Source organism: Leifsonia xyli (assembly GCA_001647635.1).
Classification (GTDB): domain Bacteria; phylum Actinomycetota; class Actinomycetes; order Actinomycetales; family Microbacteriaceae; genus Leifsonia; species Leifsonia xyli_A.
Genome location: CP014761.1, coordinates 3315727 through 3371777 on the forward strand (window position 1 = coordinate 3315727; position 56051 = coordinate 3371777).

Below are 56051 nucleotides of genomic sequence, written 5' to 3' on the forward strand. Positions count from 1 at the left end.
CGCAACGGAGCCGTCACCGGCATCACCGGACCGTCCGGCTCAGGCAAGTCGAGCATCCTCGCTGTCTCCGCCACCCTGATCCGCCCCGACACCGGCGGTGTGCTCATCGGCGACGGCGAGAACGTCGTCGACGCCGCCCAGCTGTCGAAGGCCGAAGCCACGGCCCTGCGGCGCGACCGCATCGGCATCGTCTTCCAGCAGTCCAACCTCCTCCCGGCGCTGACGGCCCGCGAGCAGCTGCAGGTGATGAGCCGGCTCGGCGGCCGCGTGAGCCGGCGCGACAGGGCGCGGATGGATGCGCGCTCCGACCAGCTCCTCGACGCCGTCGGCCTCGCGGCCCACGCCGGCAAGCGCCCGCACCAGCTCTCGGGCGGCCAGAGGCAGCGCGTCGCCATCGCGCGGGCGCTCATCCACGAGCCGGACGTCCTCCTGGTCGACGAACCGACCAGCGCCCTCGATCAGGAGCGCGGCGCCGAGATCATGCGGCTGATCGCCCGACTGACCCACGAGCGGGATACGGCCACGCTGCTGGTCACGCACGACCTGGTCCACCGCGACACGCTCGACGAGCTCGTCACCGTGGTGGACGGACGGATCACCGAGCGGGTGCTCGCGGTCAGCTGATGCCGGAACATCGCACACCCGTGAGGGATTGGCGTGGTGGCGCCCGCCTGGATTGGACCTTGTCGCGGTTCGCATCGCGGCGGTGGAATTGGACGCATGAAAGACAGAACAACCCGCTTCCGGATGGCCGACATCCCGCCGTCGCGCCGCGCCCTCTTCGTGGCCGTGATCGGGTGGAGCCTGGCGTGGAAGGGCGTCTCGCTGTGGCGTGCCGCCCGCAACGGCAGCGTGCCCTGGTTCGTCGCGCTGCTGCTGAGCAACACGATGGGCGCCCTCGACGCGGTGTACCTCTTCGCGGTGGACAAGCGCCGCCCGAGTCTCCGGCGGGACGAGGAGGCCATCCTCTCGGGGACCGGAGAGCCGGCGCAGGGCGGCCACGGGGATGAGCCCCGCGGGCCGCTCGGGCCCTGAGAGGAGTGATCGGCATGGGTGACACGCCGGAGATGACGGCGCTCCGGGCACACGAGCGCGGCGGCCCCGAGAAGCTGGTGGTCGAGAAGGCCCCGCTTCCCCGTCCCGGGCGAGGAGAAGTGCTGGTCCGCATCGAAGCCGCGGCGATCACTGCTCCCGAGCTGACGTGGGCCGAGACCTGGGAATCCGACGGCGTCGACCGGACGCCCATCATCCCCTCCCACGAATTCGCCGGAATCGTCGCGGAGGTCGGCGACGGAGTCGAGGGCTTCGCGGTGGGGGATCCCGTCTTCGGGTTGGTTCCCTTCGACCGCGACGGTGCGGCGGCGGAGTTCGTCGCCGTCCCCACCTCGTCCATCGGACACCGCTCATCCTCCGTCGATCCGACGATCGCGGCGGCCGCCGTTCTCCCGGCGCTCACGGCATGGGAGGCGCTTCACGATCGGGTGAGCCTCACAACCGGGCAGCGGCTCCTGGTGCGCGGCGCCGCTGGGGCGGTCGGGTCGATGCTCACCCAGATCGGCCACGTGGCCGAAGTCCGCGTCACCGCAACGGTGTCGTCGGCCGACGATGTCGAGCGCGTGCGATCACTGGGAGCCGACGAGGTGATCATCGTGCCCCGCGGCCAGGACCCCGAGGACGTGCGCGGTTTCGATGTCGTCGTCGACGCGGTCGGCGACCGGATCCCGCGATGGATGTACGCAGCAGCCGCTCCGCACGGAACGCTCGTCTCGCTGCAGTTCCCGCCGGACGACCAGCTGGCCACGGAATACGGAGTCGGCACGGTGTTCTTCGTGGTGTCGGCCGACGCGCAGCGACTCGCCGAGCTGGACGACCTTCTGTCTCATCACAAGCTGACAGCGGAGGTTGCGTCGCTCTTCCCGCTGGAGCGCGGCCGGGAAGCCTTCGAGGCCGCCGGCACTCCCGGTCGTCGGCATGGGAAGGTCCTCCTGCTCCCTGGCGGTCAGATGCCTCGTCAGCTACCCGGGTCCACCCACCCTCGCGCGCGGAACGCCCGCCCGTAGATCTCGCGGATGACATCCTGCTTCAGCAGGTTGTACTCCCGCATATCGCCGTCCGCCTCGTCGGCCGCCGGCGCTTTCGCCGCCGCATACCGCTCTCGCTCGTCCGGATGTTCGCGGAGCCAGTCGCGGAAGATCGCGTGCCGCACGATCTCAGGGCTGTCGGGGGACCAGACATGGAGGTTGACCGCCGGCTCCGCGCGCTGCAGACAGCGGTGTCCGTGAAACGACGGCTCGCGTATGGTCAGCCGGTATCCGAGGGGTTCGAGGGCCGGCACGTAAAGGTCTTCGTCGGTGCTCGACGCGACCGTGAGGTCGATGTCGATGATCGGCTTCGCCGCGAGGCCGGGCACCGAGGTCGAGCCGACGTGGTCGAGTGCGAGGACGGCGTCGCCGAGGGCGGCGCGGATCTCCTGGGCGAGCGTTCGGTACGTATCCGGCCACGCCGGGTCGTAGTCGACGACCACGATCTCGTCTGTCGCAGGCGGCCCGTCGACCCACGGATCTTCGTCCGGGTTCGGATCCGAATGGCGCATGATCTGCTCCGGCGTCAGCATGGCGCCCAGCGTAGCGGTGCCTCGGCAGCGAGCGCTCCGGCGTCAGCCCCGGTGCCTGCGCCAGTACACGTAGGTCGCCCACTCCACCGCGGCGAGCACCGCGCACAGGATGCCGAGCAGCACGTTCCACGAGCTGCCGCCGCCGACCGCGATCAGCACGAAGAGGATGAAGAGCACGGTGTAGCCGATCCCCGTGATGAGCGCGCCCATCTCGGTGCGCGCCGCCAACCAGCGGGGATGCTTTGGCTGCTGATCCGTCATGGCTTCACTGTAGGGGGCCGGATCGCGTTTGACCCTCACACTGTGTCATGGTCGATCGTGGCTTCCACCATGTACACCATCGGAGAGTTCGCCGCCTTCGGGCGGGTGAGCGTGCGGATGCTGCGGCATTACGACGCGATCGGGCTGCTGGAGCCGGCGTGGGTCGACGAGCGGACCGGATACCGCCGGTACGCGCCCGACCAGCTGCGGCGGCTGCTGCGGATCGTCGAGCTGCGTCGGCTCGGTCTGGGTCTCGAGCGCATCGCCGCAGTCTTCGCCGCCGACGACGAGGAGGCCGCCCTGCGCGACACACTCGAAGCCCGGTTGGCGGAGCTCGAGGCGTCGATCGCAGAGGACACCGCACGGCTCGCTCGCATCCGGCGACGTCTCCGGATTCTGGAAGGAACAGAGATCATGTCCGAAGCAGTGCAGTACCGATCCGTGGAGCCTGTCGTCGTCTACGCGCTGACCGGCGTCGCGCCCGGGATGGGGCCCGAGAACGTATCGCCCGTCGTCGGGCCGCTCATCGAACGGCTCGACCGGGTCCTGCTCGACGCCGGCCGCGAGATCGTCGAACCGGGCATCTTCTGGTACGAGCCGGGGGAGGGCGAGGAGTTGATCGTCCACGTCTCGTACACCGCCGAATCCGAGCCGCGCCCGGGTCCCGGATACGAACTCGTCGAGCTCCCGGGGGTCGCGACAGCCGCAACCATCCTGCACCGCGGCGACATGGATCGCATCGGCGAGACGTGGTCCGCCCTCGTCGACCAGCTCACCGCCGACGGGTACCGGATGACCGGACCCAGCCGCGAGGTGTATCTCCACGCGGAGGGTCACATCCCGCAGCCGGACTGGGTGACGGAGCTCCAGGTGCCGGTCGAGCGCAGCTGAAGCAGGCTGGTCGGCAGCCCTGACATCGGAGCGGGGCGGTATGCGGAGGGCCCGGCCCGTCGCCGGGAGAGGCGACGGACCGGGCCCGGTCGCGCACGGTCAGTGACCGGAGACGATACCCTGCTGGGCCTGCTGCGCCAGCTGCTGGATGTCGCTGCCGTAGCCGCCGGCGAGGGCGGTCGCGGCGATCTTCTGGACGTCCGGGGTGCGCTCCGCGGCCGGGGCCTTCGCCAGGTCGCCGAGGTCGCTGCGCAGCGAGGCGGGCAGCTTCGCGGCGAGCTGCGCGTCGGCCGTCACATCCACGGCGACGGCCGCGGCGGTGTCACCGAGCTGCGGGGACGAGAGGTCGCCCGAGCGGAGGTCGCCGATCAGATCCTTCAGCCCGGGCAGACCCGACAGGCCGGCGCGCTCGCCGCGGGCGTGCTTCAGGTGGGTGGCGAGATCCTTGATGGCCGAGCCGTAGCCGCCGTCGAGGGCGGTCGCCACGATCTTCTTCGCGTCGGCCGTGCGGTCGGAGGCCGACGCCTTCGCGAGGGTCGTCACATCCTCCTGCAGCGCATCCGGCAGCAACGAGAACAGCGGCTTGTCCGCGATGACGCGCTTGGCGAGCGCCTGGGCCTTCGCGCCGCTCAGATGGCCGGCGAAGAGCTCGTGGCCGGCGTCCGTCGAGACGTGCGCCTGCGCGGTCGCCTGCGAGCCGGAGCCCGAGCCGCTGGCGCCGCCGTCCACGGTGGTCGCGAACGCTCCCTGCGCGCCGACGCCCACCAGCGCGGTGGCCGCGAGGAGCGATGCCGCGCCGACGGCCGCACGCTTGGCGGTGAAGGCGCTGGTCTTCCGAACGGAGGTGTTCTTCGTGTAATCCATGGGATCCTTTCCGTGCCCGCGCTGCGGCCGACCGGTCTGCCGGCCGCTTCGGATCGCGGGCATCGGCGACGTTACGGAACCCGTCTGGACCGTTCGTGCGGACACTCTGCGAGGTCCCGCAGGGTGGTTGACCCGCCTCCGGACGGTTGTTATTGGAGAGGGTCGACGGCTCAAAGGGAGTTGAGAAGAGGGAGCAGGACGAGCGGGAGGATGAAGGCCGCCGCGGTGACGATCGTCGCGCCGATGGTGAGCCGGGTCCTCCGGAGGATCAGGCCGACCACCGCGCTCGCGAGCGGGATCCAGCCGTACAGGACATGCGTCACGGCGACCGCCAGCCCGGCGAACCCGGTCCTACTCAGGGCCAGATACAGCTCGAAGCCCACGAGGATGGCGGTGCCGAGGAGTCCGAGGACGGCGAACGCGATCGCGACCCGCGTGCGCGTGGTGGTGCTTTGAGCCGAGCCCGCGTCCGTCATGCCCTCACTCTAGGGCGACGCACCCGCGTCAGGTCGCCTGCGCCCGCATCGCCCGCCAGAGCGCCTGGCGGAGCTGCGCCTCGATGCGGCGGGCCTGCTCGCTGCTGACGCCCTCGTTGTCGCGGCGTCGTTCCGAGCCGTGGCAGCGGTCGCCGTCGCGGGTGAAGTGGATGGCGATCCGACCGTCCGCCAGCACCGGCTGCTGCTCGCCGCAGTGCCCGCATTCGGTGAAGGAGAAGAATCCCATGCCACTCACGCTACGGGCGCCGTGTTTCCTCTCCGTTGCCGGTACGAGAAGTGTGGATGACGAGAGCGGACGCGGAGGCGGGCTGGCCGGGGCACCCGGCGAGCACGCGGGCGATCGCGTCGTGCTCCGCGGGCGCCACCCACAGCCCGTACGCCGCCTTCACCGACACCTGCCGGGCCACGTAGTCGCAGCGGAACGCCTTGTTCGCCGGCAGCCACGTCGCGGCGTCGCCGTCCGACTTCTGCTGGTTAGCCGGACCGTCCACGGCGAGCAGGTTGAGCGGGTCGTTGGCGAGGTGGATGCGCTGGTCCTCGGTCAGCTGCTGCGCACCCGTGATCCACGCGTTCTTCAGAGCAACGACGTGGTCGATCTGCACGAGCGGCGACGTCTTCTCGCCGCGCACGAAGTGGATGGTCGCGCCGGTGTACGGGTCCGCCAGCGTCCCGGAGAGGACTTTGCAGGTGCCGGCGCGCGCCACATCCGACAGGTCCCGGGACAGGATGTCGTTCCTGGTGTCGCAGCCGTTGTGGTCGACGTCCAGCCAGGCAGTCCCGAAGTCCTCGGTGCGCTGGTAGCCGGTCGCGGGCGCCTTGCCCTTCACCGGCAGCGTGGCGAGCACGCCGAGTGCGGTGGTCGGACCGCCCGCCGCCGGGGGAGGAGTGGCGGACGGGGTCGCCGGGATGGCGGTTGCGGGAGCGGTCGCGACGGGCCGCGATGCGGTGGCCGTGGTGGTGCAGCCGGCCAGCAGGAGCGCGAGCACGACGGCGACTGCGGGCATAGTGGGGATGCGGTTCAAGGTCTTCCTCGGTTGGGGGCCCGAGCAGACTAAGCTCCCCGTGCGTTCGCTGAGCGATGCGACGCACCCCTTCTCATCCCACGCTCAACGACATATCGTGAACTATCGCTGACGATAGGAGGCATCCCATGTCCACCTCATTCCCCACCGGCGGGTTCGGCGCCCGCATGGATCCGGACGCCATGTGGCAGGCGTTCGAGCAGCTGCGGTCGACGTTCGAGAAGAAGGTCGGGTCGCGGATGGGTCGCGGTGACGTCCGCGCTGCCGTCCTCAGCCTGCTCGCCGAGAAGCCGATGCACGGCTACCAGATCATCCGCGAGATCGAGGAGCGCAGCGGCGGCAGCTGGAAGCCGAGCGCCGGGTCCGTCTACCCGACCCTGCAGCTGCTCGCCGACGAAGGGCTCATCACGGCCGAGGAGTCGAACGGCCGCAAGACGTACGCGCTGACCGAGGAGGGGCGCGAGGTCGCGGCCAGCGAGGGCGCGACCCCGTGGGCCGACGGCGCCGGCGCGTCCGGCTCGAGCGGCGCGGGCGCGGGCACCCCCGGCTCGGACCGTCGTTCCGCGTCCGGACGCCTGCCCCGCGCCGGCGTCGAGCTCGCCCAGGCGGCGGCGCAGGTGCACCGCAGCGGCACCCCGGAGCAGATCCAGGAGGCGGCGACCGTGCTCGACGAGGCGCGGCGCCGCCTGTACACGATCCTCGCCGAGGGCTGACGGGGGTGACGTCGGACCAGGCCGTCGCCCCCGCCCCACGGCCCGCGGCGACGCCGGCCACCCGCGCGCGCTACCGCCGCATCCTGCGCTTCGCCGGCTGGAACCTCGCCGTCACCTGGTGGTACGAGCTGTTCCTGCCGCGGATCGGGCTCGCGAGCGTCGCCGCCCGCACCCGCAGCAAGCGCATGCGGCGGTTCGCGCAGCGATTCCACGCGCTCGCGGTCGATCTCGGTGGGCTGATGATCAAGGTCGGGCAGTTCATGTCCTCCCGCTTGGACGTGCTGCCTCCCGAGATCACCACCGAGCTGGAGGGGCTGCAGGACGAGGTCCCGGCCGTTCCGTTCCCGCAGATCCGAGCGCTCGCCGAGGCCGAGTTGGGCGTGCCGCTCGAGACGGCGTTCTCATCCGTCGACGAGGTGCCGGTCGCGGCGGCGTCGCTGGGCCAGGCGCATCGGGCGGTCCTGACCGCCGAGACCGCCGAGCACAGCGGGCTGAGCGCGGTCGTGCTGAAGGTGCAGCGGCCGGGCATCGACGCGATCGTGGATGTGGACCTCGCCGCCCTGCGCCGCGTCGGCCGCTGGCTCACCCACGTGCGGCTGGTGTCCGACCGGGTGGACGCGCCGGCGCTGGTCGAGGAGTTCGCGACGACCAGCATGGAGGAGATCGACTACCTCCACGAGGCCGCCAACTCGGAACGGTTCGCGGAGGAGTTCGCGGGAGACCCGCGCGTCGCCGTGCCGGCCGTGGCCTGGGAGCGGACCACGCGCCGCGTGCTGACGCTCGAGGACGTCACCGCGATCAAGATCACCGACGGCGACTCCCTCCGCGCGGCCGGCATCGACCCGGCCGAGGTCGCGCCCGTGTTCGCCGAGGTGATGTTCGACCAGCTGTTCACGAACGGCTTCTTCCACGCCGACCCGCATCCCGGCAACATCTTCGTGACGCCGGACCCCGACGCGGCGGGGGAGCGGCCCTGGCACCTGACGTTCGTCGACTTCGGGATGATGGGCGAGGTACCGCCGGGCACCCGCAAGGGGCTGCGCAAGCTGCTGATCGCGGCGGCCTCGCGCGACGGCAAGGGGCTGGTGGACGCGATCCAGGATGTCGGGGTGCTGCTCCCGACGGCCGACACCGCCCAGCTGGAGCGCGCGATGACCCACCTGTTCGGCCGGTTCGGCGGGATGGGGTTCGCAGAGCTGCGCGAGGTCGACCCGCGCGAGTTCCGCGAGTTCGCGGTCGAATTCGGGGACGTGGTGCGGTCGCTGCCGTTCCAGCTGCCGGAGAACTTCCTGCTGATCATCCGCGCGATGTCGCTGACCTCGGGCGTGTGCAGCGCCCTCGACCCCGCGTTCAACCTCTGGGACTCGGTCGAGCCCTACGCGCAGCAGCTTATCCGGGACGAGCGCGGCAACCTGGTCCAGGATGTGGCGCAGCAGGCTCTGGAGATCGCGGGGATCGCGTGGCGGCTGCCGAAACGGCTCGACAGCCTGGTGACCCGGGTCGAGGAGGGGGACGTGGCCGTGAGCACGCCCCGGCTCGAGCAGCGCGTCGGGCGCGTCGAGAAGGCGGTGCGACGGCTCGCGGCCGCCGTCGTCTTCGGCGGTGTCGTGATCGCCGGGGCGATCGTGCACACGACGGATGCCGTGCTCGGCACGGTGCTGCTGGTCGCATCCCTCATCCCGCTCGCATTCACCGTCTTCACAGGCCGGCGGGGGAGCTGAGGCGGAACAAATCCTCGTGGGGTAGCGTTTCACCCGTCATGGCAACCACCGAGATCACCTCGACCAACCACGACCAGACCGTCTCCGACGGCATCGTGCTGCTCGACTTCTGGGCCGACTGGTGCGGCCCGTGTCACATGTTCGCCCCCGTCTTCGAGAAGGCGTCGGAGCAGCACACCGATGTCACCTTCGGCAAGATCGACACCGAGGCCCAGCAGGAGCTCGCGGCGTCGTACGGCATTCAGTCCATCCCGACCCTCGTCGCGTACCGCGACGGCATCCCCCTCTTCTCGCAGGCCGGCGCGCTGCCGGGCGAGGCGGTGGAGGACCTCATCTCGCAGATCCGCGCCCTCGACATGACCGAGGTCCGGAAGCAGTACGAGGAGCTGAAGGCCAAGGCCGAGCAGCAGCAGGGCTGAGCCCGGTCTCTCACGCGTCAGGCGCGGCATCCGTCACTCGACGGGTGCCGCGCCTTCGTCGTCTCCGGGCGTGGCGAGCTCCTGCTCCAGGGCTTCGATCTCGAGGGCGAGCACGTCCGGGTAGCCGACGCGGGCGCGGCGCAGCTGCAGGTTGTACACCGCCTGCGCCTCGTCGTAGGCGCAGTCGAGGATGTCCTGGATGCGCGACAGCGCGAGTTCGTCGTCGCGCGCATCCCGGATGGCGTCGATGAGCTGGGGGAACGCGTCCCGTCCGGCGCGCATGACGCGGACGTGGCGGAGGCGCTCCTCGGCGAGCACGTGCGGCCGCGGTGCATCGGGCGCGAGACGCGGGGCCTGTCGGCGGTGGGCGGCGATGATCTCCGCGGTGAGCTCAACGGTCAGCGTCTCCGGTGCGGTCAGTCGCAGAAGGGGCGAGAACGCCCTCACCCGGTGCGGGCCCGGCTCGAGGCGCTCCCACGACGAGGAGTCGACGCGGGCCACGGTGCGGAGATACTCGCCCGGGTCGAGCGGAGCCGGGATGTCCGACCCCACGGTGAAGCCGAAGAAGTACGGCGCGGACTCGCTGCCGACCGGCACGAGGGCGGCGAAGACCGGGAGGCCGTCGCCGGACGGCATCCACCGCTCGGCGCCCTCGTTCACGATGTCGACAGCGAGAGCGTCGACGTCGAGCAGGTCTCGGGTGACGGTCGGCCAGCGCAGGACGAGACCCGCCCGGCGCTCGGCGACGCTCGGGCGCAGCGGCAGGATGTCCGGACGCAGGTTGAGCTGCGCGGGGCCGCTGGTGGGGCGGCTCGGCTGGGCGACGCGCCACGCGGAGCCGTCGTCGTCGGCCGGTGTGCCGAGCAGCATCGGCGCGCCGTCCGGCTCGCCGGGCGCCAGCACGCGCCAGCCGTCCGGCGGGGCGTCCGGCGGGACGGCGGTGTCCAGGCCGAGCTCGGCGAGGAGCGACACGAGGCTCGTTCCTCGCTCGGACAAGGCAGCGCGATCGATGTCGTTGTGGCCCAGCTGCGGCGCGGTGTCGTCCCTCACTCGGGATCCCGGCCGTCACGACGTCGGGTGGCGTCGCGAAGGCCGTCGGCCACCGCTCGGCGGGTCGTCCAGTATAGCGCGTAGAGCGCCTCGGCGCCGATCGTGACGGTCAGGGCGAGGCCGCTCAGCGGATCAGAGGTCACCGGTCCAGCGCCGCGTGGTCGTCCTGCGACGTGCGCGCACCCGCCGCGCGTGCGACGTACGCCATGACGACACCGGCCCCGATGAGTGCGGCACCGACCGGCACGACGCCCTGCGCGAGGACGCGCGTGAAGAGATCCAGGACCGTCAGCAGACCCTCGTCGAGCCGCGTCGGCCCCGACGACGGCAGGGCGATGCTGTAGAACAGCTGCGGCACCAGCACCGACAGAAGCAGGCCGCCCGCCGTCAACCCGATTCCCCACCACAGCACGACCCTCGGTCGCAGCTTGGACTCCGTCACGCGTTTCCCCCTCCGTCGCGGTCCTGCGCCGATGCTATCGAAGGAGTTCACCGTTCAAATCTCCGACCATTGGCAGTGTCGCAGGAAATTCGAACCGGATCCGGCCGAAATTCCTACAGGACGGAAGGGCGGGAGCGGGGGAGCGCGGAGGCGGAAGGGCGCGTCAGCGCCGAGGGGCGAGCGCGGTGCTCGCGCGCGCGACGAGGGAGGGCTGGAACTCGACGTGCACCGGGGACGCGTCCGGCTGGTCGGTCAGCTGGAGCAGCAGGTCCATGGCGGTCGAGCCGATCTCGTGGCTGGGCTGGCGGATCGACGACAGCGGCACGGCTGACGCCGAGGCGAACGCGATGTCGTCGTAGCCGATCAGGGCGATGTCCTCGGGCACCCGGATGCCATGCTGGAGCAGGGTCTGCAGCAGGCCGATCGCGATCAGGTCGTTGGCGGCGAAGACCGCGTCCGGGCGGTCCTCCGGGCGTCGCGCGGCCAGAGCCGCGCCGACTGCACGGCCGCCCTCGATCGTGAGGCTGTCGGTCTCGAGCTTCTCGATGCCCGCACCGGGGATGGATGCAGCAATCTCCTGTTCCGCTCCGCGGTAGCGGTCGGCGACCTGGTCGATCGCGAAGGGGCCGCCGGCGTACGCGATGCGCCGGAACCCCTGCTCGGCGAGATGGGCGGCGGCCAGTCGTCCGCCGGCGACGTCGTCGACCGCGACGGAGCTGAAGGAGCGGTCGAGGCTGGTGCGGTCCACGAGGACCGACGGGATGCCGCGTTCGCGCAAGCGGTGCAGCCGGGGGATGGCGTCGCCGACGGGGGAGATCAGCACGCCGCGGATGCGCTCCTGCTCGAACATCGTCAGGTAGCCGGCCTCGCGCTGCTCGTTCTCGTCCGAGTTGCCGACAAGCACGGAAAGGCCGTCGCGCGCCGCGCGGTCCTCGGCGCCGCGGATGAGGGACGCGAAGAACGGGTTGCCGACGTCGAGCACGACCATCCCGATCCCGTTGCTCTGCCCCATCCGGAGCTGGCGCGCCGCGTTGTTGCGCACGAAGCCGAGCTCGGTGATGGCCGCCTGGACGCGCTGCAGCACGGCGTCCGAGACACGCTCCGGGCGGTTGAGCACGTTCGAGACGGTGCCGACCGAGACACCGGCGAGCGCGGCGACATCCTTGACGCTGGCGGACGGCATGCAGCTCCTTCGTTCGTGCAGTAGCGCAATAGTACCGACGTTTCATCACGAATGCGTGCCTATTCGATCCTGGACTTGACGGCGCACCCTCGGCTCTGGCAAGGTCATTTCAACGTTTCAGTTTGAAACGGTTCACGGCCTCGATGGAGAAGCGTTCGACAATGACGTCCCCCGAAACACCGGCAGTGCCGGCCGGCGGCCCGCCGGTCCTCGAACTCCGCGATGTGGCCAAGGCCTTCGGCCCGGTCATCGCCCTCAGCCGCGCCGACCTCGTGGTCGAGCAGGCATCGATCCACGCGCTGGTCGGCGAGAACGGCGCCGGCAAGTCCACGCTGGTGAAGATCGTCGCCGGCCTCTACCAGCGCGACCGCGGCGAGATGCGGTTCCGGGGAGAGGTCGTCGATTTCGCCACGACGGCCGAGGCGAAGAACGCCGGCATCGCCGTCATCTACCAGGAGCCGACGCTCTTCCCGGATCTGTCGGTCACCGAGAACATCTTCATGGGCCGCCAGCCCACCGACCGCCTGGGCAGGATCGACCGCAAGGCGATGCGCGCAGAGGCGGTCGGCATCTTCCGCCGGCTCGGCGTCCACATCGACCCCGACCGCCTCGCCGAGGGCCTGTCGATCGCCGACCAGCAGCTCATCGAGATCGCGAAGGCCATCTCGCTGGACGCGCGCCTCCTGATCATGGACGAGCCGACCGCCGCGCTCTCGGGCGTCGAGGTCGAGCGCCTGTTCGCCGTCGCCCGCAGCCTGCGCGACGAGGGCCGCGGGATCGTCTTCATCTCGCACCGCTTCGACGAGGTCTTCTCGCTGTGCGACACCATCACTGTCATGCGCGACGGCGCCTACGTGTCGACCGATCCGACGGCGGACGTCACCGAGGAGGAGATCGTCCGCCGCATGGTCGGTCGCGACGTGACCTCCCTCTTCCCGAAGACCGAGGCCGTGATCGGCGAGCCGCTGCTCGTCGTCGATGGGCTGACCTCGCCGGGCGTCTTCCACGACGTCAGCTTCACCGTCCGCTCCGGCGAGATCGTCGCGCTGGCGGGCCTGGTCGGCGCGGGCCGCAGCGAGATCGCCCGCGCCGTGTTCGGGGTCGACGGCTACGACTCGGGCACGGTCCGGGTCGACGGTCGCGTGGTGCCGAAGCGCCGTCCGACGGCGGCGATGGCCGCCGGTCTCGCGCTCGTCCCCGAGGACCGCCGCAAGCAGGGCCTCGTGCTGGAGGAGTCGGTCGCCCGCAACGCGACCCTGGCGATCCGCACGAAGCTCTCGAAGCTCGGCTTCATCCGCAGCTCGTCCGAGAACCAGGCGGCACGCGTCTGGGCGAGCCGCCTCCAGCTCAAGACCAACGCGCTCGACACGCTGACCGGGACGCTGTCCGGCGGCAACCAGCAGAAGGTCGTGCTCGGCAAGTGGCTGGCCACCGACCCGCGTGTCCTCATCATCGACGAGCCCACCCGCGGCATTGACGTCGGCACGAAGGCCGAGGTGCACCGGCTCCTCTCCGAGCTGGCGGGACGCGGGATGGGCGTGCTGATGATCTCGTCCGAGCTGCCGGAGGTGCTCGGGATGGCGGACCGCGTGCTCGTCGTCCGCGAGGGCCGGATCACCGCCGAGCTCGATCGCTCGGTCGCCGACGCCGAGAACGTGATGTTCGCCGCCACCCACGCGCTGGAGGAGACGCGATGACCACCCCGACCCTCACCCCCGAGAAGGTCCCGAACCCGGCGGTGCGCCTGGTGCGCTCGTTCGTCCGGGCTCGCGAGACCGGGATCCTCGTCGCGATCCTCGTGGTGATCGCCGTGACCACGGCGATCAACCCCTCGTTCCTGTTCAGCGCGGACGGCTGGCGCGACCTGCTGCTCACCCCGGCCATCCTCGCCCTGGTCGCCATCGGCCAGGCGATCGTCATCATCACCCGCAACGTCGACCTCTCGGTCGGGTCGGTGGTGGGACTCACGGCCTACCTGACCGGGCGGCTGTTCGCGGACATCCCGGGCATCCCGATCGTGGCGGTGTTCCTGATCGGCGCACTCGCGGGAGCGGTGCTCGGCCTGGTCAACGGCGCGCTGGTGGCCTTCGGCAAGGTGCCGGCGCTCGTCATCACCCTCGGCACGCTGTACGCCTACCGCGGCATCGACGTGCTCTGGGCCGGCAGCAACCGGATCAACGCGGGCGACGTGCCCTCCGACTTCCTGGGTCTCGGGACGGGGTCGTTCCTCACCATCCCGTACCTCACCATCCTCGCCGTGATCGTGATGCTCATCGCGGGCTGGTACCTCCGCAACCGCCGCGGCGGTCGCGAGCTCTACGCGATCGGGTCCGACCCGGCCGCGGCCGAGCTCTACGGCCTCAAGGTGACCCGCCGCATCCTCGCCGCGTTCGTCCTCTCCGGCGCCACGGCGGGCCTCGCCGGCGTGCTGTTCGTCGCCCGCTACGGCACGGTCAGCTCGCAGACCGGCACCGGGCTCGAACTGCAGGCCGTCGGAGCCGCGGTCATCGGCGGCGTCGCCATCTTCGGCGGCAGCGGATCGGTCTACGGGGCGGTCCTCGGCGCCGTGCTGCTGCTCACCATCAACCGTGCGCTGCCCATCCTCGGCATCCAGGACTTCTGGCAGCAGGCGGTGGTCGGCGTGCTGATCATCGGCGCCATCGTCCTCGACCGTCTGCTCGCCCTGCGGCTGTCCCGCCGCCTCGTCGCCGAAAGGGAGGTCGCCGCGTGACCGACACCCAGGTGCCCACCACTGCCGCCCCCGCGCGGACGTACCCCGATTACGGCCGCCCGCTGTGGCAGCGCTGGCTGCTGACCCGCGAGTCCGCGGTCGTCGCCGCTCTCATCATCGTCGCCGTCGTCGCGTCCGCCACCGTGCAGAACTTCGGCACTCCCGTCACCCTCGGCTTCCTGCTGCTGGATGTGACGCCCATCCTGATGATCGCCCTGCCGATGACCCTGGTCATCGTCTCCGGCGAGATCGACCTCTCGGTGGCGAGCGTGCTCGGCCTCAGCAGCGTGCTCCTGGGCGTGCTGACCAAGGCCGGGTGGCCGATCGAAGCGGCCTTCGTCGCCTGCCTCGTCGTCGGACTCGTCTGCGGGGCGGTCAACGGCTTCCTGGTCACCGTGGTCGGCTTGCCGTCGCTCGCGGTGACGATCGGAACGCTCGCGCTCTTCCGCGGCATCGCGGTCGGCCTGCTCGGCACGACGGCGATCACCGACTTCCCGTTCTTCTGGCAGAACCTGTCGCAGCAGCGCTTCGGCACCTCCGGCATCCCGGTCGTCATGGTCCTCGTCGTCGTGCTGATCATCGTGTTCGCCCTGCTGCTCCACGCCACTCCGTACGGCCGCGGGCTGTTCGCGCTGGGCCTGAGCTCGGAGGCGGCCGCCTTCTCGGGCGTGAATGTCGCACGAACCAAGTTCATCGCGTTCCTGCTGACCGGCCTGATCTCGGCGCTCGCCGGGCTCTACTGGACGCTCCGCTATGGGAGCGCCCGCGGCGACAACGCCGTGGGGCTCGAGCTGTCGGTGATCGCGGCGGTGCTGCTCGGCGGGGTCTCGATCTTCGGCGGCAAGGGCGCGCTCGGCGGCGTCGTCGCCGGCGTGCTCCTGATCGGCGTGCTGCAGAGCGCCCTCCGTCTGGCGAACGTCAGCTCCGACGCCATCAACATCATCACCGGCGTCCTCCTCATCCTCTCCGTCCTCTCGCCGCGCATCCTCGCCTGGGCGCGCGGCGCCCGGGCGCGCCGACGACGCACCGTGTCGTAGCCGCGCCGCACCACCCGCACCACCTGCATCCACCCACCCCGAAAGGAACAACGATGTTGCCCTCCACCTCGCGCCGTACCAAGCGCCTGATCGCCCTCGGCGCCGGCGTGGTCGCCGTCGCTCTCGCCGTCACCGGCTGCTCCAGCGGCTCCGGCAGCGCCGGCGGCTCCGGCGACAAGAACTACAAGATCACCTTCCTGCCGAAGAACCTCGGCAACCCGTACTTCGACACCTCCGACAAGGGCGGCAAGACGGCCGTCGAGTCGTTCAAGGGCACCTACAACGAGGTCGGCCCGTCGACGGCCACGGCGGACGCCCAGGTCAGCTACATCAACACGCTGACCCAGCAGCAGGTCGGCGCGATCGTCCTCTCCGCCAACGACCCCACTGCCCTCGGCTCGGCGCTCACGCAGGCGAAGTCGGCCGGCGTGAAGATCGTCACCTTCGACTCCGACACCGACGCCAAGTACCGCGACGTCTTCGTGAACCAGGCCACCGCCGACGGCATCGCGAAGGTGCAGGTCGACACGATCGCGAAGGAGATCGGCGACAGCGGCGAAGTCGCGATCCTCTCCGCCGCGGCCAACGCGACGAACCAGAACGCCTGGATCGAGCTCATGAAGAAGGACCTCGCGAAGGACCACCCGAACATCAAGCTGGTGGACACCGTCTACGGCAACGACGACGACCAGACCTCGTTCGACAAGACGGCCGCCCTGCTGCAGACGCACCCGAACCTGAAGGGCATCATCTCGCCCACGACGGTCGGCATCGCGGCCGCGGCGCGCTACCTCTCCACCTCGGACGCCAAGGGCAAGGTCAAGCTGACCGGGCTCGGCACCCCGAACCAGATGCGCGAGTACGTGAAGAACGGCACGGTCGACGAGTTCGCGCTGTGGAACCCGGAGGACCTCGGCTACCTGGCCGCCTTCACCGCCAAGGCGCTGATCGACGGCAAGATCACCGGCAAGAAGGGCGACACCTTCGAGGCGGGCAAGCTCGGCAAGTTCACGGTCGGGGACAACGCGACGGTGCTCCTCGGCGACCCGTTCGTCTTCAACAAGGACAACATCGACAAGTTCAACTTCTGATCGAGTCCGCTCTCGCCCGGCCGGCGCACGTCGTCGGCCGGGCGGCCCATCCCTCCTGGAGGTTCCCATGCAACGGGCCTGTTTCCGGCTGCGCGTCGACCCCGCGCACCTGACCGAGTACCGCGCGCGGCACGCGGCCGTCTGGCCCGAGATGCTCGCGGCGCTGAAGGAGACGGGATGGGACAACTACTCCCTGTTCCTCGCCGACGACGGGTGGCTGATCGGCTACGTCGAGGCGCGGGACGACTACGCGTCCATCCAGCGGCGGATGGATCTCACGAAGGTCAATGCCCGTTGGCAGGCTGAGATGAGCCGGCTCTTCGAGGGACTGGACGGGGCTGCTCCCGACCAGTCGTTCGAGCTCGTCCCTGAGATCTTCCACCTCGAGGACCAGTTGGCGGCGGCGCAGTCCGCACGCTACGATGAAACGATTCATGAATCGATTCACGCCACCGATGACGGCGGAGATGTCGATCACCACACGAAAGGCGCACGACGTTGACTGACTTCACGTCCATCCGCGACCGGCTGGCGCAGCAGGCCATCGAACTCCCGAGCTGGGCGTTCGGCAACTCCGGCACCCGCTTCAAGGTGTTCGGCACGCCGGGCACCGCGCGCGACCCGTTCGAGAAGGTCTCGGACGCCGCGCAGGTGCACAAGCACACCGGGCTCGCGCCGAGCGTCGCGCTGCACATCCCGTGGGACCGCGTCGACAACTACGCCGACCTGCGCAAGCACGCCGAGGACAACGGCGTGGAGCTGGGCACGATCAACTCGAACACGTTCCAGGACGACGACTACAAGTTCGGCTCGGTCACCCACCACGACGACCGCATCCGGCAGAAGGCGATCGACCACCACTTCGAGTGCATCGACGTGATGAACGAGACCGGGTCCCGCGACCTCAAGATCTGGCTGGCCGACGGCACGAACTACCCGGGCCAGGATTCGATGCGCGCCCGGCAGGACCGCCTCGCGGACAGCCTCCAGAAGATCTACGAGCGCATCGGCGAGGGCCAGCGGCTGGTGCTGGAGTACAAGTTCTTCGAGCCGGCTTTCTATCACACGGATGTTCCGGACTGGGGCACCAGCTACGTCCAGACGGCGGCGCTCGGCGACCGGGCGTTCGTCTGCCTCGACACCGGCCACCACGCCCCGGGAACGAACATCGAGTTCATCGTGATGCAGCTGCTGCGGCTCGGGAAGCTCGGGTCCTTCGACTTCAACTCCCGGTTCTACGCCGACGACGACCTGATCGTGGGAGCGGCGGACCCGTTCCAGCTGTTCCGGATCGTGTTCGAGGTCATCCAGGGCGGCGGCTACGGCAACCCGGACGTCGCATTCATGCTCGACCAGTGCCACAACCTCGAGGCGAAGATCCCGGGCCAGATCCGCTCGGTGCTCAACGTCCAGGAGGCCACGGCGAAGGCACTGCTGGTGGATGTCGGCGCGCTCGACGCGGCCCAGCGGGCGAACGACGTCCTCGCCGCCAACACGGTGTTCATGGACGCGTTCAACACCGACGTGCGCGCCGACCTGGCCGCCTGGCGCGAGTCGCGCGGGCTGCCCGCCGACCCGATGGCCGCGTACAAGGCGAGCGGGTACCAGGAGAAGATCGAGGCCGAGCGCGTGGGCGGCACCCAGGCCGGATGGGGCGCGTGATGACCAACGAGACCGTCGCGGCGCTCATCGCCCGCTCGAACCGCCTCGGGTCGGACCCGAAGAACACCAACTACGCCGGCGGCAACACCTCCGCCAAGGGCACCGAGACCGACCCGGTCACGGGGGAGCCGGTCGAGCTGCTGTGGGTGAAGGGCTCCGGGGGAGACCTCGGCACCCTCACCGAGCAGGGCCTCGCGGTGCTCCGGCTCGACCGCCTTCGCGCGCTGCAGAACGTCTACCCGGGCGTCGAGCGCGAGGACGAGATGGTCGCCGCGTTCGACTACACCCTGCACGGCAAGGGCGGCGCGGCGCCCTCGATCGACACGGCGATGCACGGCCTGGTGGATGCGGCCCACGTCGACCATCTGCACCCCGACTCCGGCATCGCTATCGCGACAGCGGCCGACGGCGAGGCGCTGACGAAGACGATCTTCGGCGGCCGCGTCGTGTGGGTGCCGTGGCGGCGTCCCGGCTTCCAGCTCGGCCTCGACATCGCGGCGATCAAGCAGGCGAACCCGGACGCGATCGGCACCATCCTCGGCGGCCACGGCATCACGGCGTGGGGCGACACCAGCGAGGAGGCGGAGGCCAACTCGCTGTGGATCATCCAGACCGCCGCCGACTACATCGCCGAGCACGGCCGTCCCGAGCCGTTCGGCGCGCGCATCCCGGCGAACGAGCCGCTCGACCCGGCCGAGCGCCGGGCGAAGGCCGCCGCGCTCGCGCCGACCCTGCGCGGGCTCGCCTCGACCGACAAGCCGCAGGTCGGCTCGTTCACCGACGCCGATGTCGTGCTCGACTTCCTCGCCTCGGAGGAGCACGTCCGGCTGGGCGCGCTCGGCACCTCGTGCCCGGATCACTTCCTGCGCACGAAGGTGAAGCCGCTCATCCTCGACCTGCCGGCCGACGCCTCTATCGAGGACTCCATCGCCCGGCTGAAGGAGCTGCACGAGCAGTACCGCGCCGAGTACACGGCCTACTACGAGCGGTACGCGACCCCGGAGTCACCCGCGATGCGCGGCGCGGACCCCGCGATCGTGCTCATCCCGGGCGTGGGGATGTTCTCCTACGGCAAGGACAAGCAGACCGCCCGTGTCGCGGGCGAGTTCTACATCAACGCGATCAACGTGATGCGCGGCGCGGAGGCGCTCTCGTCGTACGCGCCGATCGACGAGTCGGAGAAGTTCCGCATCGAGTACTGGGCGCTGGAGGAGGCCAAGCTGCAGCGCCTCCCGAAGCCGAAATCCCACGCCGGCCGCATCGCGCTCGTCACGGGGGCTGCCTCCGGCATCGGCAAGGCGATCGCGACCCGGCTCGCGGCCGAGGGCGCGTGCGTGGTGATCGCCGACCTCGACCTCGAGAAGGCGCAGGCCGCCGCGGCGGAGCTCGGCGGCACGGATGTGGCGATCGGGGTGGCGGCGAACGTCACCAGCGAGTCCGACATCCAGAAGGGCATCCAGGAGGCGCTGCTGCAGTTCGGCGGCCTCGACCTGATCGTCAACAACGCGGGCCTGTCGATCTCCAAGCCGCTGCTGGAGACCACCGAGGCCGACTGGGACCTGCAGCATGACGTCATGGCCAAGGGCTCGTTCCTGGTCTCGAAGGCGGCGGCGAAGGTCCTCATCGAGCAGGGACTCGGGGGCGACATCGTCTACATCTCGTCCAAGAACTCCGTCTTCGCGGGCCCGAACAACATCGCCTACTCGGCGACCAAGGCCGACCAGGCGCACCAGGTGCGGTTGCTCGCGGCCGAGCTCGGCGACTACGGCGTGAAGGTCAACGGCATCAACCCCGACGGCGTCGTGCGCGGCTCCGGCATCTTCGCCGGCGGCTGGGGCGCCAAGCGCGCCGCGGTCTACGGCGTGCCCGAGGAGGAGCTCGGCAAGTACTACGCCCAGCGCACGCTGCTCAAGCGCGAGGTGCTGCCGGAGAACGTGGCCAACGCGGTCGCCGTGCTCACCTCGGCGGACCTGGACCACACCACCGGGCTGCACATCCCGGTGGATGCCGGGGTCGCCGCGGCCTTCCTGCGATGAACGGGAGTCTGGGATGAGCGCGGGCACGGTCGCGGCGGTCGACCTGGGCGCGACCAGCGGCCGGGTGATGCACGCCCGCGTCGGCACGGACACCCTCGAGCTGACCGAGGCCGCGCGGTTCCCGAACACTCCCGTCCGGCTCTGGGAGGGTGACCGCGGCGCCCTGCACTGGGATGTGACCGGCCTGTACGCGAGCGTGCTCGACGGCCTGGCCGCCGTGTCCCGGACCGACCCCGCCCTGCGCAGCATCGGCGTGGACTCGTGGGCGGTCGACTACGGCCTCCTCCGGTCCGGCCGGATGCTCGGCGAGCCGTACCACTACCGCGACGAGCGCACGGCGCGCGGGGTCGAACTCGTGCACGCGGCCGTCTCGCCCGAGGAGCTGTACCGCGAGGGCGGCCTGCAGTTCCTGCCGTTCAACTCGCTGTACCAGTTGGCGGTGGATGCGGCCGACGGCTCGCTGGGCGCCGCCGACCGGTTCCTGCTCATCCCGGACCTCATCGCCTACTGGCTCACCGGCGCCGCCCACGCCGAGCGCACCAACGCCTCCACCACCGGCCTGCTGACGGCCGAGGGCGCGTGGAACGACGGCCTGATCGAGCGGCTCGGCCTACCGCGCACCACCTTCGCGCCGCTGGTCGACGCGGGGACGCCGATCGGAGGACTGCTCCCGGCTCTGGCGCACGACCTGCCCTTCGCCGGCGCCGGCCCGACCGTCACGGCGGTCGGGTCGCACGACACCGCCTCGGCGGTGGTCGCGGTGCCGATGGACGCGGCCCGGGCCGCGTACATCTCCTGCGGAACGTGGGGGCTCGTGGGGGTGGAGCTCGAGCGGCGCATCCTCTCCGACGAGGGACGCGCCGCGAACTTCACCAACGAGGGCGGCGTGGACGGGCGCATCCGGTACCTTCACAACGTCATGGGGCTGTGGCTGCTCAGCGAGTCCCTCCGCGAGTGGCAGCGCCGCGGGCTCCACGTCGACCTCGCCGGGCTGCTGGCGGAGGCTTCCGAGCTGCCGCGTCCGGCCGAGGTGTTCGACGCCGAGGACCCTCGCTTCCTCGCCCCCGGCGACATGCCGGGCCGGATCGCCGAGTGGTTCGACGAGCGCGGGATGCGCGCCCCGGCCTCGCCCGCGGGCATGGTCCGCGTCATCGTCGAGAGCCTCGCCGCCGCCTTCGCCGAGACCGTCCGGACGGCGGGATCCCTGTCGGGTGTGCCGGTCGAGGCCGTCCACATCGTCGGCGGGGGAGCGCGCAACGCCCTGCTCTGCCAGGTGACCGCCGACCGCAGCGGCCTGCCGGTGCTCGCCGGTCCCGTCGAGGCCACCGCGATCGGCAACGTCCTGGTCCAGGCGCGCGCCGCCGGCCTGCTCTCCGGCGACCTGGAGACGCTTCGCGCCCTGGTCGCCCGCACCACCCAGATCGTCCGCTACGACCCCCGTTAGGATCCATTCGCATGGTCGACCGTCAATTTCCCAAGCCCGCCGAGCTGCTGGAGCTCATGCAGTTCAAGAAGCCCGAGCTGAATCTCAAGAAGCGGCGGCTGGAGTCGGCGCTGACGATCGAGGACCTGGCGCGGATCGCCAAGCGCCGGACTCCGAAGGCCGCGTTCGACTACACCGAGGGCGCCGCCGAGGGCGAGCTGTCGCTGACCCGGGCGCGGCAGGCGTTCCAGGACGTGGAGTTCCACCCGTCGATCCTGCACGACGTCTCCACCGTCGACACCTCGTGCGAGATCTGGGGCGGCCCGTCGGCGTTGCCGTTCGGGATCGCGCCGACCGGGTTCACCCGCTTGATGCAGACCGAGGGCGAGACCGCCGGTGCGGGTGCGGCTGGCGCGGCGGGCATCCCGTTCACCCTCTCCACGCTGGGGACGACCTCCATCGAAGGCGTGAAGGCGGCGAACCCGCACGGGCGCAACTGGTTCCAGCTGTACGTGATGCGGCAGAAGGAGATCAGCTACGGCCTGGTCGAGCGGGCCGCGGCCGCGGGGTTCGACACGCTCTTCTTCACCGTGGACACGCCGGTCGCCGGCGCCCGGTTGCGGGATAAGAGGAACGGGTTCTCCATCCCGCCCCAGCTGACCCTCGGCACGATCGTGAACGCGATCCCGCGGCCGTGGTGGTGGTACGACTTCCTGACCACTCCGAAGCTGGAGTTCGCGTCGCTGTCCGCCACCGGCGGCACCGTCGGCGACCTGCTCAACGCGGCGATGGATCCGTCGATCGACTACGACGACCTCGCCGAGATCCGCGCACTCTGGCCTGGGAAACTCGTCATCAAGGGCGTGCAGAACCTCGACGACGCGAAGAAGCTGACCGACCTGGGCGTCGACGGGATCGTGCTCTCCAACCACGGCGGTCGGCAGCTGGACCGGGCGCCGATCCCGTTCCACCTGCTCCCGGAGGTCGCCCGCGAGGTCGGTCACCACACCGAGATCGCGATCGACACCGGCATCATGAACGGCGCCGACATCGTCGCCGCCTACGCACTGGGCGCGAAGTTCACGTTGATCGGCCGGGCGTACCTGTATGGCCTCATGGCCGGCGGGCGGGAAGGCGTGGACCGCACCATCCAGATCCTCACCGACCAGATCATCCGGACCATGAAGCTGCTGCAGGTGCGTACCCTCGCCGAGCTCGGCCCGCAGCACGTCACTCAGCTCACCCGCCTGCAGCCCCTCCGGCGCACCACCGCCACTGAGCCCGCGGAGCACGCGGGCGCCTAGCCATTCGTGCCGAATGTGCGCTATTCGTCACGAATAGCGCACATTCGGCACGAATCTCGGCCACCGCAGGTGCTCGACGCATCGTGCCGACGCTGGTCCCGCACTCCTGTGGCGGCGCGATTCGTGCCGAATCGACGCCATTCGTCACGAATAGCGCACATTCGGCACGAATCTCGGTGAGGGGTCGCGCGCGGGCGGCGGTCAGCGCGGGGTGTACTCGTAGACGACGGCGGACCAGTGGCCCTCGAGCTCGTCCCAGGACTCGGGGCCGTGGTAGGCGAGCGCGTACTGCACGTTGAGGATGGGGCCGAGGATGTTCAGCACGTCCGGATCGAAGGGTGTGCCCGGCGGGAAGCCCAGGCCGAAGCTGTGGATGATGCTGTCGTCCGCCGCGCGCAGCCACACGCCCCAGCCCTGGCTGACCGGCATCGCGACCACGCGGAACACCGTGGCTGGGTCGTAGTCGGCGGGGAGCGCGTCGGGCAGTTCGGTCATGGATGCAACCGTACAAGCCCGCGCGCACGCAGGGAACAAACGGCGGCGTCCCTCGGTTGATTGACATGTCAGTTACTTTCGCTGACGGACAGAACCGAGGACCCATGACACCGACCGCCGCACCCGAGCGCCTGACCGAGCGTGAACTCGCCGTCTGGCGATCGCTGCTCGACACCACGGACCAGCTGCGCCGCCTGCTGTCCGCCGAGCTGCAGCGCGTCGAGCTGTCGCCGGGCGACTATGCCGTGCTCCTCGCCCTCACCGAGGCGCCCGAGCGCACCCTGCGGTCATCCGAGGTCGCGGACGCCATCGGCTGGGAGCGCAGCCGCGTCTCGCACCAGCTGGGGCGGATGGAGCGGCGGGGCCTGATCCGCCGCGCCGACTGTCCCGGCGACAACCGCGGCGCGCTCGTCCTCCTGACCGACGATGGCCTCCAGGCGATCCGTCAGGCGTCCGGGCCGCACCTCCGGGCCGTCAAGCGGCTCTTCGCCGACGCGCTCGAACCGCAGCAGCTCGATGCCCTCGCCAACGTGCTCGGCAGCATCCGCACCCACCTCGACGCCGCAGAAGAGGCCACAGAAGGAGACCGCTCATGACCGCCATCGCCCGACCGCGCGTCGCCATCCTCGGCGTCGGACACGTCGGCTCCGCGCTCGCGCGCATCCTGCTCGACGCCGGATACGAGGTGGATGTCGCCGCCTCGGGCGACCCGCAGCGCATCCAGCTGATCGCCTCGGTCGTCATGCCGGGCGCCCGCCCGCGCTGGGCCGCGGAGGCCGTCGCCGACGCGGACGTGGTCATCCTCGCCATCCCGCTGCACCGATTCGCGGGGCTCGACCGTTCGATGCTGGACGGGAAGATCGTCGTCGACTCCATGAACTACTGGGCGCCGACCGACGGCGTGCAGCCGCTGTTCGAGGACGACGAGCTGACCAGCAGCGAGATCGTCCAGCGCGAGCTCGCCGCCGCCCGGATCGTGAAGACCTTCAACCACATCGGCTACCACGAGATGGAGGAGGACCGCCGGCCCGCCGGTGACCCCGACCGCCGCGCGCTCGGCGTGGCGTCGGACGACGCGGACGCCGCCGCGACGGTCGCCTCCCTCATCGAGGACGCCGGCTACGACACGGTGCTCGCCGAGAGCCTGCGCGACGGCGTCGCGTTCGAGCCCGGCGGTCCCGTCTTCGGTGCGCGGCTCGACGCCGCCGCCTTCCGCGCGGCCGTCGCGGGCGAACTCGAGACGGCCGCCTGAACACCCCCACCCGAGAGAACATACAAATGAACACCGCACAGTCCTTCCCCCTCACCTTCGGCCTGAACACCTTCGGCGACGTCACCGCCGACGCCGACGGCCGTCCGATCTCCCACGCGCAGACCATCCGTGACCTTGTCGGACACGGCGTGGCCGCCGAGCAGGCCGGCCTCGACTTCTTCGGGATCGGCGAGCACCACACCGACGACATGCCGCTCTCGGCGGCGGACGTCGTGCTGAGCGCGATCGCCGCCCGCACCGAGCGCATCCACCTCGGCTCGGCCGTGACCGTGCTGAGCTCGGACGACCCCGTCCGCGTCTTCCAGCGCTACTCGACGCTGAACGCCGTCTCGGACGGCCGCGCCGAGATCATCCTCGGTCGCGGGTCGAGCATCGACTCGTTCCCGCTGTTCGGCTTCGACCTGTCCGACTACGAGGACCTGTTCGAGGAGAAGACCAACCTCTTCGCCCACCTGCGCGAAGGCGGCCCGGTCACTTGGGAGGGCCGCACCCGCGCCGGCCTGCGCGACCAGGATGTGGTCCCGCACCTCGAGTCGCCGCTGCCCACCTGGATCGGCGTGGGCGGCAGCCCGGAGTCCGTGATCCGCACAGCGCACTACGGCTTCGACCTGATGCTCGCCGTGATCGGCGGCCCGGCGTCCCGGTTCGCACCCTACGCAGAGCTCTTCCATAAGGCGCTGGAGCAGTTCGGCCGACCGATGGGGCGGATCGGGCTGCACTCGCCCGGCCACGTCGCCCGACCGACGAGCAGGCGCGCGAGGAGTTCTGGCCGCACTACCGCGACATGATCACCAAGGTCAGCGCAACGCGGGGCTTCGCGATCCCGACCGAGGCGTCCTTCCAGCGCGAGCTCGGCCCGGACGGCAGCCTCTACGTCGGATCGCCGGAGACCGTCGCGACGAAGATCGCGGCGAACCTCCGCATCCTGGGCGCCGACCGGTTCGACCTCAAGTACGGCATCCCCGGCATGACCGACGAGTCGCTGCTCACCGCCATCCGGTTGTACGGCGAGGAGGTCGTTCCGCGCGTGCGGGAGCTGCTGGCCTGAGCGGGCCCACCCTCACTGCTCTGCGGCAGTCCGCGTCAGGATGAGGAACCGCGCGCCGTACGCCGGGACGCTGACCGGGAAGCTCGCCAGGTCGTCCACGGTCCCGACCTCGCTGCCGTCGGCGGCGTCCGTCACCGCTGCGCGATGGGGAAGCGCTTCCGACCGCACCGTGCCGTCGACGGCCGTGTCGGTCATGTTGAGCACGGTCAGCTGCACGATGGGCAGTCCCTGGTCGTCCAGGGTCTCGAGCTCGTGGACCATGACGAGCATCCCGGGATGCGCCACGTCCGGCACGTCGACCTGGCGCGCGGTCGCGATGCCCCAGCGGTTGCGGATGCGCAGCAGCTGGCGCAGGCGGCTCGCGAACGAGTCCCGCGTCCGGAGCTGCTCGGGGAGCGTCCCGTAGAGCGAACGCGCCCGCGGCATCCCGGATGGCGACCGGTCGGCGTCGGGCGCGACGCCGAGCAGGTCGTGCGCGCCGCGCTCCACCCAGCGGGTGTCGCCCTCGGCGATCAGGTCGGACACCTCCGAGCGAGGGACGGTCAGCGAGCCGAGCAGGTCCCAGCCGGACAGCGCGAAGACGCCCGGCTGCCAGGCGTTGAACGCGGCGAGCAGCAGGTGGGCGTCCCGGATCGCGGGGATGTCCTCCTCGGTGATCGAGTCCAGCGTCGCGTGACCCTGCGTCGCCGCGATCAGCGACGCCGAGGTGCAGGCGATGCCGTTCGTCGTGAAGACCAGGTTGTAGTCGGCGGTCGGAGCGGTGATCGCCTCGGTCAGGTCGGCGCGGATCCGCTGGGCCAGCTCCCCTCCGGTGATCTCCTCGCCGTGGAACGTGTAGACGTCGTTCGCGTGCAGGGTCGCCCAGTGGACCAGCTCGTAGGTGAGCTCGTCGTGGTTCTGCATGCCGTGCACCAGGCTCACCGGCTCGACGCCCAGCTCCAGCGACGTGCGCAGGGTCAGCCGAAGGAACTCGGTGTCGCCGGTCGCGAGGGCGTGGTGGTACGCCGGCCGGTTGATGAAGTCGTAGGACAGGTCGGCGCCGACCGCGCCGGTGTCGCGGATGTCCTCGACCGTCAGGTTCAGCTCCTGGAAGGTGAAGCCGCCGACCTTGCGGACCATGCCGGCGATGATGTGGTTCGCCGCGTGGGAGAGCGGGTGCCCCTCCGACCAGGCGGGCATTCCCTCGGCGCTCTTCTCAACGCCGAGGAAGCCGTTGGCGTCGAGGCGCAGGGCGCTCGTGCCGAGGTCGCCGAGCGAGTGGAGGGCGTCGCCGATGACCAAGCGCATGCCCGAGAAGGTCGGGTCGAGCCAGTTCACCGAGGGCTGGCCCTCCTTGAAGTAGTGCAGGTAGACCCAGCGGCGCGTGATGCCGTCGACGCCGATCACGGGGGCGGTGGCGCTCCAGTTGGTCTCCTTGACGCCCGGCGCGAAGAAGATCACGCGCTGCAGCTCGCCGATGATGTAGCCGCTCTCGGCGAGGGACGCCTCGGTCGCCGCATCCAGGTTCACCGAGTCGCGGCCGTCGGGCACGTCGGGCAGCAGGTGCCACTCGTCCGGCGGGATCTCGACCATGTGGTAGATCCCGGGTAGTCCTTGTACGCCATCTCGGCGAGCCGGAAGTCGGCGCCCTTGCCGGTGTGGCCCGGGACGATGTCGTCGATGACGCTGCCGCCGTGCTCCTCGGCGACGTCGGTCAGTCGGCGGAAGGTCTCCTCGTCGCCGAAGGCCGGGTCGATCTGGGTCCCGATGCGGTCGAAGTGGCCGTCGACGCTCGGGGTCTCCTGCCACCCCCGGATGCCGCCGGCCCGCTTGACGGGACCGGTGTGGAGGCCGTTGATGCCGATCCGCTCGAACGCGGTCCACAGCTCCGGGTCGGCTAGCGCAGTCAGGAAGGACTCGCCGGGCCGGGTGATCAGCGAGATCGGGTACGCGGTGAACCAGACGTCCGAGGTCGAGACGGCGCGGCGCGCGTCCGGGCGGGCGTAGGGGTTGCGCCACATGCTCGGGGAGCCGGAGAGCTGACGGCTGAGTACATCGGCATCCTTCAGCATGGACTGGCGGACCAGCCACTCGACGTAGGCCGGGTTCTGGCCGTTGGCCGCGCGCGGGTCCGAGAACGACCGGCGGATGCTGCCGCCGCGCAGGTTCGCCCGCGGCCGCAGCCGGCGGGGACGCGCGGGGTACAGCTGCTCGTCGTAGGTGATCTCCTCCGGCGGCAGCTCCTCCGTCACCTCCGCGTCGGTCTCGACGCCGGTGTCGGGCGTGCTCTCGGTCACCTCGGGCGCCTCGTCGTCCACTCGGTCTCCTTCCGTGGTTGTCACCGTAGTCGGTCGGTCGGGGTCAGTCGGTCGGGGTCAGTCGCCCGGGGTCATTCGCTCAGCCGCTCGATCAGCTGGCCCTTGCTCAGCTTCGAGACGTTGCGCAGCCCGCGCGTGCGCGCGACGTCCCGCAGGGCCTGCACCGTGAGGCCGTCCAGCTCGGGATCGTGGGGAGCGGAGGTGGTGACCGAACCGGCGAACTCGACCGTCTCGTCGACGCCCTCGTCGCGGACGGAGGGGAGCGGCGGCGTGAGGTCGACGCTCGTCGTGGAGTCGGCGGCGCCGGACCCCTCGTCGGAACCGGCGGTCGTGCTGCGACCCACGGCGTCCGCGAGCTCCTGCTGCAAGGCCTTCGCCCGCTTCTTCGCCTTCTTCTTGTCGAGCCTCTCGACCGCGTCGAGCGCCTCATCCACGGCCTTCTCGGCGCGCTTCAGGGCCTTCTCGGCCGCCTTCTCGAGCTTCTTCTGCTTCGCCATCCCCGCTCCGATCCGTCGATCGTGTTCGCCTTGAACGGTGCCACGGGGCCGCCGACTCGGCAAGGCGCTGGACACGGACTCCCTGGGAATTCATCTCCGAGCCGGGAGGCGACGCGACCTGGGAGCCGCGCCGCCCGAGCGGGCTCAGTAGGCGAAATGCACCTGGGCGCGGCGGCGGGACGGCGTCTCGATCTCGTCGACGACAGCCTTCGCGAAGTCCTCGGCCCCGATGAAGGAGGCGCCGTCGGCGTCGAACAGCGCGACGTCGTCGCCGACGCGGTAGGCGCCGCGCGGGTCCACCTGCGGGGCGTAGGCGCCGTAGGTCGCGGCGGGGCTGACGAAGACCCAGTCCAGGCCCTCCGGGGCGTTCGCGATCAGGTCCTCCAGCACCGCGTTCAGTTCGCGGGCCTCGTCCGCGAACTCCGCCGGCAGGTCGTCGCCCTCCGCGAACCGCGGAGCACCCGGCGCCGGGCGCAGCGAGCTGAAGCCGCCGATCACGACGAGGCGCGCACCGGAGGCGTCCGCCAGCTCGGCCAGGCGGCTGTACCGGCGGCCCAGGGTTCCGGCGCTGTCGCCGCGCGGTGAGACGGTCGCCACGATCACGTCCGCGCCCTCGACGGCCTGCTCCGGCTCGTCCGCCGACCCGGTGAGGTAGCGCACTCCGTCCACGGGCTCGGTGGGCTCGGAGCGGCTGAGCGACGTGACGCGGTGCCCGCGCGACACCGCCTCCTGTGCGAGATGGGAGCCGGTGAACCCGGTGCCGCCGATGATCGTGATGTCCGCCATGTCGTCCTCCTTCGCGGGGCGGCGTTCGCCCCGTCTATGCAACCGGCAACTTCCGGCACGCGAGGTTTCTTCCCGAGTCCACCCGCCCGAACGGGTTTGTCAACCGCCTGTGCAGGGTTTTCTCACGCCTACCGTCGGGGCCATGAAGCACGTCACCTACGGCGAGAGGTCGTTGCTCGTCGGGGACGAGGCGGCCGACCTGCTCATGAGCTACGCGACAGTCCTCGGCCGGAACAACAACACCGACTCGGTGACGTTGCGTGCAGTAGGGGCGGACGGAAACGAGGAGGACGCGACCGTCCTGCTCAACCCGTCCACAAGCATGATGATCGAGTCCACGAACAGCACGGGGAGCGAGCCCGACAACGAGCTCGTCGCCGAGTACTTGCGAGAGGGGATCAACCGCATGACCCAGTCCTTCGACCTGCGCCCTGACACCAACCCGCTCGAGCACTGATCGCCATGGGACACCTCATCTACGGGGGCATGCACGTCGCGTTCGAGGATCGGGTTCTCGCCCATCTGCAGATCGTCATCGTCAACAAGCTCCGTCGGTCCGAGTCGTTCGCCGTGTCGTGGCGCGACGCCACCGAAGTCGGGGACGGCCGCAGCGCGATCTGGATCGACCCGTCCATCCCGCTCTACCCCCGATTCGACGCGACGCGGGGGCCGGACATCGATCGCGCATGGCTGCTGCGGCTCGCGGCCTCCGCGGACAGCTCGACGGGTCTCATCGTCACGGGTCCCGACGGGGAGCCCGTCAACGGGGCTCCCGACCTCGGCATCGCGCTCAGCAGCAGGAGGGGCAACGGCAGCACGCGCGTGCGCCGCGAGCGCTGATCGGGCGGCCATCCCCTCCCGCCGCAGCTGCGTCGCGAGGGCGTGACCGTGGGCGCGTCGCTGGGTAGAGTTGCGCCCGTGGCCATCCCCTCACCGTTATCCAGCGCTCCCCGGACCCCGAGTCGCCGCAGCAGTCGCGCGACCGTCGGCCCACGCTGACGGAGCGGTTCCGCGCGATGGGCCGCAGCCGGATCGGCGCGCTGCTGCTAGTGGCCGCGACCCTCGTCGCGATCGTCTGGGCCAACATCTCGTTCGCCGGGTACGAGCAGTTCTGGGAGACGCACCTCAACATCGGCGTCGGCGACCTGCAGCTCGACTTCACCCTCCACTCGCTCGTCAACGACGCGCTGATGGCGATCTTCTTCTTCACCGTCGGCCTCGAGGTGCGACGCGAGTTCGCGATCGGCGAGCTGACCAGCTGGTCGCGCGCGGTCGTCCCGGTCGTCGCCGCGGTCTTCGGGCTCGCGGTGCCGGCGATCATCTACGTGATGTTCACCCTCGGCACCGGCATGGAGCACGCCTGGGGAGTGGTCATCTCGACCGACACGGCGTTCCTCGTCGGCGCCCTCGCCCTCGTCGGCCCGCACGCGACCGGCCGGCTGCGGGTGTTCCTTCTCGCGCTGGCGGTGGTGGATGACATCGGCGCGCTGAGCATCATCGCGCTCGTCTACACGGAGCACTTCAATCCGATCCCCCTCATCGTGGCGGCCGTGGGACTCGCGGGCGTGTACTTCACGCGCTACCTGCGCGGCGGTCGCGGACCGGTCTACGCGACACTCGCGATCATCGTCTGGCTGGCGTTCCTCGCCTCCGGCGTGCACCCGACCCTCGCCGGTGTCGCGATCGCCCTGCTCATCCCCGTCTACCGGCCGAACCGGCGGGATGTGGAGCACGCGCTCGACCTCGCCCGCACCTTCCGGCAGTCGCCCAACACGGAGTACGCGCGCGCCGCGGCCAACAGCCTGCGGGAGTCCATCTCGATCAACGAGCGCCTGCAGTCGGCGTGGGGACCCTACGTGGCGTACGTCGTCCTGCCGCTGTTCGCGCTCGCCAACGCGGGCGTGCGGCTGAGCGGCGATATCCTCCTGGGCGCGATCGTGTCGCCCATCGCCTGGGGCGTGCTGGTGGGTCTCGTGGTCGGCAAGTTCGTCGGCGTCTTCGGCTCGACCGCGCTGCTGCGGGTGCTCCGGATCGGCGACTTCGGACCCGGCCTCACCCTCGACCGGCTGGCCGGCGGCGCGGCGCTGTGCGGGATCGGCTTCACGATCTCCCTGTTCATCGTCGACCTGGCCATCCCGGGCGAGGAGGCGCAGAACGCCGCGCGCGTGGGCGTGCTCGCGGCCACCGTGGTCGCGTTCCTGGTCGCGACCGTGCTGTTCCGCATCTCGGACGCGCACCGGCCGAAGGAGGACGCCGGCGTGCGGCTCATGCGCCCGGTCGACCCGGCGCGTGACCACGTCTTCGGTTCGCCGGACGCGCCGTTCGAGATCGTCGAGTACGGCGACTTCCAGTGCGGCTTCTGCCTGAAGGCGACCGGCTCCGTGGTCGAGGTGCAGCGGGAGCTGGGCGACCGGCTCCGCTACGTCTGGCGGCACGCCCCGCTGACCCGCTTCCACCCGAACGCGCTCGCGGCCGCTGAGGCGTCGGAGGCCGCGGCGCGGCAGGGCAAGTTCTTCGAGTTCGAGCGCAGCCTGTTCGCCGACCAGGAGCACCAGCTCCCGTCCGACATCATGCGCCGCGCCGAAGAGCTCGGCCTCGACCTGAACCGCTTCGAGGACGACCTCGCGTCTCCCGAGGTGGCGGCGCGCGTCCGCGACGACATGCTGGACGCGGAGGCGATGGACATCACCGCCGTCCCCACCTTCTTCATCAACGGCCGCCGTCACGTCGGCCCGTACGACGCGCAGTCGCTGATCCGCGCACTGCAGGAGTCTGTGGATGCGCCGGTGGCCGAGCAGCCGCGGCCGGGGACGGTGTAGTACGCACTTCGACCAGCGGGCCGCGCAGGGCGTGCCGATGCGGGTGGCGCGGCCGGTACGGCAAGTGAATGGCGATCTGCTTCGACTTTATGCGGAGTTCCCCGGACAGCAGAGAACTTTGAGAGTGACGGAGCCGTCACTATCAGTGCACAGACCCGTCTGTATATAGTGCGGGGCGTTTGCTCCGCACTATAGATGCGAGGGTTATCGATGAAGATTACTAGCCATGCTGTCACACGCTCCGCTTTGGGGATCGTTGTCGCTGCCGTGCTGTCGGTGGGCACGGGCGTCGCGGCGCAAGCATCGACGCCGGCTGTGCCGGAGGTGCCCATCACGGCCGCCCAGGCCAAAACGAGCGTTCTGAACACCCAGAAGGAGGTTCACGGGTGGCACGCACTTCCGAGCGGAGAGCTCAAGCGCTTGGCTAGCGCGGTGTTGAAGTCCGGCCTCAAGCCCGCCGGTGGCTTTGCGATCGACAGCGGGAAGGTGAAGGGGTGGCGGGTGAACAGCACCAGCCGTCTGGTGCGGTTCTCGGCCGCCCCTGGACAGGGCGTCCTGGACCTCAGCTCGCTGACGGTGGTCGTGAACGAGCGCGGCACCGTTACGGGAACGAGTCAGTACGTCCTGACGCCGGAGACCGCGACGTCCGGCCGGGTTCAGTCGTGGGTCAACGGCGGGCTTGTCATGGATCAGACCGTGAACGATCAGGGAAAGACTAGCTCTCCCACCGCGTCGCGTTCCGAGACCAAGGCGGGCAGCCCCGCGGTGTCGCTCGCCGGCTACAAGAAGGGCGACTGGTGGGGCAATCTCAACCAGTGCTTGTCGGGTGCTGGAATCGCGGGCTGGGCCATCGCCGGCTTGTCGATCGCTTGCGCAGCCGTCTGCATTGTCACCATCGGATGGGGCTGTCTCGGGTGCCTTGGCGCGGCATCAGCCGGATTCAGTGGGACGGTGAGCTTCTGCGTTACCAAGGCGAATCAGGTGTCCTGACCTATGACGCACTCAACGACTCAACGACTGATCGCCGCCCTCGCGCTCGTGACCGCTGCCGCGATGGTGAGCAGTTTCGTGGTCCCCACCGGTTGGGCCGCCGCCTGCTGGTGCGTAGGCGGCGGCGCGCTCATCGCCGCATTGGTGCTCGCCCTGCGCGGGCTGAAGCGAAGAGGGTGAGGATGCCGTCGTCCTGAGAAGCCTGAAGGAGAAGATGCGGGCGGCACGGGGCCGCCCGCATCTCCGGTGGCACTTTGGAGTAATGAACCGGATGGCGGCGCGCAAGATGCATGGGTCTCCGTGCGCCGTCACTTCTATAGACGCGGTGTCTTGCGGATCGTGACGGGCTCTGTCGGCGGTCGCCCGTAGGATCGCGGCATGGCCGACGACGCACCCGCACCGGAGCAGCTCGTGGTCGCCGATCAGGCGGCCTGGCGGGCGTGGCTCGACGAGAACGAGACGACGTCCGACGGCGTGTGGCTCGTGCTGGCCAAGAAGGGCGTCAGCGATCCGACCAGCCTCACATACCAGGAGGCGCTCATCGAAGCGCTGTGCAGTGGGTGGATCGACGGGCAGCGCAAGTCGCGCGACGACACGACCTTCGTGCAGCGGTATACGCCGCGACGCAAGACCTCGCTGTGGTCGGAGCGCAACATCGGCATCGTCGAGACGCTGATCGCCGAGGGGCGGATGCGGGCCGCCGGCCAGGCGGAGATCGAGCGCGCCAAGGCGGACGGCCGCTGGGAGCGTGCCTACAGCGGCGCCGCGAAGATCGGCATGCACGACGCCCTCGCCGCCGCGCTGGCCGCATCCCCGGAGGCGACGGCGACCTTCGAGCGGCTGAACGCCCAGAACCGGTACGCCGTCCTGTGGCGCGTGAACACCGCGCCCAGCGAGACCAGCCGGGCCAACCGGCTCGCGAAGCTCATCGGGATGCTGGAGCGCGGCGAGACGCCATACCCGCAGTGATCCTCTCGACGCAAGCGTTGTCCTCCGCCGTCGGCGGCCCCTAGCGTGGCGCTGAAGCCGCTCACCGAAGGGAAACCCGCATGCCCACGACCTCGCCGCACGTCGCCTCTCTGATCGATTCGGCCGACACCTACGAGAACGACTTCGGTCGCATCTCGCAGCTCACCGCCGACGACTTCCCGATCCTGAAGCGGATGTCGCTCAAGCGGATCGTGCTGGAGCCCGGCGGGGTGCGCGAGCCGCAGTGGAACGTCAACGCCAACCAGATCGCCTACGTCGTGCGCGGCACCGTCCTCGTCTCCATGCTCGCGAACGCCGACGAATTCGCGAGCTTCGTCGTCCAGCCGGGGCAGATGTACCACGTGGCGTCCGGTGCGATCTACCACATCGAGAACGTGGGGGACGGGACGGCCGAGATCATCGCGTCCCTCCGCACAGCCCGCCCCGCGCACTTCTCCCTCCAGAACAGCTTCAACGCGATGACGGACGCCGTGCTCGGCAACACCTACGACCTCCCGTCGTCGGCGTTCGCCGCCTTCGACCGGCACGACGCCCAGCAGATCGTCCGGCGCGAGGGGACGGCGCGCATCCCGGACACCGCGGGCCTGCCGAACGCGCACCTGTTCGACCTGGCCGGCCAGAACCCTCCGCTCTCGTATGACTACGGCAATGCCCGCCTCGGCCGCAAGCAGTTCTGGGCGGCCCTCGACGACCTCTCGATGTACTCGCTGGAGGTGGCGAACACGGGGATGCGCGAGCCGCACTGGCACCCGGTCACGGCCGAGCTCGGGTACGTGCAGAGCGGGCACGCCCGCATGACGGTGCTCGACCCGGACGGCACGCTCGACACCTACGAGCTGGAGCCCGGCAATGCGTACTTCATCCCGCGCGCGTACCCCCATCACATCGAGGCGCTGGGGGAGGAGGGGATCCACTTCCTGATCTTCTTCGACCAGCCGACGCCGGGCGACATCGGCTATCGGGCGACCGCTTCGGCGTTCTCGCGCGAGGTGCTGTCGGCCGCGTTCGGGGTCCCGGAGGCGCAGCTGCCGCGGTTCCCGTTCACTCCGGTCGACCCCCTGATCGTCGGACGGACGAACCCGATCGACTAGAGAACCGCCGGCGTCAGCCCGTCGTCAGGCCGCGGAGCGCAGCGGTCGTCGACCCGAAGTCGACGTGGATGTGCGTGCAGTAGTCCGCGAATCGCGAGATGTTCGCGAGCGGCGGCATCCAGTAGGCGCCGCAGCCGTCGCTGCCCGCGGCCTGTCCGGCGCGCGACCCCGACGGCATGAACGAGTCGAGGAACGGCAGCAGCACGTTCGTCGACACGTCGTTGCCGCGCGTGCGGCCGCCGCCGATCCAGGTGAGATCCATCGCGTTCGGCGCGCCGGCCGGCGTGCAGTGCCGCGACGTCGGGTTGCTCGCGCAGGTGGCCACTCCGTCGTTGGCGCAGTGCCGGTTGAGGTCGCTCACCTGCACTGATCCGTAGTTGCGGATCACGATGATCAGCGTCTGCAGCGTCCTGAGGTCGATGTTGCACTGCGGCGTCGTGCCGATCGTGCCGTCGGCGATCGGCTGCAGCTCGTTCGGGATGATGTCGCGCTCGGCCCACTCGATGATGAGCTGCCCCGAGGCGTTGTAGTCGAGCAGCTTCTGCGCGGCCGCCTGCGGCGTCGACGGCACGTTGACGCAGGTCTCGACGCACTGGCTCTCGGCGGGCTGCGAGAGCCAGGCCTGGGCCGGCGCGGCGGGGGAGGCGGCCGTCGCGGCGCCCGCCACCAGCGCGACGACGAGCAGCAGCGCAGCGCGGAACACGGTCCGTGGGGAGCGTCGCATATCAGTCCTGGCTCACCGTGACGCCGGCGAGGGTGAAGCAGTCATGGGCGGCGGCGGTGGAGGAGTCGACGGTCTTCTGCGGACCGACTCCGGTCTGCGGGTCGATGGGATGCGTCCGGATGAACTCGAGGTCGGTCGCGAGCGGCTGCCACACGCCGTCTGCGCCGGCCGCCTGCGCCGCCAGGGGAGCGGCCGTCGCGACGCGGTCCGCGGCGAAGCCGTCGGCGATCGTCTCGCACGCCTGGACCGCGAGCGCCTTCGCCGCGGCGGGGTCGTGGGGAGCGGGCGCTGTCGCGGGGGATCGGCGACGGGGGTCCCGGTGGCCGCGGGAGTCGGTGTCGCCGTGGGAGTGGCCGTCGCCGTCGCGAGCGGGGTGGCGGTCAGCGGGGCATCGCTCCCGAGGGCCGCGGACGGATTGCCGAACTTGCCCGCGCACCCGGTCAGCGCAACGAGGAGCAGCAGGCCGGACGCCGCACCGGCGACGAAGGGCGCGCGGCGGCGCACTGTGTGCGAGAGCATCGGACCCCCATCCCGAGCGGCTGAATACAGGTTCAGGCTACGGGGAGGCCGGCCGCTTGCCTGGGAGTGACGCGCCAGCCGTGCTCAGACGCCGCGTTTGCCGGCCTTGTGGCGTTCGCGCAGATCCACCAGCCCGACGATCAGGGCGACCGCGAGCAGACCGAGGGTCATCAGGTATCCGCTGCGCACCGCGTCGTGGTACTGCGCGACCGGATGCGACCCTCCGCCCGGGACGGTCGCGAAGAACACCGCCGTCACCAGCGCGATCCCGACGGCCGTCCCGATCCGCTGCCCGAGCTGCGCGATCGACCCGGCCGCGCTGCCCTCCTCCGGCGGGATCTCGGACAGTGTCAGCGTCTGATTCGGCGAGATGACGAACCCGCCGCCGATGCCGCCGATCAGCGTCGACCCGGCCATGAACCACGCCGCCGTGGAGGGCGGCGCCAGGGTCGCGGACGCCAGCAGTGCGCCGATGCCGACGATGACGATGACGAGGCCGGTCACCACCAGCGCCCGACCGAATCTCTGCACCAGCCGGCCACCGACGAATGCAGAGACGGCGGCGCCGAGCGCGAACGGAACGCTGACCAGCCCCGCGGCGAGCGGCTGCGCGTGCAGCCCCTCCTGCAGGTAGAGCGTGGTCACCAGGAAGCTCGCCGGGAGCCCGGCGAAGTACACCGCGGCGATCAGCAGGCCGTTGCGATAGGACGCGATGCGGAACAGCTCGAGGTGCACGATCGGCGACAGGCCGCGCCGCCGGTACGCACGCTCCCAGAGCAGGAACGCCGCCCCCGCGACGACGAACGCGATCAGCCACAGCCAGCGCTTCGGGTCGTCGGTCGAGGAGCCCGTGGTGAGCAGGAACGGCAGCATCAGGCCCAGGATGGACACGGCGAGGAGCACGAGGCCGATCGGGTCGAGCTGCGTCCCGCCCTGCCCCCGGTCCTGGCGGTTCGGCAGGTAGCGCAGAGCGAAGAACAGCGCGATCGCGCCGCACGGCACGTTGAACCAGAACAGCAGCCTCCAGCCCTCCGTCGCGCCGCCGATGGCGATCAGCGAGCCGGCGAGGGTCGGCCCGATCGCCGTCGCGATGCCGACCATCGCGCCGAAGACGCCGAACGCGCGCCCGCGCTCCTCTCCTCGGTAGAGCTGTTGGATCATCCCGAGCACCTGCGGCATCTGGACGCCCGCCGCGGCCCCCTGGAGGAAGCGGGTGACGGTCAGCCAGACGATGCCGGGCGCCAGGGCGCACAGCGCACTGGCGAGGCTGAACCCGATGAGCCCGATGACGAACATGGCCTTGCGCGACCGCGTGTCGCCGAGCCTCCCGGAGGGGATCAGGGTGAGGCCGAACGCGAGGGCGTACCCGGCGACGATCAGCTGCAGCTGGGTCGAGTCGGCGTGGAGCGAGCGCTGGATGGATGGCAGCGCCACGTTCACCCCCGACAGGTCGAGGATGGTCAGCGCGCCGACCGCGATGCAGACGGCGAAAGCGGGTGTGCGGCCGGACCGCTCGCCGCGGCGGCCGGTCGACGTGGAGGCGGTGGTGGCGTCGGTCACGCCGACACCGTACGCCCGGCGCCTCCTGCGGTTCAGCCCGCCAGAGCCCCCGTCAGGTAAGCAGTGAGGATGCGGTGCAGCCGCGGTTCGAGGGCGACGAGCGCGTGCCCGAGCCGGGGGTCGGAGCGGTACAGCTCCGCGATCGGCGCCGGCGGCGTGGAGATCTGCCAGAACGTGCCCGCCAGAGAGGTCGCGGCGGCGACGAGGTCGCGCGCCGCCGGGTCCGAGAGGTCGGGCAGCGCCTCTCGGACCGCCTCGGCGATCCGGGCCAGGTTCTCGCCGGTGGTCAGCTTGAAGGTGCGGACCGCGTCCACCGACACGTTGCGCTCGAGGTTGAGCGGCGCCTGCGCGAGCAGATCGCAGAACGCTCCCCGCGCGGCGAGCGTCTGTGCGAAGGCGGCGGCCACGCCGGAGGGAGTGGAGGCGGTGCGAATGCGGTCGCACAGCACCGGAGTCCACTCCCGCCAGCCGTCGGCGGTCAGCCGGAGGAAGATCTCCTCCCGCGTCTCGAAGTAGCGCAGCATGGCCGACTTGTGCATCCCGACCGCGTCGGCGATGTCGGTGAGGGTGATCTCGCGGATGCCGCGGTCCGACGCGAGCGCCCGGGCCGCATCGAGGATGGCCTGCTCGCGGGCGGCCTTGGCCTCGGCGGAGCGGGCCCGCTGGAAGGTGTCGGCGGAGCTCATGAGCCCAGCTTAGCGCAACCGAGTTGCATTACTTAGCGAAACGGTGTTTCATTAACGTCATGGAACAGACATGGTTCATCACAGGGTCCTCGCGCGGCTTCGGCCGCGCCTTAGTCATCGCCGCCCTCCAGGCCGGCGATCGGGTCGCCGCCACCGCACGCCGGCCGGAACAGCTCGACGACCTCGTCGCCGAGTACGGCGACCGCATCCTCCCGCTCGCCCTTGACGTCACCGACGCGGCTCGCGCCGCTGCGTCACTCGCGGAGGCGCGCGAGCGCTTCGGCCGCATCGACGTCATCGTGAACAACGCCGGCTACGCCAACGTCGCGCCGATCGAGACGGCCGACGACGCCGACGTCCGCACGCAGTTCGAGACCAACTTCTGGGGCGTCTACAACGTCAGCAAGGCCGCCATCCCCCTGCTGCGCGCACAGGGCGGCGGGCTGGTCATCCAGTTCTCGTCCGTCGGCGGCCGCGTCGGCGGTTCCCCGGGCATCGCCTCGTACCAGGCGGCCAAGTTCGCGATCGACGGCTTCAGCCGCGTCCTCCGCGCCGAGGCCGCGCCGTTCGGGGTGAAGGTGCTCGTCGTGGAACCGAGCGGCTTCCGGACGGACTGGGCGGGCGCCTCGATGGAGGTGCACGACATCCCGGAGCAGTACGAGCAGACCGTCGGCCTCATGAACGCGCGGGTCCGGCAGAGCGGGAGCGCGCCGGCCGGCGACCCGGTCCGCGCCGCCGAGATCCTCGTCGCCGTCGCCAAGCGCGACGACATCCCGACCAACCTCCCGCTCGGCGTCAACGCGAGCGAGATGAGCGTCGCCCAGGACCGCCGCCTCCTCGCCTCCGACCTGGCCTGGGCGCCGGTCAGCCGCTCGGCGGACGCCGACCAGCCCTATCCCGCGGAGCTCCCCGCCGCGTAGGGTCGGGACGCCTGGGGCCGGCCGCCGGGCGACGAGGAGCCGGACGGCCGGCTGGTGACGATTCGGTAAACACGGCAGGTGGTGTCTCCCCGGCGGGGTGCCGGGTCGATATAGTCCGACCCGTACGAAGGCCTTCGGACGGGGGATGAGGCCATGCAAGGACTGTCATCGGCGGGAGCCTTCGCCGCGGCGATCGCGCTGGCGGCGATCGTGCTGGCGTTCGCGCCGGTCGGGACCGCCATCGAGCCTGCCGTCGTCGCGGTGGACCTGGTGGTCGCGGTCGTCGCGGGGGCGGCGGCGGCGACCTTTCTGGCTATCGCGGGAGGCGTGCGGCATCGCCGACGCCGGGCGCGCTAGCGGGTGGAGGGTGGTTTACGCAAGGGGTCGGCTGAAAAGTTGACAACCCTCCCGCCCATGGGGACCATCGGAAAGATGACGTTGGTGGACGGGACCCTCGAGGACTTCGCCCGCGATCTCGAGATCGCGCTGGCGCAGCGCCAGGTTCTTGCTGCCTATCAGCCGCAAGTCGCGGTCGCCGACGGCTCCGTGGTGGGCGTCGAGGCGCTGGCCCGCTGGACGCATCCCGCGCGGGGGCCCATCGCTCCCGATGTCTTCGTCGACGTCGCCCAGAAGACCGGCCTGCTGCCGCTCCTCACCGCGCGCATCATCTCAGACGTGACCTCCGAGTACGTGCCCGGCTGCGTTATCGACGTCGCCGTCAACGTCTCGGCCACCCAGCTCGAGGACCCGTCGCTCTACGACATGTTCGACGGAGCATTCGCGACCGGCCGCTGCGATCCGAACACGCTGGTCGTCGAGGTCACCGAGAGTCACAGCATCGAGCACCCCGAGCGCGTAGCGGCTCCGCTGGAGGCGCTGGCCGCCCGCGGCGTCACGATCTCGGTGGACGACTTCGGCACCGGGCACTCGTCGTTCGCCCGGGTGGAGTCGCTGCACGCCCGAGAGCTGAAGCTCGACCGCAGCCTGGTGCAGGACGACGACCGGGTCCGCGAAGTCGCGCAGATCATCACCGAGGCGCACCGCCGCGGCATCCGGGTCGTCGGTGAGGGCGTCGAGGATCAGCTCCAGTTCGACCGCCTGGCCGACGCGGGATGCGACCGCGCTCAGGGCTACTGGATCTCGAAGCCCCAGCCGGCCACCGCACTGCGGTCCTGGTACCGGGCCCGCACCAAGCGCTCCTGAGACGACGAATGCGCGCGACCTCGTGGAGGTCGCGCGCATCCTCGATGCTTCAGAGCGCGTCGAACGAGTCGATGTCGACGCGCGGCTCCTCCTGGCGCGCAGCGGGCGGGTCGACCTCGATCTGCGCCCACGTCACGGGCATGCCCGGGGAGAACAGCACGTCGACGCCGGGCCCCCCGCGCAGCGGCGGGATGGTGACGTAGCCGCCGCCGGCGCGCACGGCCTCCAGGATCTTCCCGCGCAGGTCGTCCACCGGATCGGGCAGGAAGTAGTCCTTTCCATCGACCGTGAGGCGGTGAACGATCATGCCGTGATTCCTTTCATCGGGTTACGAAAAACTCTATCGCGCGGTCACGATACACCTGTATCGGGCGCGTATATGCTTCGGTGAGCACAGAACGCGCGCCAACCCGAAACACGAAAGGCACCCGTGGGCACCCTCCGCTACGACGGCGAAAGCTACGAACTCGATGACCGTCTGCTCTTCCACATCCAGATCGCGGTCAGTACCAAGCTGCGTCGCGGCGAGAACTTCTTCCTCACCTGGCCGGTCCCCGCGGAGCTCGGGAGCGGCCGTCACACCATCTGGGTCGACAACGGCGTCCCCCTGCACATCTTCTTCTCCGGATCGAAGGTCCCGACGCTCAACAAGGACTGGATCGAGGCCATGATCCAGACCGGCGCCCGCGCCTCCGGGATGGTCGTGATGGAGGAGTCGGAGCTGCGTCCGCCGTCCCAGCGATGACGCTGGGCCACCGCTTATAGCGGATGATCTGAGGGAAAACAAGGCCCCGCCATTTTCTTGCTTCGTTTCGTGGATAGTTCGATCATCTGAATAGATCTTGCGATCGACCCCGGACGGAAGAGAAGTAAGGAAAAGGACCATGGCCGAGCAGCTCGCCGACATCATCGATCTCCCCACCGAGTACGTCACGTGGCACTCGCCTGCGGAGGCGCTGTGGGTGGCCTCGACCCCGACCGCCTACGTCGGCATGGTGGACCGCAACCACGACGGTTTCGTCGCCACCGACTGCACCGGCCGCGAGCTGGGCGTGTACGCGACGCAGGAGTCGGCACGGGTCGCCGTGTACGGCGCCTGGGTGTCGCCGGCCCGCGCCGAGGAGACCTCGGAGCACGCGCTCATCGCCTGACCCTCAGACCATCCCGGCCGGCGTTTCGGGTGCGCCCACCGGGATCTGGCGGAACCCCGGCACCGTTCTGGTGCCGGGGTTCCAACGTTCAAGCGGTCAGTTGATCGCGGGCTCGGTCAGCGCCTCCGCCACCGCCTGCTCCACCCCGAGCTCGCGGCCCTCCGCGACCGCCGCGGCGAGGCGTCCGGGAGCCGTGACCGCGGCCAGCCGATCCAGGTAGCGCTGGTGGAAGGTGAAGGTCGGCCCGTTGTGCGTGCCCGACCGCTCGCGGAGCGCGTGGGCCGCCCCGGCGAGGCGTCCGGCCCGGTCCACGTCGCCGGCGAGCGCGGCGACCGCGGCCAGTCCTTCGAGGCCGTACGCGATGCCCTCTATGTGGCCGAGCGAGGTGGAGAGCGTGACGCTGAGGGCGAAGTCTTTGCGCGCGTCCTCGGGCGAGCCGAGCAGGAGGTGCGCCCAGCCTAGGTGGTACGCGGCGATCCGGCCGCCGACGGCGTCCCCGCTGCGCTGCGTCAGGGCGAGGGACTCGTCGAAGCGCTCGAAGGCGGTGTGGAGATGCTGCTGCAGGAGGGCCACGCGGCCGAGCAGGACGAGCGCCATCGACTCGCCCCAGCCGTCGCCGGTCTCGCGGAACAGCGCCAGGCTGCGGTCCATCACCTCGCCCGCGCGGGCGGTGTCGGGCTTCTCGCCCGCCATGAGTGCGAGGGCCAGGGAGATCATGGCCATCGCCTCGCCGGAGCGGTCGTCGCACCGGCGGAACAGGTCGGCGGCCTCCGACAGGTCGGCGGCTACCCGGCCGTCCGGGTCCTTCCAGAACCGGATCGTGCGAGTGAAGTACAGCGCGATGGCGCGCGTGCGGTCCTGCAGGGTGTCGCCGGACTCGAGCGGCTCGTCCATCCAGGTGCGCACCTCGCCGAGCAGCCCGGTCACCCAGAAGTAGAGGAACAGCGGGAAGGCGAGCTGAGCCGCGCGGTCCCAGTCGCGGGCGTCCAGAAGGTAGCGCTCGGCAGCCCGCAGATTGTCGCGCTCGTCGCCGAGCCGCTGCATCCACTCGCGTTGCCCGCCGGCCTTGAGCGGCAGTCGCGCCCGCGCTCCGAGGTCGATGAAGTACCGCGCGTGCGCCTCCCGCGCGCTGTCGAGCTCGCCGTCGGTCGCCAGCTGCTCACGGGCGTACTCGCGCACGATCGCCTGCATCGTGAAGCGCGGGCGGTCGTCGCTGTCGTGCTGCGAGACCAGGCTGGAGTCGATCAGCACCGCGAGCTCGCTCAGCACGTCCATCCCGTCGCCGTCGCCGACCGACTCGGCCGCCTCCAGGGTGAAACCGCCCTCGAAGACGCCGAGCCGCGCCAGCATGCGACGCTGGTCGGGAGTCAGCAGCTGCGTGCTCCACTCGATGGTGCGCCGGATCGTCTGCTGCCGTTCCGGGAGGTCGCGGGAGCCGCCCACGAGCACCGACAACCGGCGGTCGAGGCGCTCCAGCAGCTCGGCGGGGGAGAGGACCCGGATGCGGGCCGCGGCGAGCTCGATCGCGAGCGGGGCGCCGTCGAGGGCGGCGCAGACCCGGGCGACCGCGTCCTGGTTCTCCGGCGTGATCTCGAAGTCGGGCTTCACCGCGTGTGCGCGCTCGACGAAGAGGTTCACCGCCGAGTCCTCGGCCAGCGGCCCCACCTCGTAGCTCTGCTCCGCACTCACTCGCAGCAGGGAGCGGCTGGTGACGAGGATGGAGAGGCCGGGCGCGGCGGCGAGCAGCCCGGTCAGCTGGGGGGCCGCGTCCAGTACCTGCTCGAAGTTGTCGAGCACGAGCAGGATGCGGCGGTCGCGCAACGCGGTGACCAGGTTGTCCAGGATGGGCGCGTCGCCGGTGTCGCGCACGCCGAGCGCCTGCGCGATCCGGTTGGGCACCCGCTGCGGGTCGTGGACGGCCGAGAGGTCGACGAAGACGGCGCCGTCCTCGAAGTCCTGCGCGGCGGCGCGGGCCGCCGCGATGGCCAGCCGGCTCTTCCCGATGCCGCCGGGACCGGCCAGCGTCACGAACCGGGTGCCGTGCCGCAGCCGGTCCACGATCGAGGCGATGTCGTCGTCGCGCCCGACCAGCCCGGTGAGCGGCACCGGCAGGCGCACCGGCTCGACCACGCGGTCGGCATCGCTGGCCACGTCGGCGGTGACGGCGGCCCGGCTCATGTCGAAGCGCTCGGCGAGAAGCGTGGCGAGGTCGTTCTCGATGAGGCTCGTCAGCTCCTTCGGCGTCTCGAAGTACTTGTAGGCGGCGCGGTCGTCGTCCCGGATGCGCGCGAGCAGGGTCGCCAGCTTCGGCTCTCGGTTGTCGGCGGGGCTCTTCACGTAGAGGAGGCGCGGCAGCTCGGGCGGGCAGAGGTTGTACTCGTCCTCGAGTCCGGACACCTCCTCGTCCGGGGCGGTCCAGCCGTAGCGCTCCCAGTAGAGGCCGACGAACACGTCGCTCTGCTCCAGATAGGCCCGGTAGAGCTCGCGCGGGGGATGGGGACGAGCGCCTAGCTCGAACATCACAGGTGCGAGGTGGAGGCGTTCGATGGCCGTCCGGGCGGCCCGCCGCTCGGCGGCGAGCTCCTGGAGCGTTGAGGAGACGAAGATCCGGAGCCGCTGGTCCGGCGTGCGGATCACGTGAGGACTGCTCATGTAACGTCATTCTGTTGCGTTCGCATGCGCTTGTACAGAGGTTTGTGCGCGCGGCGCCTATAACACGGCCGCCGTACGCAGCACAAGGCTCTACTGCCGCCCTCCGGATGGGCGTTTGCTAGGCATGTGAAAGAAATCGCCTGGTACGTCCTCGGATTCTCCGCCGCTGTCTGCGCGCTGGCGGTCGGGCTGCTCCTGGCACCGGAAGCGGGCGACGCCCGCGAGGCGTCGGGAGGGCTGCTGCAGCACCTCACGCCCACCGAATGGGCCGACCTCGTCGTCGCGCTCCTGTTCGGGCTGACCGCCTTCGTCAGCGGAAGCTACCTGACCTCGCGTGCGGCCGCCGAGTCCGACGACGCCGTGGTGACGGTGGAGCTCCTTCCGGCCGAGTCGGCCGCCTGAACCCCACCGCCGCCTCGCGTCACATGTCGCGGTAGCGCTTCGCCGCCGCCAGCGCCTCGCGCAGCTCCGCCGCGTCGTAGCGCTTCACGTACGCAGGGGTGTCGCGCTGAGCGCGCCATCCCTCCGACAGCTCGCCGATGTCCACCGGGTCGAACCCGAACTCGTCGATGAGCTCGGCGACCCGCTCGCGCGCACCCGCGTCGTCGCCGGCGACGATGAGGGCGCGGCGGCCCTCGGTGCCGGCCGGCTGGCTCTGGCTGGTGAGCTCCCGGGCGCCGATGTGGTTGAAGGCCTTCACGACCTTGGACGTCGGGAGCACCTTCTGCAGGCGCTCGGCGACGGTCGTCGACTCGTCGTCCAGTTCCGCGATGTGGCCGTCGCGGTGCGGGTAGTAGTTGTTGGTGTCGATGACGATCTTGCCGGCGAGCTCCTCGACCGGAAGGGTGGCCTCCGCGGCGAGCGGGGTGGTCACCACGACGATGTCGCCCGCGGCGGCCGCTTCGGCGGGGGTCGCCGCGCGGGCGTGCTCGCCGAGCTCGTCGACGAGTCCCTGCAGGGTCTCGGGGCCGCGGGAGTTGCTGAGCACCACGTCGTAGCCGCGCGCGACCGCGAGGCGCGCAAGCTGGGATCCGATGTGGCCTGAACCGATGAGTCCGATAGTGGTCATGCGTGTGGCAACCGCGGTCGCCGTCACCGGATTCCCTCGCGTGGTGAGAGTCCGCTCAGCCGCAGAGCCCGACTCCAGCCGAGGTGAGGATCACCGTGCGGTTCTGCTCCGCCAGCGCGTCCGAGTACGCGCCCGACGCATCCGTCTCGGCCTTCCAGCCGCACCACTCGTAGCCGACCCCCGCGGTCTGCAGCGACGCGGCGGGCACGCCGAGCGCGACGAGCGCCGCCTTGACCGCATTCGCCCGACGCAACGACAGGGCAGTGTCGGCGGCGTTGTCCTTCGCCTGGTCCTTGGAGGCGGTCCCGGTGATCGTCACGGTCTTGCCGTTCTGCTCGATGGCGGGCACCAGGGTGGCGAGCACCTTCTGCGCGGCGGCCGGGTCGGAGAAGTTCGCGGTGTCCTTCGTGAACAGCAGGTCGCTGTTGCGGATGACGACGGGCTTCGTCCAGTCGGTCTTGGTCGCGACCGCCTCGACCGTCACCGGCGTGACGGCGGGGAGGGACGCGGCGGCGGTTCCCGACGCGGGCTCCGGCAGCAGCGAGAGGGTGCCGCCCGCGGCCGTGATGACCCTCGACCAGATCGCCTCGAGGTTGCTGCGCGCGGGGACGGTGAGCGGCTGCTGCGCGCCCGCGACGTCGCCCATCCCGGACCAGTAGACGGTGACGCCCTTCAGATCGGAGGGGAGGAGGTTGCGCGCGGTGAGATCGGCCACGACCTGTGCCGGGTCGGCGTAGAGCAGGCCGGTGCCGGCGAAGTTCAGCGGGTCGGTCGTCTGGAGGCCGCTGCCGACGACGATGACGCCCATCGGGTCGCTGCCGAGGTTGCGGGCGGCCTGGTCGATCGCGCCGAGGAAGTCGACCTCCGGCGCGGCTGCCTTGAGCCCGTCGATGTACGACGTGATCTGGGTCAGCTTCGTGCGCTGGTCGTTCTGGCAGACGATCGCATCCTGCGCCGACGAGCCGAGGGCCGTCGTGCCCATGACCTGCGGGGTGCCGGAGGGCACGACGACCGTCACGGACCCGTTCGTCTTGCCCGCCGCCTCCAGCTGCGAGGAGGCGGATGCAGGCAGGGCGACCGCGGGCGCATTGGCGGTGCTGCCGGCGACGACGCCGAGGTTGCGCTTGTGCGACTGGTCGCACGCCTCGCCGGAGGCGGTGGCCGGCGTGCACGCGGTGAGGCCGGCGGTGATCGCGACCAGGGCGGCCGCGGCGGCGAGCAGGCGTGGGCGGAGGCGCGGACTCACTGGGCGCCTCCGCTCGGCGCGGCCGGCGCGGTCGGCGGCAGCGGGGGCACGACGTCCGGCGCCTCGACAATGCGGTGGGACCGCAGTTCGCGGATGATCTGGCTGGTGCTCTCCGGGTCGCGTTCGCGTTGCGCCAGGCGGGTGGCGAGCTGGGCGCGCACCACATCCATCCGGGAGTGGAACGTGACGCGGGCGCCCGTGTACCGCACGACGTCGTGCGCGTCGAGCAGCAGGGCGGAACGGGTGCGCTCCTGTGCGGCGACGGCCTCGCCGAGCAGGCGGTCCCGGTGCACGCGGAGTCGCGCGGCGTGGGCATGGGCCTTCTCCGCGGCGGTCAGCAGAGGCCGGGTGGTGAGCCACGCGACGACGAAGCTGATCGCGCCGGAGGTGACGAGCACGCCGAGCATGAGGAACGCCATGATCGTGTCGGGGGCGGTCCACGAGAAGCCCGCGGGCGCGGCGGTCTGCGAGCCGCCGACCAGGCCGGTGAGGCCGCCGGCGCTCTGCGCGTCGATGCCCGCCTTGATCCGGGCGATGGTGATCGCCGCGAGGATGGCCGCCCAGACGAGCGCGAGCACGATCGAGACCGCGATCCACCGGCGCGACATCACCCCGGCCTGCACGCGACGCAGCAGGATGGCGGTCACATGCGGCAGGGTCACGACGGCGAGCGAGATGCCCAGGGTGATGACGTACATCTGCACGCCGATGGAGCCGTACTGGCTGTCGTTGCGCAGCAGCAGGGTCAGCGCCTGCGCGAGCAGGATGTAGTCCACCGCGATCATGGCGACCAGCAGCACGTAGACGAGCACGTGGGCGAGCGGGGAGACGTGCCCGACGCGGGGGCGCATCCGGGGAGGGCGGGTGACGATGTCGCGAGCCATGGCGTCCTCTCAGGCGTAGGTGTGGAAGTCGGGGTCGTGTCCGGCGAGCTTGGCGTCGAGTCGCTCGGCGTCGACGTCCGCGCGGCGGATGTCCGTCTCGACCCGGTCGAGGGCGCGGCGGATCAGCTCCTCGCGCGCCTGCGCCTCCGCCACGCGGGCGGACGCGGCGGCGACGTTACGGGTGCGCTGCCGTTCCAAGTCGGCGACGCCGGCGCGCTCGAAGGCGGCGAGCTCGTGCTCGAACACCTCCAGCGTCTCGACGTCGACCGCGTGGCGCATGCGGCGCAGGCGCCAGAGCAGGCGGCGGCGCAGGCCGCCGGTGCGGGGGACGCGGTAGTCCTTGAGTCGTTCACGCCGGGGCATCGGTCCTCCTGGGGTCGGTCTCGTGCGGGGCGATCGGATGCAGAGCATCGACGGTGGTGCCGCGCGACGACAGCCAGCCGGCGCGGCGGATCGGGGCGGGCTGCGCGGCGACGCGCCCGGAGGTGGCCCGCCGCAGCGCGCCCCAGTAGACGGCGGTCCGTTCGTCGGTGCGGTCGAACCTCCGTGCGGCGCGGAGCTGGGCGGCGGTGAAGCGGGCGTTGATGAGCGCGCTCAGTCGGTCGGCCCGGCGATGGGCGCGGCGGATGCGCCGCTCCAGGCGACGGAGCTCCTCGAACGCGGGCCCCTGTCCCTCCGCGACCCGCAGCCGGTCCGTCTCGGGAAGGCGCTCCAGCCGGTCGTCGTAGGCGTCGAGATCGGCGCGCAGCTCCGCGCTCAGCACCCGGTGCTCGGTCAGCTCGCCGCGCATGTCGCGGAAGAAGCGCTGCTCCTCGCGCCGGGCGTACGCATCGGCGCGGGCCTGGAGTGCGGCGACCGTGGGCGTCGTCGTCTCGGGGCCGGCGGCGGGCGCGTCGTGCACGGCCGCCGCGTCGCTCCGCGCCTGCCGGGACAGGCGCCAGCGGGCGAACGGCCCCGTCCTCACCGGGCCTCCGGGTCTCGCTGCGTCATAACGGGGGAGCGTAGGGAGCGGGCCTGTGCGTCGGCTAGGTAGCGGTCGAAGGAACCCCGAACGTGACCGAACCGTGACCCGGGCCCGACGCCTCAGCCGGCTTCGACGGCGAGGGCCTCGAGGTAGCCGGCGTAGCCGCGCGGAGCGCGGCCGGAGAGGCGCGCGGAGGTGACGACCGGCTCCCGCTCGGAGGACAGGACGACGGCTCCGGACGCGCGCAGGCGCTCGGCCAGGTCGACGTCCTCCGCGGTGTCCAGCGGCGAGAACCCGCCCGCCGCGCGGTAGGCCGAGGCCCGCATCCCGAGATTCGCGCCGTGGACGTGGCCGAGTGTCGCGCCCGGCGGATGGCCGTCGAGCCACACCCGGCGGCGCACGGGGTCGAGATCGTCGAGCACCGGCACGACCGCGCCGATGTACCCGTCGGCCCGGGTCGCGGCGCGCAGGTGCTCCGCGAGCCAGCCGTCGGGCACCCTGCTGTCGGCGTCGGTAAAGGCCAGCCAAAGGCCATCGGTGTCGTTCGCCGCGAGGGCCGACTCCACTCCGTGGGCGCGGCTGCGGCCGACGTTGCAGAAGGCGACGGTCGAGGTGCGCACCCGCGGGTGGCGCGCGGCGATCCGTGCCGAGGCGTCGGTGCACGCGTCGAGGATCAGCACGACGTCGACAGGGACGCGCACGCGATCCGCCGCGGCCTCGACCGACGCGAGGCACGCCTCCAGCGTCCCCTCCTCGTCACGCGCGGGGATGACGACGGCGATGCGGCGGATAGGCGTCACGCGAACACCTCCAGCACGAACTCCGCGTCACGGTGCACGACGACGGGGACAGGGGCGAGCTCTCCCGGAACCGCGCGTGCGCCGACGCCCCGGACTGCGCGAAGTCGTCGGCGTCGCCCTTCCAATGGCACAGCAGCACCTCGCCGCCGGGGCGGAGCGAGCCGTGGATCCGGTCGATCACCGCATCCCACTCGTCCTCGGGCAGGTAGTACGCGAACTCGGAGACGACCACGAGGTCGGCGTGGCCCGGCGGCCAGTCGTCCGGAACGCGCATCCGCTCGACCGTCACGTGCGGACGGTCGCGGAGGCGCTCCGCTGCCGTCTCGACGGCGGCGGCCGACCCGTCCACGGCCAGCAGCTCGTCGCAGCGGTCGGAGAGCACCGCCGTCGTCTCGCCGACCGAGCAGCCCAGCTCGATCGCCCGTCCATAGCGCTCGCGCGGAAGGGACGCGGCCAGCACCGCGCGCCGGCGGCGCTCGTACCAGCGCGTCCGGACCCGCCAGGGGTCGTCCCGCTCCCGGTGCATGCGCTCGAAGTGCTCGTCGGCGCCCGGCGGCGGGGCGATCAGGATCTCGCGACCCGTCACGGCGCGCTCGACGAAGCCGGGCTCCAGAACGCCGTCGGGATTCGCGCGAGTCCGCAGCTGGCTCGCGAAGCAGGACAGCGCCTCGCGCTTGCCTCGTCGGTCGGCGTCGCTCAGCGGAATGACCTGGACCCGCGGCCACGGGACGTCCTCCGGAGCGCCCCACTGCCACAGCCACACCGGGTACAGGAGGGCGCGCTCGCCGCGGTCGCGCGCCGCGGCGGCGAGCTCGCGGCCGAGCGTGCGGTGATCGCCGTGGCGGTCGCCCGTCCACGGCGCGAGGAGGAGCCGGCCGCCGCGGCCCTCCGCCGGCAGCGCGTCGAGGAGCTCGGCGATGCGCTCACGGAGCGCGGGCGCATGGTGCTTGAGCGCGCCGTCGGGCAGAGCGAGCGCCACCACGCGGTCGGGGGCGGCCGCGACGCCGAGCTCGTCGAGCGCCGCATCCAGCTCGCGCAGGCGTTCGGCCTCGTCGGCCGTCGCCACGACCACGCGGACCGTCGATCCGCCGCGCACCGCCCGGGCGATCAGGCCGCCCGCGCCGAGCGTCTCGTCGTCCGGATGCGCCGAGAAGACCACCAGCTCGGCCGGCACCTTGGCGAGAGCGGGCACCGTATCCCACTCGGTGAGCGACTCCCATGCCCGCGGGGCCGTCACGGCGACGCTCGGGTCGAAGGTCACCACCAGGCGGACTCGCCGTCCAGGCCGGGCAGGCGGTTCGCCAGGGAGACGTCGTCGCGGCCGCGGTGGTACTGGGCGGCGTACAGCTCGAGGTCGGCAGCCCGACGTGCCTGTGCCTCGTCGAAGGCGAGCGCGGCCGGTCCCAGCAGATCGCGGACGGCCGCCAGGGTGAGCGCGACTGCGTCTGCCGCGGCGCCGCGAACGGTGTGCGACAGCACCGCGGCGGCATCCCCGCCGACGCCCGCGTCGATGGCCTCGGCGGCGCGGGCCAGGTGCAGACGCGCCGCCTCAAGGGCCCGGTACAGCTCGCCGGTGCGCGCGGCGCGCAACGGGTCGTCGGAGGCCGCGGCACGGTCGGCCAGCGCACGGAAGAACGGAACGCAGCCGCCCCACCAGCAGGCGGCCACGCCGATGCCGCCCCAGCGGAAGCCCGGGCGTTCGAGATACCAGCCGGGGTCGCCGACGGGCTCGGCGGCCACGCCGTCGAAGCGCAGCGGTCCGCTCGTCACCTCGGCCAGCCCGCGGGCGACCCAGACCGCGGGCTCGGCCGTGACGCCCGGCGAGCGGAGGTCGACCGCGAACATCCGCCGGTCGTCTCCGTCGTGGGCGGTCACCAGTGCGTGCGTGAGCCGGTCGCCGAGCGAACACCACGGCTTCACGCCGGTCAGCGTCCATCCGTCCACTGTCCGCTCGGCGGCGAGGGAGGTTCCCGGGGCCTCGGCCGCGAACACGCCCCAGGTCGTGCCGGTGGGCGGGGCCGGGCGCCCCGCCTCGGCGAGGATCGCCAGGGCGTCCAGGTGCGGTTCGAGCACGCGCGCCGCCGTCACGTCCATCGCGGCGACGCGGGACAGGGCGGCGAAGCGCTCGCGCGTCCGTCCGTCGCCGGGGACCGGGACGGCGTGGGGGTCGATCGCGGCCAGCGCATCCAGGAGCGGTTCGACGCGGCCGTCCGACGTCTCGGCCGCAGCCTCGTACGTCGCCAGGCCCGCGGGCGCGATCGTCGTCATGTCACCCACACTCCCACCGAGCACTCCGGGCGGCGAGGGCCTTGACGGGCGACGGAGGAGCCGGTCGTCCACCGCGGATAGGGTGGATCGGTGACCCCGAACACCGTCCTCGAACTGCGCGACGTGACCTTCCGCCGGAACGGGACGCACATCCTCGAAGGCATCGACCTCACCGTCCGCGCGGGGAGCACTGGGCGCTGCTCGGGCCGAACGGGGCAGGCAAGTCCACCGTCCTGGGGTTCTGCGGGGCGGTCGCGTTCCCGACCTCCGGCACGGTGGAGGTTCTGGGGCGCCTGCTCGGCCGCGTCGACCTCCAGGAGCTGCGCCGCCACATCGGGCACGTCAACCCGCGGCATCCGGTGCGCTCGCCGCTCACGGTGACGGAGGTCGTGCTGACCGGGATCACCGGCACCCTCGAGCCGCCGATGCGGTGGGAGCCGTCGGATGCCGAGCTGCGGCGGGCGCGGGAGCTCATCCACTCGGTCGGGCTGGACGACCGGCGCGAGGCCCGCTGGCCCACGCTGTCGCAGGGGGAGCGGGGTCGCGCACTGGTGGCCCGCGCCCTGATCTCCGACCCGCGGCTCCTCCTGCTCGACGAGCCCACCACCGGTCTCGACGTGGCCGCGCGGGAGCAGTTGCTCGAGACGATCGACGGACTCGCGCACACCGCCCGCGACCTCGCGTCGGTGCTCGTCACGCACCACCTGGAGGAGCTGCCCGAGACGACCACGCACGCCCTGCTCATCGCCCACGGCCGTACCGTCGCTGCCGGACCCATCGACGACGTGATTACCACCGAGACCGTGTCGCGGGCGTTCGAGCACCGCATCCGGGTCGCCAAGGCGGACGGACGCTGGAGCGCCCGTGCGGTGCGCGAGCGTCCCATCGCCGTGCCCGCCGCGGCGGAGAGTCCGCGATGACGGAGTTCGCGACCGCCGATGACGGGACCCCGATCGCCTACGAGGAGCGCGGCGTCGGCGTGCCGGTGCTGCTGATCGCCGGTCAGGCGACGGGAATGCACGGCTGGGGCCCGTTCGCGGACGCGCTCGCCCGGGACTTCCGCGTGATCGCCTACGACCACCGCGGCATCGACGAGAGCGGTCTCGGCGACCCGGCCCGGTACTCCACCCGGGCGTTCGCGGACGACGCCGTGGCGGTGCTGGACGCGGCGGGCGTCGCGGCGGCCCACGTGGTCGGCCACTCGATGGGCGGCCGCGTGGCGCAGTGGCTCGCGGCCGACCACCCCGAGCGCGTGCGGCGCCTCGTGCTCCTGGCCACCACCTCCGGAGACCGCAGCGCCTCCCGCCGCGACCCGGCGGCGGTCGCGGACCTCCTCAGCGGCGACCGCGCGCGGATGGTGCCGCTGTTCTTCGACGCCGAATGGGCCCGGACGCACCCCGCGGACGTCGACCGTTTCTTCACGCGTACCGCGTCGCGCCCCGCGCTGCGCGGCCACTTCGCCGCGAGCCGCGACCACGACGGCGCCGCCGTGCTCGACCGCATCCGCGCCGAGACGCTCGTGGTGCACGGCGCCCGCGACCCGCTCACCCCGCTTCCGCACGGCGAACTGCTGGCCGACCGCATCCCGGACGCGACCCTCGCCGCCTTCGACGCCGGCCACGGCCTCCACCTCGACACCCCCGAGGTGCTGGACGCCGTGCGCGCCTTCCTGCTGCCGCCCGCCCAGCGGGCCGCATCACACACCCCCTAGCGACCGTGTGCGGTCTCAGTTGACCGCGAAGTACCCCTTCCGCGCCGCCGCCACGAACTCCTTGTAGTCCGCCTCCGCCTGGTCGGCGTACCGCATCGCCCACTCCGTGGCCGCGCGCACGAACGGGACGCCCGAGCCGATGTAGCCGGAGATGAACGCCGACTTCGGGGAGCGGGCGTGCGCGCGGGCGAGGACCGCGCCGCACATCCGGGCGTAGTCGAAGAACTGCGCGAGGTTCATCGACGGGATGTCGAACGACGCGTTCCTGTTGCGGAACTGGCGCATGTAGAACGCGAAGCCCTCCACGCGCAGGAAACCGAGGAACTCGGACACCGCCTGCAGGATGCGCTGGCACGCGACCACGCGGTAGCCCTGCTCGTCGGGCAGCAGGGACAGGTCGAGGTAGCCGGGCAGCGCGGGGATGCCGCCGAACCGTTCCACCACGGACGGCTCGGCCTCCTTCAGCTGCAGGATGACGACCTCGCCCGTCGGGCCGCGCAGGGCGAGGAGGAAGCAGCGGGTCCCGACGCTTCCCACGCCGACGACCCGGCGCGCCACGTCGTCGACGCGCAGCTGGGAGGTGAGCAGCGCCGTGTTCGGCAGCAGCGTCTCCCGGTACTGGTCGTAGGCGGACTGCGCGAGCGCCTGCACCTCCGGTTCCGCGCGTCGCAGGATGGGCGGAGCGTCGATGAAACGCAGAACGCCGTCGTCCCCGGTCTCCAGCGTCTTGCGGGCGACGTGCTCCGTGGTGCGCTTGCGCGACTCCTTCATCACCGCGTCGATGAGCTTGAGCATGTCGTTGCTGAGCAGGTTGCGCCCGCTGCCCGTCTCCACGGCGGCGGGTGTGAAGTAGCGGGCGTACAGCGGCGCCTCCAGCGCGCGGCCCAGCCAGATCCGGTACGCGGAGACCGTCGCCTCCGTCGTCTCGCGGACGCGGTGCGCGGGGAGGCCGATCGAGCGGCCGGCGAGGACGACGCTGGCCAGCAGTCGCTTGAGGTCCCATTCCCACGGCCCCACCGTGGCCTCGTCGAAGTCGTTGATGTCGAACACCATTGCGTCCTCCGGCGACCGGTAGATGCCGAAGTTGCCGAGGTGCGCGTCCCCGCACACCACGACCTCGGCGCCGGTGTCCGGGCCGGTGGCGAGGTCGGCGGCCTGGATCGCCGCCGTGCCGCGATAGAAGGCGAAGGGGTCGGCGCTCATCCGCTGGACGCGCAGGTCGATGAGGTCCTGCAGGCGGTCCTCGTGCTGCGCGCGCAGGATGCCGAGCGGGTTCCGGTCCGGCGCGGGGTCGTAGTCGGCGTGCGCCGAGCGCGGAAGGTCGGCCCGCGCCGCCCGTCCCGCCTCGAACAGCTCCTCCGCGGAGAGCGGCGTCTCGGCCCGCTCGCCCGTCGCAGCCACATCCATGCTCATGGCGCACCTCCTCGGCCCCGGCGTCCGCGCGGTCGCCGGGGCGACCGGATGCGGACGCGCACATCATAGGTCCGCGCGAGGCCGCTAGGGTATGCGGAATGCAGGGATGGATCGAGCACCGCCGCGAGGACGGCGAGCGCGTGGGCTGGCTGCGCCCGGAGGGCGACGGATTCGTGCCGGTCGACCTGCTCGGCCGCGAGCTGAGCGGCCCGGTCGACTGGCTGACGGGGGAGGAGCGGCTCGAGTCGGCGGGGATCGGCTATCTCGCCGACCGCTACGAGCTGGCCCTGGAGGACGGGCGCCGGCTGCGCGTGCGACTGACCGAGGTCTCCACCGAACGCATCGTCGTGAAGAAGGACGATTTCGGCGCCATCGACGCGCCGCAGCTCGTCTACACGCTGCCGTTCCCCATCCCGGAGTCGCTGCGCCCGGTGTGAGCGGCGCTGGATTCCGGGGTGCCCAAGCCGATCGGGCCGGCGTTAGCATCCGCCCATGATTCCGCTCACCGTGGGGACCCTGGCCGATGCGCCGGACACGCCGGCCGTGATCGACGGCTCCCGCTTCAACCGTCACACGTTCTGGTGCGGCCAGAGCGGATCGGGCAAGACGTACGCGCTCGGCGTCGTGCTGGAGCAGCTGCTCCTCAACACCGAGCTGCCGATCGCGGTACTCGACCCGAACGCCGACTTCACCGAGCTCGCCCGCACACGCGAGGGGGTGGATGCGGCGGATGCGGAGCGCTGGTCGCGGCTCGGCATCCAGGTGTTCCACTCCAGCACGCCGCGCGATCCGCAGCTGCGCATCCGCTTCGTCGACCTCAGCGTGCGGTCGAAGGCGGCTGTGGCGCGGCTGGACCCGATCGTCGACGAGGAGCAGTTCAACGCGCTGCTGCACCTCGACGTGAGCCCCGAGGACTTCGCGCGCGACACGTTCCTGCAGACCCTCGCCGCGTCGAACGACCCGGCGCTGCGGCGCCTGGGGCTGCGGATCGACAACCTCCAGATCCTCGACTGGCCGCTGTGGGCGTTCGGCGG

Annotated in this window: 57 protein-coding genes and 6 pseudogenes (2 of these 63 only partly in view); 35 read left to right on the plus strand and 28 right to left on the minus strand. The window is 71.1% G+C overall.

Features of this window, described 5'->3' with window-relative positions:
* The 3 genes from A0130_16195 to A0130_16205 form a co-directional block, all read left to right on the plus strand.
* Positions 1-624, plus strand: partial view of an ABC transporter ATP-binding protein gene (locus A0130_16195; protein ID ANF32993.1) — the 3' portion only. Its footprint begins 84 nt before the window's first position; 624 of the gene's 708 nt are visible here — the last part of the coding sequence; its start codon lies beyond the left edge, outside the window; the stop codon is at positions 622-624.
* A gap of 96 nt (positions 625-720) precedes the next feature.
* Positions 721-1035, plus strand: a complete 315-nt coding sequence (locus A0130_16200) for a hypothetical protein (GenBank protein ID ANF32994.1) — start codon at positions 721-723, stop codon at positions 1033-1035.
* Positions 1036-1049: 14 nt separating this feature from the next.
* A complete protein-coding gene (locus tag A0130_16205; GenBank protein ID ANF32995.1) occupies positions 1050-2060 on the plus strand; it encodes a hypothetical protein in 1011 nt (336 codons plus the stop codon).
* Here A0130_16205 and A0130_16210 read toward each other — a convergent pair.
* Complete coding sequence (locus A0130_16210; GenBank protein ANF32996.1) at positions 2012-2614, minus strand: hypothetical protein; 603 nt, start codon at positions 2612-2614, stop codon at positions 2012-2014. The genes A0130_16205 and A0130_16210 overlap by 49 nt on opposite strands.
* Before the next feature lie 42 nt (positions 2615-2656).
* Positions 2657-2842 carry a hypothetical protein gene (locus A0130_16215; protein ANF32997.1) on the minus strand — a complete coding sequence of 62 codons (186 nt, stop codon included), beginning with the start codon at positions 2840-2842 and terminating at the stop codon, positions 2657-2659.
* Between the two features lie 102 nt (positions 2843-2944).
* Between A0130_16215 and A0130_16220 the strand changes: the two genes are divergently transcribed.
* The gene (locus A0130_16220) at positions 2945-3766 is read left to right on the plus strand and encodes a hypothetical protein (protein ANF32998.1); all 822 of its coding nucleotides are present in this window, start codon (positions 2945-2947) and stop codon (positions 3764-3766) included.
* Between the two features lie 99 nt (positions 3767-3865).
* Here the strand turns inward: A0130_16220 and A0130_16225 are convergent, their stop codons facing one another.
* From A0130_16225 to A0130_16240, 4 genes and pseudogenes are all read right to left on the minus strand, one after another.
* Positions 3866-4630, minus strand: a complete 765-nt coding sequence (locus tag A0130_16225) for a hypothetical protein (GenBank protein ID ANF32999.1) — start codon at positions 4628-4630, stop codon at positions 3866-3868.
* 170 nt (positions 4631-4800) lie between these two features.
* A complete protein-coding gene (locus A0130_16230; protein ID ANF33000.1) occupies positions 4801-5106 on the minus strand; it encodes a hypothetical protein in 306 nt (101 codons plus the stop codon).
* A 28-nt stretch (positions 5107-5134) separates the two neighbouring features.
* Positions 5135-5353 (minus strand): hypothetical protein, encoded by a 219-nt coding sequence (locus A0130_16235; GenBank protein ANF33001.1) that lies wholly within the window; start codon positions 5351-5353, stop codon positions 5135-5137.
* Positions 5354-5444: 91 nt separating this feature from the next.
* A pseudogene (locus tag A0130_16240) lies at positions 5445-6131 on the minus strand (hypothetical protein).
* Positions 6132-6277: 146 nt separating this feature from the next.
* On the opposite strand from A0130_16240, the gene A0130_16245 reads away from it, so the two are divergent.
* The 3 genes from A0130_16245 to A0130_16255 are packed head-to-tail and all read left to right on the plus strand — an operon-like array spanning position 6278 to position 9002.
* On the plus strand, positions 6278-6862 hold the full coding sequence (locus tag A0130_16245) for a PadR family transcriptional regulator (protein ID ANF33002.1): 585 nt from the start codon (positions 6278-6280) through the stop codon (positions 6860-6862).
* Between the two features lie 5 nt (positions 6863-6867).
* Entirely contained in the window at positions 6868-8583 is a 1716-nt protein-coding gene (locus A0130_16250) for an ABC transporter (protein ANF33003.1), read from the plus strand.
* Between the two features lie 38 nt (positions 8584-8621).
* Positions 8622-9002, plus strand: coding sequence for a thiol reductase thioredoxin (locus A0130_16255; protein ANF33004.1), 381 nt, complete (start codon positions 8622-8624; stop codon positions 9000-9002).
* Between the two features lie 33 nt (positions 9003-9035).
* Here the strand turns inward: A0130_16255 and A0130_16260 are convergent, their stop codons facing one another.
* From A0130_16260 to A0130_16270, 3 genes are all read right to left on the minus strand, one after another.
* The gene (locus A0130_16260; GenBank protein ID ANF33005.1) at positions 9036-10052 is read right to left on the minus strand and encodes a hypothetical protein; all 1017 of its coding nucleotides are present in this window, start codon (positions 10050-10052) and stop codon (positions 9036-9038) included.
* Between the two features lie 139 nt (positions 10053-10191).
* On the minus strand, positions 10192-10494 hold the full coding sequence (locus tag A0130_16265; GenBank protein ANF33006.1) for a hypothetical protein: 303 nt from the start codon (positions 10492-10494) through the stop codon (positions 10192-10194).
* A gap of 163 nt (positions 10495-10657) precedes the next feature.
* A complete protein-coding gene (locus tag A0130_16270) occupies positions 10658-11677 on the minus strand; it encodes a LacI family transcriptional regulator (GenBank protein ID ANF33007.1) in 1020 nt (339 codons plus the stop codon).
* A gap of 161 nt (positions 11678-11838) precedes the next feature.
* On the opposite strand from A0130_16270, the gene A0130_16275 reads away from it, so the two are divergent.
* The 9 genes and pseudogenes from A0130_16275 (at position 11839) to A0130_16315 (ending at position 22961) form a co-directional block, all read left to right on the plus strand.
* Entirely contained in the window at positions 11839-13374 is a 1536-nt protein-coding gene (locus tag A0130_16275) for a D-ribose transporter ATP-binding protein (protein ANF33008.1), read from the plus strand.
* Positions 13371-14408 carry an ATPase gene (locus A0130_16280; protein ANF33009.1) on the plus strand — a complete coding sequence of 346 codons (1038 nt, stop codon included), beginning with the start codon at positions 13371-13373 and terminating at the stop codon, positions 14406-14408. Before A0130_16275 ends, A0130_16280 begins: the two co-directional genes overlap by 4 nt.
* Positions 14409-14419: 11 nt before the next feature.
* Positions 14420-15445 carry an ATPase gene (locus A0130_16285; protein ANF33501.1) on the plus strand — a complete coding sequence of 342 codons (1026 nt, stop codon included), beginning with the start codon at positions 14420-14422 and terminating at the stop codon, positions 15443-15445.
* Between the two features lie 53 nt (positions 15446-15498).
* A complete protein-coding gene (locus tag A0130_16290; GenBank protein ANF33010.1) occupies positions 15499-16536 on the plus strand; it encodes a rhamnose ABC transporter substrate-binding protein in 1038 nt (345 codons plus the stop codon).
* Between the two features lie 67 nt (positions 16537-16603).
* Positions 16604-16951 (plus strand): annotated as a pseudogene (locus A0130_16295) (hypothetical protein).
* 83 nt (positions 16952-17034) lie between these two features.
* Positions 17035-18198, plus strand: coding sequence for a rhamnose isomerase (locus A0130_16300; protein ANF33011.1), 1164 nt, complete (start codon positions 17035-17037; stop codon positions 18196-18198).
* Positions 18198-20234, plus strand: a complete 2037-nt coding sequence (locus A0130_16305; GenBank protein ANF33502.1) for a short-chain dehydrogenase — start codon at positions 18198-18200, stop codon at positions 20232-20234. Before A0130_16300 ends, A0130_16305 begins: the two co-directional genes overlap by 1 nt.
* A gap of 13 nt (positions 20235-20247) precedes the next feature.
* Entirely contained in the window at positions 20248-21678 is a 1431-nt protein-coding gene (locus A0130_16310; protein ID ANF33012.1) for a carbohydrate kinase, read from the plus strand.
* 11 nt (positions 21679-21689) lie between these two features.
* Positions 21690-22961, plus strand: coding sequence for an alpha-hydroxy-acid oxidizing enzyme (locus A0130_16315; protein ID ANF33013.1), 1272 nt, complete (start codon positions 21690-21692; stop codon positions 22959-22961).
* A 201-nt stretch (positions 22962-23162) separates the two neighbouring features.
* Here A0130_16315 and A0130_16320 read toward each other — a convergent pair whose 3' ends face one another.
* Complete coding sequence (locus tag A0130_16320) at positions 23163-23456, minus strand: hypothetical protein (protein ID ANF33014.1); 294 nt, start codon at positions 23454-23456, stop codon at positions 23163-23165.
* Between the two features lie 104 nt (positions 23457-23560).
* On the opposite strand from A0130_16320, the gene A0130_16325 reads away from it, so the two are divergent.
* From A0130_16325 to A0130_16335, 3 genes and pseudogenes are all read left to right on the plus strand, one after another.
* Positions 23561-24052 (plus strand): MarR family transcriptional regulator, encoded by a 492-nt coding sequence (locus A0130_16325; GenBank protein ID ANF33015.1) that lies wholly within the window; start codon positions 23561-23563, stop codon positions 24050-24052.
* Positions 24049-24708: an NADP oxidoreductase gene (locus A0130_16330; protein ID ANF33016.1), complete on the plus strand. Its 660-nt coding sequence runs from the start codon at positions 24049-24051 to the stop codon at positions 24706-24708. The genes A0130_16325 and A0130_16330 overlap by 4 nt, the downstream gene beginning before the upstream one ends.
* A gap of 26 nt (positions 24709-24734) precedes the next feature.
* Positions 24735-25777: pseudogene (locus A0130_16335) on the plus strand (luciferase).
* A gap of 12 nt (positions 25778-25789) precedes the next feature.
* Here A0130_16335 and A0130_16340 read toward each other — a convergent pair.
* The 3 genes and pseudogenes from A0130_16340 to A0130_16350 all read right to left on the minus strand — a co-directional run bounded on the left by A0130_16340 (position 25790) and on the right by A0130_16350 (position 29357).
* Positions 25790-28074 (minus strand): annotated as a pseudogene (locus A0130_16340) (trehalose synthase).
* A gap of 71 nt (positions 28075-28145) precedes the next feature.
* Positions 28146-28571 (minus strand): hypothetical protein, encoded by a 426-nt coding sequence (locus A0130_16345; protein ID ANF33017.1) that lies wholly within the window; start codon positions 28569-28571, stop codon positions 28146-28148.
* A gap of 144 nt (positions 28572-28715) precedes the next feature.
* The gene (locus A0130_16350; protein ID ANF33018.1) at positions 28716-29357 is read right to left on the minus strand and encodes an NAD-dependent epimerase; all 642 of its coding nucleotides are present in this window, start codon (positions 29355-29357) and stop codon (positions 28716-28718) included.
* Between the two features lie 142 nt (positions 29358-29499).
* Between A0130_16350 and A0130_16355 the strand changes: the two genes are divergently transcribed.
* From A0130_16355 to A0130_16380, 6 genes are all read left to right on the plus strand, one after another.
* Positions 29500-29814 carry a hypothetical protein gene (locus tag A0130_16355; protein ANF33019.1) on the plus strand — a complete coding sequence of 105 codons (315 nt, stop codon included), beginning with the start codon at positions 29500-29502 and terminating at the stop codon, positions 29812-29814.
* Between the two features lie 5 nt (positions 29815-29819).
* Positions 29820-30197: a hypothetical protein gene (locus A0130_16360; GenBank protein ID ANF33020.1), complete on the plus strand. Its 378-nt coding sequence runs from the start codon at positions 29820-29822 to the stop codon at positions 30195-30197.
* A 98-nt stretch (positions 30198-30295) separates the two neighbouring features.
* Positions 30296-32176: a sodium:proton antiporter gene (locus A0130_16365; GenBank protein ID ANF33021.1), complete on the plus strand. Its 1881-nt coding sequence runs from the start codon at positions 30296-30298 to the stop codon at positions 32174-32176.
* Positions 32177-32422: 246 nt separating this feature from the next.
* Entirely contained in the window at positions 32423-33166 is a 744-nt protein-coding gene (locus tag A0130_16370) for a hypothetical protein (protein ANF33022.1), read from the plus strand.
* Positions 33167-33544: 378 nt separating this feature from the next.
* On the plus strand, positions 33545-34135 hold the full coding sequence (locus A0130_16375; GenBank protein ANF33023.1) for a hypothetical protein: 591 nt from the start codon (positions 33545-33547) through the stop codon (positions 34133-34135).
* Positions 34136-34215: 80 nt separating this feature from the next.
* Positions 34216-35247, plus strand: coding sequence for a cupin (locus tag A0130_16380; GenBank protein ANF33024.1), 1032 nt, complete (start codon positions 34216-34218; stop codon positions 35245-35247).
* A 13-nt stretch (positions 35248-35260) separates the two neighbouring features.
* Here A0130_16380 and A0130_16385 read toward each other — a convergent pair whose 3' ends face one another.
* The 4 genes from A0130_16385 to A0130_16400 form a co-directional block, all read right to left on the minus strand.
* Positions 35261-35971: a hypothetical protein gene (locus tag A0130_16385; GenBank protein ANF33025.1), complete on the minus strand. Its 711-nt coding sequence runs from the start codon at positions 35969-35971 to the stop codon at positions 35261-35263.
* 1 nt (position 35972) lies between these two features.
* Positions 35973-36407, minus strand: coding sequence for a hypothetical protein (locus A0130_16390; protein ID ANF33026.1), 435 nt, complete (start codon positions 36405-36407; stop codon positions 35973-35975).
* A 167-nt stretch (positions 36408-36574) separates the two neighbouring features.
* Complete coding sequence (locus A0130_16395) at positions 36575-38050, minus strand: MFS transporter (GenBank protein ID ANF33027.1); 1476 nt, start codon at positions 38048-38050, stop codon at positions 36575-36577.
* Between the two features lie 32 nt (positions 38051-38082).
* On the minus strand, positions 38083-38736 hold the full coding sequence (locus A0130_16400) for a TetR family transcriptional regulator (GenBank protein ID ANF33028.1): 654 nt from the start codon (positions 38734-38736) through the stop codon (positions 38083-38085).
* A gap of 59 nt (positions 38737-38795) precedes the next feature.
* Between A0130_16400 and A0130_16405 the strand changes: the two genes are divergently transcribed.
* The 3 genes from A0130_16405 (at position 38796) to A0130_16415 (ending at position 40859) form a co-directional block, all read left to right on the plus strand.
* Positions 38796-39656 (plus strand): short-chain dehydrogenase/reductase, encoded by an 861-nt coding sequence (locus tag A0130_16405; protein ANF33029.1) that lies wholly within the window; start codon positions 38796-38798, stop codon positions 39654-39656.
* A 153-nt stretch (positions 39657-39809) separates the two neighbouring features.
* Positions 39810-40013, plus strand: coding sequence for a hypothetical protein (locus tag A0130_16410; protein ID ANF33030.1), 204 nt, complete (start codon positions 39810-39812; stop codon positions 40011-40013).
* A gap of 57 nt (positions 40014-40070) precedes the next feature.
* Entirely contained in the window at positions 40071-40859 is a 789-nt protein-coding gene (locus tag A0130_16415) for an EAL domain-containing protein (protein ANF33031.1), read from the plus strand.
* A 49-nt stretch (positions 40860-40908) separates the two neighbouring features.
* On the opposite strand, the gene A0130_16420 is transcribed toward A0130_16415, so the two are convergent.
* A complete protein-coding gene (locus tag A0130_16420) occupies positions 40909-41166 on the minus strand; it encodes a hypothetical protein (protein ID ANF33032.1) in 258 nt (85 codons plus the stop codon).
* Positions 41167-41289: 123 nt separating this feature from the next.
* Between A0130_16420 and A0130_16425 the strand changes: the two genes are divergently transcribed.
* Positions 41290-41604: a hypothetical protein gene (locus A0130_16425; GenBank protein ANF33033.1), complete on the plus strand. Its 315-nt coding sequence runs from the start codon at positions 41290-41292 to the stop codon at positions 41602-41604.
* 139 nt (positions 41605-41743) lie between these two features.
* Positions 41744-42010, plus strand: a complete 267-nt coding sequence (locus A0130_16430) for a hypothetical protein (GenBank protein ANF33034.1) — start codon at positions 41744-41746, stop codon at positions 42008-42010.
* 96 nt (positions 42011-42106) lie between these two features.
* Here A0130_16430 and A0130_16435 read toward each other — a convergent pair whose 3' ends face one another.
* Positions 42107-44647 (minus strand): hypothetical protein, encoded by a 2541-nt coding sequence (locus A0130_16435; protein ID ANF33035.1) that lies wholly within the window; start codon positions 44645-44647, stop codon positions 42107-42109.
* Positions 44648-44788: 141 nt separating this feature from the next.
* Between A0130_16435 and A0130_16440 the strand changes: the two genes are divergently transcribed.
* Complete coding sequence (locus A0130_16440; protein ID ANF33036.1) at positions 44789-45064, plus strand: hypothetical protein; 276 nt, start codon at positions 44789-44791, stop codon at positions 45062-45064.
* Between the two features lie 19 nt (positions 45065-45083).
* Here the strand turns inward: A0130_16440 and A0130_16445 are convergent, their stop codons facing one another.
* From A0130_16445 to A0130_16480, 8 genes and pseudogenes are all read right to left on the minus strand, one after another.
* On the minus strand, positions 45084-45731 hold the full coding sequence (locus A0130_16445; protein ANF33037.1) for an NADP oxidoreductase: 648 nt from the start codon (positions 45729-45731) through the stop codon (positions 45084-45086).
* Between the two features lie 55 nt (positions 45732-45786).
* Entirely contained in the window at positions 45787-46932 is a 1146-nt protein-coding gene (locus A0130_16450; protein ANF33503.1) for a hypothetical protein, read from the minus strand.
* A 41-nt stretch (positions 46933-46973) separates the two neighbouring features.
* Complete coding sequence (locus tag A0130_16455; protein ID ANF33038.1) at positions 46974-47861, minus strand: hypothetical protein; 888 nt, start codon at positions 47859-47861, stop codon at positions 46974-46976.
* A gap of 9 nt (positions 47862-47870) precedes the next feature.
* Entirely contained in the window at positions 47871-48224 is a 354-nt protein-coding gene (locus A0130_16460) for a hypothetical protein (GenBank protein ID ANF33039.1), read from the minus strand.
* Positions 48211-48825 (minus strand): hypothetical protein, encoded by a 615-nt coding sequence (locus tag A0130_16465; GenBank protein ID ANF33040.1) that lies wholly within the window; start codon positions 48823-48825, stop codon positions 48211-48213. The genes A0130_16460 and A0130_16465 overlap by 14 nt, the downstream gene beginning before the upstream one ends.
* Positions 48826-48944: 119 nt before the next feature.
* Positions 48945-49625: a hypothetical protein gene (locus tag A0130_16470; protein ANF33041.1), complete on the minus strand. Its 681-nt coding sequence runs from the start codon at positions 49623-49625 to the stop codon at positions 48945-48947.
* Positions 49622-50889: pseudogene (locus A0130_16475) on the minus strand (hypothetical protein). The gene A0130_16470 and the pseudogene A0130_16475 overlap by 4 nt, the downstream one beginning before the upstream one ends.
* Positions 50883-51965 carry a hypothetical protein gene (locus tag A0130_16480; GenBank protein ID ANF33042.1) on the minus strand — a complete coding sequence of 361 codons (1083 nt, stop codon included), beginning with the start codon at positions 51963-51965 and terminating at the stop codon, positions 50883-50885. Before A0130_16480 ends, A0130_16475 begins: the two are co-directional and overlap by 7 nt.
* 18 nt (positions 51966-51983) lie before the next feature.
* Here A0130_16480 and A0130_16485 point away from each other — a divergent pair.
* Positions 51984-52813: pseudogene (locus A0130_16485) on the plus strand (ABC transporter ATP-binding protein).
* Positions 52810-53604, plus strand: coding sequence for an alpha/beta hydrolase (locus tag A0130_16490; protein ANF33043.1), 795 nt, complete (start codon positions 52810-52812; stop codon positions 53602-53604). Before A0130_16485 ends, A0130_16490 begins: the two are co-directional and overlap by 4 nt.
* Positions 53605-53619: 15 nt before the next feature.
* Here the strand turns inward: A0130_16490 and A0130_16495 are convergent, their stop codons facing one another.
* Complete coding sequence (locus A0130_16495) at positions 53620-55017, minus strand: hypothetical protein (GenBank protein ANF33044.1); 1398 nt, start codon at positions 55015-55017, stop codon at positions 53620-53622.
* A gap of 98 nt (positions 55018-55115) precedes the next feature.
* Here A0130_16495 and A0130_16500 point away from each other — a divergent pair, with 98 nt between their 5' ends.
* A complete protein-coding gene (locus A0130_16500; GenBank protein ANF33045.1) occupies positions 55116-55454 on the plus strand; it encodes a hypothetical protein in 339 nt (112 codons plus the stop codon).
* A gap of 55 nt (positions 55455-55509) precedes the next feature.
* On the plus strand, positions 55510-56051 hold the 5' portion of the coding sequence (locus tag A0130_16505) for an ATPase (protein ANF33046.1). It continues 547 nt past the right edge of the window; the window shows 542 of its 1089 coding nt (coding positions 1-542); the start codon lies at positions 55510-55512; the stop codon falls past the right edge of the window.

What these genes read in the sequence shown, in the direction of transcription:
- A0130_16200 (ANF32994.1), top strand. Translation starts at nt 721, where the DNA reads ATGAAAGACAGAACAACCCGCTTCCGGATGGCCGACATCCCGCCGTCG.
- A0130_16205 (ANF32995.1), top strand. Translation starts at nt 1,050, where the DNA reads ATGGGTGACACGCCGGAGATGACGGCGCTCCGGGCACACGAGCGCGGC.
- A0130_16210 (ANF32996.1), bottom strand. Translation starts at nt 2,614, where the DNA reads ATGCTGACGCCGGAGCAGATCATGCGCCATTCGGATCCGAACCCGGAC.
- A0130_16220 (ANF32998.1), top strand. Translation starts at nt 2,945, where the DNA reads ATGTACACCATCGGAGAGTTCGCCGCCTTCGGGCGGGTGAGCGTGCGG.
- A0130_16225 (ANF32999.1), bottom strand. Translation starts at nt 4,630, where the DNA reads ATGGATTACACGAAGAACACCTCCGTTCGGAAGACCAGCGCCTTCACC.
- A0130_16230 (ANF33000.1), bottom strand. Translation starts at nt 5,106, where the DNA reads ATGACGGACGCGGGCTCGGCTCAAAGCACCACCACGCGCACGCGGGTC.
- A0130_16235 (ANF33001.1), bottom strand. Translation starts at nt 5,353, where the DNA reads ATGGGATTCTTCTCCTTCACCGAATGCGGGCACTGCGGCGAGCAGCAG.
- A0130_16245 (ANF33002.1), top strand. Translation starts at nt 6,278, where the DNA reads ATGTCCACCTCATTCCCCACCGGCGGGTTCGGCGCCCGCATGGATCCG.
- A0130_16255 (ANF33004.1), top strand. Translation starts at nt 8,622, where the DNA reads ATGGCAACCACCGAGATCACCTCGACCAACCACGACCAGACCGTCTCC.
- A0130_16270 (ANF33007.1), bottom strand. Translation starts at nt 11,677, where the DNA reads ATGCCGTCCGCCAGCGTCAAGGATGTCGCCGCGCTCGCCGGTGTCTCG.
- A0130_16275 (ANF33008.1), top strand. Translation starts at nt 11,839, where the DNA reads ATGACGTCCCCCGAAACACCGGCAGTGCCGGCCGGCGGCCCGCCGGTC.
- A0130_16280 (ANF33009.1), top strand. Translation starts at nt 13,371, where the DNA reads ATGACCACCCCGACCCTCACCCCCGAGAAGGTCCCGAACCCGGCGGTG.
- A0130_16290 (ANF33010.1), top strand. Translation starts at nt 15,499, where the DNA reads ATGTTGCCCTCCACCTCGCGCCGTACCAAGCGCCTGATCGCCCTCGGC.
- A0130_16305 (ANF33502.1), top strand. Translation starts at nt 18,198, where the DNA reads ATGACCAACGAGACCGTCGCGGCGCTCATCGCCCGCTCGAACCGCCTC.
- A0130_16310 (ANF33012.1), top strand. Translation starts at nt 20,248, where the DNA reads ATGAGCGCGGGCACGGTCGCGGCGGTCGACCTGGGCGCGACCAGCGGC.
- A0130_16315 (ANF33013.1), top strand. Translation starts at nt 21,690, where the DNA reads ATGGTCGACCGTCAATTTCCCAAGCCCGCCGAGCTGCTGGAGCTCATG.
- A0130_16320 (ANF33014.1), bottom strand. Translation starts at nt 23,456, where the DNA reads ATGACCGAACTGCCCGACGCGCTCCCCGCCGACTACGACCCAGCCACG.
- A0130_16325 (ANF33015.1), top strand. Translation starts at nt 23,561, where the DNA reads ATGACACCGACCGCCGCACCCGAGCGCCTGACCGAGCGTGAACTCGCC.
- A0130_16330 (ANF33016.1), top strand. Translation starts at nt 24,049, where the DNA reads ATGACCGCCATCGCCCGACCGCGCGTCGCCATCCTCGGCGTCGGACAC.
- A0130_16345 (ANF33017.1), bottom strand. Translation starts at nt 28,571, where the DNA reads ATGGCGAAGCAGAAGAAGCTCGAGAAGGCGGCCGAGAAGGCCCTGAAG.
- A0130_16350 (ANF33018.1), bottom strand. Translation starts at nt 29,357, where the DNA reads ATGGCGGACATCACGATCATCGGCGGCACCGGGTTCACCGGCTCCCAT.
- A0130_16355 (ANF33019.1), top strand. Translation starts at nt 29,500, where the DNA reads ATGAAGCACGTCACCTACGGCGAGAGGTCGTTGCTCGTCGGGGACGAG.
- A0130_16360 (ANF33020.1), top strand. Translation starts at nt 29,820, where the DNA reads ATGGGACACCTCATCTACGGGGGCATGCACGTCGCGTTCGAGGATCGG.
- A0130_16375 (ANF33023.1), top strand. Translation starts at nt 33,545, where the DNA reads ATGGCCGACGACGCACCCGCACCGGAGCAGCTCGTGGTCGCCGATCAG.
- A0130_16380 (ANF33024.1), top strand. Translation starts at nt 34,216, where the DNA reads ATGCCCACGACCTCGCCGCACGTCGCCTCTCTGATCGATTCGGCCGAC.
- A0130_16385 (ANF33025.1), bottom strand. Translation starts at nt 35,971, where the DNA reads ATGCGACGCTCCCCACGGACCGTGTTCCGCGCTGCGCTGCTGCTCGTC.
- A0130_16400 (ANF33028.1), bottom strand. Translation starts at nt 38,736, where the DNA reads ATGAGCTCCGCCGACACCTTCCAGCGGGCCCGCTCCGCCGAGGCCAAG.
- A0130_16405 (ANF33029.1), top strand. Translation starts at nt 38,796, where the DNA reads ATGGAACAGACATGGTTCATCACAGGGTCCTCGCGCGGCTTCGGCCGC.
- A0130_16410 (ANF33030.1), top strand. Translation starts at nt 39,810, where the DNA reads ATGCAAGGACTGTCATCGGCGGGAGCCTTCGCCGCGGCGATCGCGCTG.
- A0130_16415 (ANF33031.1), top strand. Translation starts at nt 40,071, where the DNA reads ATGGGGACCATCGGAAAGATGACGTTGGTGGACGGGACCCTCGAGGAC.
- A0130_16420 (ANF33032.1), bottom strand. Translation starts at nt 41,166, where the DNA reads ATGATCGTTCACCGCCTCACGGTCGATGGAAAGGACTACTTCCTGCCC.
- A0130_16430 (ANF33034.1), top strand. Translation starts at nt 41,744, where the DNA reads ATGGCCGAGCAGCTCGCCGACATCATCGATCTCCCCACCGAGTACGTC.
- A0130_16445 (ANF33037.1), bottom strand. Translation starts at nt 45,731, where the DNA reads ATGACCACTATCGGACTCATCGGTTCAGGCCACATCGGATCCCAGCTT.
- A0130_16455 (ANF33038.1), bottom strand. Translation starts at nt 47,861, where the DNA reads ATGGCTCGCGACATCGTCACCCGCCCTCCCCGGATGCGCCCCCGCGTC.
- A0130_16460 (ANF33039.1), bottom strand. Translation starts at nt 48,224, where the DNA reads ATGCCCCGGCGTGAACGACTCAAGGACTACCGCGTCCCCCGCACCGGC.
- A0130_16490 (ANF33043.1), top strand. Translation starts at nt 52,810, where the DNA reads ATGACGGAGTTCGCGACCGCCGATGACGGGACCCCGATCGCCTACGAG.
- A0130_16495 (ANF33044.1), bottom strand. Translation starts at nt 55,017, where the DNA reads ATGAGCATGGATGTGGCTGCGACGGGCGAGCGGGCCGAGACGCCGCTC.
- A0130_16500 (ANF33045.1), top strand. Translation starts at nt 55,116, where the DNA reads ATGCAGGGATGGATCGAGCACCGCCGCGAGGACGGCGAGCGCGTGGGC.